Below are 57,671 nucleotides of genomic sequence, written 5' to 3' on the forward strand. Positions count from 1 at the left end.
GCAGACCGAGGCGTTCGAGCAGCTGCGCGAGCTCGTGATCAACGCACCGTCGCGGCTGGACGGCCTGACCCAACTCGTCGTCGACGTCACCGCCCGCATCGAACCGTCCCGGCAGAAACTGACCGCCCTGCACACCGAATTCGATGCCGCCGCACTGGCATCGGTGGCGGGCAACGTCGACGCGGCCACCGAACTGCTGACGTTCGCCGACCAGAACATCACCCGCGGCCGGGAGCTGGCCGCCCGACCGGTGGCCGGCCGCCAGAGCGAGCTCGTCGACGCCGTGCGCGCAGCGGAATCGGCGTTGAGTCAGGCCGGTTCGCTGCTCGACGCGGTGGACAGCGCCGCCAGCGACATCCGGCGCGCCGCAGCGCACCTGCCCACGGTGATCGAGGACATCCAGTCCGGGATACGTCAGGCCGGTGAGCTGCTCGCCGGCGGCGACGTGCCGCAGAGCGCCCCACTCGCGGCCGCGCGGGACGCCGCCTCGGCGGCCGTGGCGACCGCACAGCAGTCAGGTTCGACCGATCCGCTCGGCGCCTTCACCCAGCTCACGAAGGCAGACGCCGACCTCGACCGGCTGCTGGCCACCGTCGAAGAGGAGCGCGAGGCCGCCGAACGGCTGAACCGCGCACTCGAGGAGGCTCTGTTCGTGGCCCGGTCGCGGGTGCGCTCGGTGTCGGATTTCATCGACACCCGCCGCGGCAGCATCGGCCCGGAGGCCAGGACCCGACTCGCCGAGGCCGTCCGCCAGATCAGCGCCGCCGACGCCAAACGCACGACCAACCCCTCCGAGGCGATCGCGCACGCGAACGGGGCGGCGATGCTGGCCGCCCAGGCCCAACAGCTCGCCAACGCCGACGTCCAGTACGCCCAACAGGCCTACATGGGACGCTACGGGGGCGGTGGCGGCGGCAACATGGGCGCGATGATCGGCGGCATCCTGATCGGCAACATCCTCAGCGGCGGCATGCGCGGCGGTTTCGGAGGCGGCTTCGGCGGCGGCGGTTTCGGCCCGGGCTCGTTCGGCGGATCCGGCGGTGGAGGCGGCGGGATGTTCGGCGGCGGGGGCCGCTTCTAGTCGCTGGCCGAGCAGACGCAGAATCGCCCTCTTGCCCTGTAAAAAGGGCGATTCTGCGTCTGCTCGCGCGGGAAGTCAGCACCCCTTCAGCCGCACCGCGAGGTAGTCCGACACCGCATCGAGACCGATGCGGTCCTGTGTCATCGTGTCGCGCTCGCGGATCGTCACGGCGTGATCCTCGAGCGAGTCGAAGTCGACGGTGATGCAGAAGGGGGTGCCGATCTCGTCCTGGCGGCGGTAGCGCCGGCCGATCGCGCCGGCGTCGTCGAACTCGACATTCCAGTTCTTCCGCAGCTCCGCGGCGAGGTCACGCGCCTTGGGTGACAGGTCGGCGTGGCGGGACAGTGGCAGCACCGCGGCCTTGACCGGGGCCAGGCGCGGGTCGAGCCGCAACACCGTGCGCTTGTCGACGCCGCCCTTGGCGTTGGGCGCCTCGTCCTCGGTGTACGCGTCGACGAGGAACGCCATCAGCGAGCGGGTCAGCCCCGCCGCCGGCTCGATCACGTACGGCGTGTACCGGGTGTCGGTGGCCTGGTCGTAGAACGACAGGTCGGTGCCGGAGTGCTTCGCGTGCGTGGAAAGGTCGAAGTCGGTGCGGTTGGCGACACCCTCGAGCTCACCCCACGGGTTGCCGGCGAAGCCGAATTTGTACTCGATGTCGACCGTGCGGTCCGAGTAGTGCGACAACTTGTCCTTCGGATGCTCGTAGAGGCGCAGGTTGTCGCGGTCGATGCCGAGGTCGACGTACCACTGCAGGCGGGTGTCGATCCAGTACTGGTGCCACTCGGCGGCCGTCGACGGTTCGACGAAGAACTCCATCTCCATCTGCTCGAACTCGCGGGTCCGGAAGATGAAGTTGCCCGGGGTGATCTCGTTGCGGAAGCTCTTGCCGATCTGGCCGATGCCGAACGGCGGCTTCTTGCGCGCGGTGGTCACCACGTTGGCGAAGTTGACGAAGATGCCCTGGGCGGTCTCGGGCCGCAGGTAGTGCAGCCCGTCCTCGGTCTCGATCGGGCCGAGGTAGGTCTTAAGCATCATGTTGAAGTCGCGCGGTTCGGTCCACTGGCCCTTGGTGCCGCAGTCCGGGCAGGTGATCTCGCTCATCGGCACTTCATCTGGATCCACGGCCGCGTCGCGCGTGCTCTTCTTCGAGGCGTAGGCCTCCTGCATGTGGTCCTGACGGTGCCGCTTGTGGCAGTTCAGGCATTCGACGAGCGGATCGTTGAACACCTCGACGTGGCCGGAGGCCACCCACACCTCGCGCGGCAGGATGATGGCGGAGTCCAGGCCCACGACATCATCTCGAGCCGTCACGACGGATTTCCACCACTGCCGCTTGATGTTCTCTTTGAGCTCCACCCCGAGTGGTCCGTAATCCCAGGCCGACTTCGTGCCGCCGTAGATCTCGCCGGATTGGTAGACCAGTCCACGGCGTTTCGCCAGGTTCGCAACGGTGTCGATGATCGAAGAAGAGGGAGCCACGGTCCAACAGCGTAGTGGGCGCTCAGGACCTCCCCCGCCACCGCGTCAGCGCGAGCAACCGTGAGACTCACCCCTTGACTTGAGACAAGAATCTCACTATGAACAATGTGTATCAACGTGGAGCCGGAGGATGCCATGCCGCTCACCCGTGAAGAGATGGACCGGATGCTCGACGAGCACTTCGGCTACGAAGCCGCTGACGATGTCGACGGCGTCCTCGCGACCCTGACCGACGACGTCGAACACGACATCGTCGGCGCACCGACCGGCCCGACCCTGGGACCCGACAACGCCCGAGCGTTCTACGAGGGGTTGTTCGAGGACCTCTCCGAGAGCAGCGTCCACACGGTACGCCGGCTCTACGGCGAGAACTTCCTGGTCGACGAATCACTCTGGAGCGGCCGGGCGCCCGGGCGCCCGTTCGGCGTCGACGGGCGCAACCGACCGCTGCAGTTCCGCCTCTTGCACGTGCTCGAGTTCGCCTCGGACGGGCGGATCCGCCGCGAGAACGTCTGGATCGATCTGGCCGCCATCCTCGCTCAACTACCGCAGGACGATCGCGAGACGACGACGGACGCCCCGTGACGGGAACCGAGGCGATCGGCCGCCCGAATCAGCGCAGGCGCACCCGCAAGGATCTGCTGCAGGCCGCCGCGCGGCTGATGAAACAGGGGCGCATACCCACCATCGAGGACGTCGCGCAGGAGGCGCTCGTCTCCCGCGCCACCGCGTACCGCTACTTCCCCTCGGCGGAGGCACTCATGCGCGAGGCCGCCCTCGACGTCGCGATGCCGCAACCTCGCGAGGCCCTTGCCGACGTCGACTCCACCGACCCTGTCGCCCGGCTCGAACGGGTCGACGGCGCGATGCACGATTTCATCCTGCAGAACGACACCGCACTGAGACTGATGCTCGCCCACGCCATCGAACACGGCGCGCGCGCAATAGACGACGGCGATGCGCCGCGGCGCCAGAACCGGCGGCTCCCGATGATCGAGGCGGCGATCGAGCCTGCGCGCGATCAGTTCCGGCCGGCCACGCTGACCAGGTTGGTCCAAGCCCTCGCGCTCATCATCGGCCCGGAGGCGATGGTCGTCGGCCGGGACGTGCTTCAACTCGAGGACGGCGAGATGCGTGAGGTCAAGCGCTTCGCGATCAGCGCTCTCGTCGAGGCAGCACGGAAGGCGACCTGACCCGGCTCGGCAGCCGTTGACATGCGATTCGATGCATGTATGGTGTCAGCCATAATGAAAATCGTTTCCAGCACCGCGGCGTCGGACGCCGGTCACCAGCACGGCGGCGCGCCGCTGCCGGAGCTGCCCCCGCGCGACGTGCTCGACACCGCCGGTGACCTGCTGCGGGCACTCGCCGCGCCGGTGCGGATCGCGATCGTGCTGCACCTGCGGCATTCGGAGCGTTGCGTACACGAACTCGTCGACGCGCTGGGGGTCCCCCAGCCCCTGGTCAGCCAGCATCTGCGCATCCTCAAGCAGGCGGGAGTGGTGGCCAGCGAGCGGTCGGGCCGCGAAGTGCTCTACCGGCTCGTCGACGCCCACCTCGTGCACATCGTCACCGACGCCGTCGCGCACGCCGGTGAGGACGTTCGGTGAGCCCGGCCCCGGTCCGCGCCACCCGCCAGCGGGCGGCCATCGCCGACCTGCTCGACGGGCTCGACGAGTTCCGCTCGGCCCAGGAGCTGCACGACGCGCTCAAGCGTCGCGGCGAGGGCATCGGGTTGACCACGGTGTACCGCACCCTGCAGTCGATGGCGGAGTCCGGGTTGGTCGATGTGCTCCGCACGGACACCGGCGAGTCGGTCTACCGCCGCTGCTCGGCCGACCACCACCACCACCTCGTGTGCCGCGCCTGCGGCGCCGCCGTCGAGATCCAGGGCGGTCAGGTCGAGACGTGGGCCGCCGACATCGCCCGCGAACACGGATTCTCCGACGTCAGCCACACCATCGAGATCTTCGGGCTGTGCGGGGACTGCTCAGCCCGCTAGCGCCCGGCGGATGTCGGCCCCGGCGCCGAGCACCAGCAGGATCAGGGTGCGCAGCGCGTCGTCGGCGAGACCGGCGGCCGGGAAGTTGTAGCGCAGCAACACATCAGCGGTCTTCTTCGAATTACGCCTCGCGCCGGCGGCGATCTCCTTCGAACCGCTCTTGGCCGCCAGCGACACCGTTCCGAGCAGCGTGCCGTGCGCGAACTCGGCCACCGCCGCGCGCAGCTTGGCGTCCAGCGGCAGATCCCACGCCAGGATCTGCGTGAGCGAGACCAGTTCCAGGCCTTCGGCGATGGTGACGACCCGCAGCGAGGCGATGGTCCCGTCGTGGCGCACCGTGAGCGCACCGTCGGCCTCGGCGGTCACCGCGTCGACGAACCCGTCGAGCACGGCAGCCAACCGCTGCTGCAGGTCCATCAGGCGCGCCCGAACCTTCGGTTGCGGCTGACGTACTCCTCGCACGCCGCCCACAGGTCGCGGCGATCGTAGTCCGGCCACAGCTTGTCCTGGAAGACGTATTCGGCGTAGGCGGACTGCCACAGCAGGAAGTTGCTGGCCCGCTGCTCCCCCGACGTGCGGATGAACAGGTCGACGTCGGGGATGTCGGGCCGGTGCAGGTGCCTGGCGAAGGCGGCCTCGGTGATCCGGCTCGGGTTCACCTTGCCGTCGACGGCCTCCTGCGCGAGCTGGCGCGCCGCCTCGACGATCTCGGTGCGCCCGCCGTAGTTCACGCAGTAGTTGATGGTGATGACGTCATTGTCGACCGTCATCTCCTCGGCGATGTCGAACTCCTTGCTCACGCTGCGCCACATCCGCGGCCGGGATCCGACCCAGCGCATCCGCACGCCCATGTCGTTGAGGTTCTCCCGGCGGCGGCGGACCACCTCGCGGTTGAACCCCATCAGGAAGCGCACCTCTTCGGTGCTGCGCTTCCAGTTCTCGGTGGAGAACGCGTACACCGTCAGGTGCTTGATGCCGAGCTCGATGGCCCCGCAGGTGATGTCGATGAGCACCGCCTCGCCCATCTTGTGGCCTTCGGTGCGGCCGAGCCCGCGCTGGGTCGCCCATCGGCCGTTTCCGTCCATCACGACCGCGACGTGCTGCGGTACCTGGTCGGCGGGGATCTTGGGTGCGGCGGCCTTGCTGGTGTGCTGCGGCGGACGGGCGAACCGGCCGTTGGTGTTGGGCGGCAGCTCGGGGAACACCACCGGCCACGTCGACTTGTCGGGGAAGGTCGGATAGTCGTCGGCAGGTGGGTCGAGCTGCGGGAACTGCGACTTCTTGCGCTCAGCTCCCCGCCGCGAGCTGGTCACCCGGTTCGTCACCACGGTGCACATCCTGCCGCAACAGCGAAACCCGGTGATCAGCGACCGCATGATCGACGCGGTAGAAGCGCTCGACCAGCGGCAATGTCCGCAGCTGTCGTTCCAGGTGCCACTGCAGATGGGCGGCCACCAAACCGCTGGCCTGACTGCGGTGCGACGGGGTCGACGCCTCGGCGGCCGGCCAGTCGCCGTCGTGCAGCGCGGCCATCAGGTCCAGCACGGCCTGCGGCGGGGTCACCGACCCCGACGGCCGGCAGTGCACGCACACGCTACCGCCCGCCGCGACGTGGAACGCCCGGTGCGGGCCGGGGGTGGCGCAGCGGGCGCATTCGGTCAGCGCCGGCGCCCAGCCAGCGATTCCCATGGCGCGCAACAGATACGCGTCGAGCACCAGTTCACGGGGGCGGCTGCCGTCGGCGACCGCGCGCAACGCACCGACCGTCAGCCGGTGCAACGCGGGCATCGGGGCGCGCTCCTCACCGGCGAGGCGCTCGGCCGTCTCGAGCACCGCACAGGCCGACGTGTAGCGGCCGTAGTCGCTGACGATGTCGGAGGCGAACGCGTCGATCGCCTGCACCTGCGTGACGATGTCCAGGTTGCGGCCCGGGTGCAGCTGGACGTCGATGTGCGCGAACGGTTCCAGCCGCGCTCCGAACTTGCTGCGGGTACGGCGCACCCCCTTGGCGACCGCGCGGACCAGCCCGTGGTCGCGGGTCAGCAGGGTGACGATCCGGTCGGCCTCACCCAGCTTGTGTTGGCGCAGCACGACGGCGCGGTCCCGGTACAGCCGCATCAGACCAGTGTTCCACCACAGTCCGACAATGCTCGGTTGGCAACGCCGATATGGTTGGAGCCGATGGCCCCTCCGTCTGCTCCCCGCCCCGCTCGAACCGCCTTCCCGACCCTGACCGACCAGCTCTATCAGCTCGCCAGTGGTGCGGTGACGGCGGAAGATCTGGTGCGCCGGTCACTGCACGCCATCTCCGCCAGCCAGCCGACTCTCAACGCGTTCCGGGTGGTGCTGGCCGATCAGGCGCTCGCCGCCGCGGCCGAGGCCGACCGCAGGCGCGCCGCAGGGGATCTGCGCCCGCTGCTGGGCATCCCGATCGCCGTGAAAGACGACGTGGACATCGCGGGGGTGCCGACGCTGTTCGGCACCGGCGGCACGGTGCGGCCCGCCGCCGCCGACGCCGAGGTGGTCCGCCGGCTGCGGGCCGCCGGCGCGGTGATCGTCGGCAAGACCAACACCTGCGAGCTCGGCCAGTGGCCGTTCACCAGCGGACCGGCTTTCGGGCACACCCGCAACCCGTGGTCGCGCGAGCACACTCCCGGCGGGTCGTCGGGCGGGAGCGCGGCGGCGGTGGCGGCCGGACTGGTCACCGCGGCGATCGGCTCCGACGGCGCGGGCAGCGTGCGCATCCCGGCGGCCTGGTGCCATCTCGTCGGCATCAAACCGCAGCGCGGCCGCATCTCGACCTCGCCGCTCTCCGAGGCGTTCAACGGCATCACCGTCAACGGGGTGCTCGCGCGCACGGTCGCCGACGCGGCGCTGGTGCTCGATGCGGCCTCGGGCAACGCGGCAGGCGACCTGCACCGTCCCGCGCCGGTGCGGGTGTCGGAGTACGTCGCCCGGGCGCCCGGTCCGTTGCGGATCGGGTTGTCGACGAAGTTTCCCTTCACCGGCTTCCACGCAACACTGCACCCGGAGATCCGCGCTGCGCTGCAGACCGTCGCCCGCCATCTCGAGGAACTGGGCCACACGGTGAAGCCCGCGAACCCCGACTACACCGTCGGCATGTCGTGGAACTTCCTGTCCCGCTCCACCTCCGGGCTTCTTGACTGGTCGGAGCGACTCGGCTACGGCGTCGAATTCGACAAGCGCACCCGGGCGAACATGCGGATGGGCCGGTTGCTGTCCGAACACGTCCTGCGCAAGGCGCGCGCCAAGGAGGCCGCCGCCCACCGCCGGATCGGCTGGGTGTTCAACCTCTGCGACGTGGTGCTGGCGCCGACCACCGCGCAACCGCCGCCACGCGTCCACGCCTTCGACGAGCTCGGCGGGCTGGCCACCGACCGCACGATGATCAAGGCGTGTCCGGTCACCTGGCCGTGGAACCTGCTCGGCTGGCCGTCGATCAACGTGCCCGCCGGATTCACCACCGACGGGCTGCCGATCGGGGTGCAGCTGATGGGACCCGCCGAGAGCGAGCCGCTGCTCATCTCGCTGGCCGCCGAACTCGAGGCGGTCAGCGGGTGGGCCGCCCGCCGGCCCGAGGTGTGGTGGGAGACGCCGCAGGTGCCGCCGGCCGCGGCGCCCCCGACGGTCGACGCACCGCCGGGCGACGATCTGGACCTACGCGAGACGGCTTAGAAGCCCAGGCGCCCAAGCTGTTTGGGGTCACGCTGCCAGTTCTTGGCGATCTTGACGCGCAGGTCGAGGTAGACCTTCGTGCCGAGCAGTTTCTCGATCTGCGTACGCGCGGCCGTCCCGACCTCACGCAGCCGCGCGCCACCCTTGCCGATCACGATGCCCTTCTGGCTGTCGCGTTCGACGTAGAGGATGGCGTGCACATCGACGAGGGGGTTCAGGTCGTCACGTCCCTCGCGCGAGCTGACCTCGTCGATGACCACCGCCAGGGAGTGCGGCAGTTCGTCGCGCACCCCCTCGAGGGCGGCCTCGCGGATCAGTTCGGCCATCAGCGTCTCTTCGGGTTCGTCGGTGAGCTCACCGTCGGGGTAGAACGCCGGGCCGGGCGGCAGCTTGCTCGCGAGCACCTCCGTCAGCACGTCGAGCTGTTCGCCGCTGGTCGCCGAGACCGGCACGATCTCGGCGTCGGGCCCGACCAGTTCACTGACCGCGACCAGTTGCGCGGCGACCCGGTCCCGGGGCACCTTGTCGATCTTGGTGACGATCGCGACCAGCGTCGTCCTCGGCGCGACGGCGCGGATCTGCTCGTGGATCCACCGGTCCCCCGGGCCGATCGCCTCGTCGGCGGGGATGCACAGCCCGATCACGTCGACCTCGGAGTAGGTGGTCTTGACCAGGTCGTTGAGCCGCTGCCCCAGCAGCGTGCGCGGCCGGTGCAGACCCGGGGTGTCGACGAGGATGATCTGGAAGTCCTCGCGGTGCACGATGCCGCGGATGGTGTGCCGGGTGGTCTGCGGCCGGTTCGAGGTGATCGCCACCTTGGCCCCGACGAGCGCGTTCGTCAGCGTGGACTTGCCGGTGTTCGGCCGACCGACGAAACACACGAAGCCCGAACGGAACTCGCTCACACGACCTTCCCCGCGCGGTCGGTGACGATGACCGCGGCGTCGGCCGACAGCTCCCGCACCGCGGCCACACCCGCATCGTCGGCGGTGCCACCGACCAGTACCGCCGCCTCGAACCCGGCGGCGCCGCTCGACACCGCGGCGGCGACCGCCGCCTGCAGGGCGGTCAACGGCAGCGCGCTCAGGTCGACGGGCGCGCCGGCGTAGGTGCGGCCGTCGAGGTCGCGCACGGCGGCGCCACTGGCGGCCTCGGCGCGCGCCATCGCACCGCGGGCCAGGACGACGAGTTTGCCATCCTCGGGGTCGAGTTCAGTCACCGCGCTCCTCGGGTTCGCTCTGGTCGTCGGGCTCGGGTTCGGTGGGGCTGATCAGCACCGTGCCGATGCGCACCCGACCCCGGTGGTCGGGGCCGCCCTCGGCCTTCAGTCTCAGCCCGTCCCAGATGATCTCGGCTCCTGGCAGCGGCACTCGCCCGAGTTCCAGGGCGACCAGGCCGCCCACGGTGTCGACGTCGAGATCCTCACCGAACTCGAGGTCGTACAGGTCGCCGAGGTCCTCGATCGGCAGCCGGGCGGACACCCGGTACTCCCGGTTGCCCAGTTCCTCGACCGGCGCCACCTCGTCGGTGTCGTACTCGTCGGCGATTTCGCCCACGATCTCCTCGAGGACGTCTTCGATGGTGACCAGTCCGGCGATGGCGCCATACTCGTCGACCAGCAGCGCCATGTGGTACCGGTCGCGCTGCATCTCGCGGAGCAGTTCGTCGAGCGGTTTGGAGTCCGGCACGAAGACCGCGTCCCGCATCACCTGTTCGACGGTGGTGTCGCGCCCGCCGTTGACCGAGTAATAGGTCTGCTGCACGAGGTCCTTCAGGTACACGACACCGACGACGTCGTCGACGTTCTCCCCGATCACCGGGATGCGGGAGTGTCCGCTGCGTACCGCCAGGGAGGTGGCTTGGCCGGCTGTCTTGTCGCTTTCGATCCACACCATCTCGGTGCGCGGCACCATCACCTCGCGGGCCGCGGTGTCGCCGAGTTCGAACACCGACTCGATCATCCGCCGCTCCTCTTCGGCCACCACCCCGCGCTGCTGGGCCAGGTCGACGACCTCGCGCAGTTCGATCTCGGAGGCGAACGGTCCGTTACGGAAGCCGCGGCCGGGCGTCAGCGCGTTGCCGAGCAGCACCAGCAGCCGGCTGATCGGGGTGAGCAGCACTGAGATCGCCTGCAGCGGAAGCGCGGTGTAGAGGGCGATGGGATAGGCGTTCTGACGCCCGACGGTGCGCGGGCCGACACCGACGGCGACGAAGCTGACGACCACCATGATGCCTGCGGCCGCGGTCAGCCCCCAGCTGACGCCGAGGTGGCCGTCCAGGTAGGCGGCCAGCAGCACCGTCGCGGTCACCTCGCAGGCGATCCGGAGCAGGACGATCAGGTTGATGTAGCGGGGCCGCTCGTGCATCACCCGCTGCAACCGCACCGCACCCGGCCGTTCGTCGCGCACGAGTTCCTCGACGCGGGCCATGGACACCGTGCTCAGGGCGGCGTCGATCGCCGCGAACAACCCACCGAACGCGACGAGCACGATCACGCCGATGAGTTGGGGAAGTCCGCTCATTCGTCGAAGTACCGGGACTTGTCGAGCAGCCGCCGGTCCCGCTCGGTCTGACGGTCCAGGTGGTATGCCTCGACCTGGTCGGCCACCCACTCCTCGAGCAGTTCACGCTGCAACGCGAACATCTCTTTCTCCTCGTCGGGTTCGGCGTGGTCGTACCCGAGCAGGTGCAGGACGCCGTGCACGGTCAGCAGCGCCAGTTCGTGGCCCAGCGAATGACCCGCCGTCTCAGCCTGTTTCGCGGCGAACTCCGGGCACAGCACGATGTCGCCGAGCATCGACGGTCCCGGATCGGGTGAATCAGGACGGCCGCCGGGCTCGAGCTCGTCCATCGGGAAGCTCATCACGTCGGTCGGGCCGGGCAGATCCATCCAGCGCATGTGCAGATCGGCCATCGACGACGTGTCGAGCAGGACCATCGACAGTTCGGCGGCCGGGTTGACGTTCATCTTCCCGATCACGAACCGGGCGACGCTGATCAGCTCCTCCTCGGAGACGTCCATGCCCGATTCGTTGGACACCTCGATGCTCATCGCACTACCGCCGCGGCCGGCCGGTGGACGCCCGCCGTTGCGCGCGGTTGAGCTGCGCAGGCTCCTCGAACCGGGCGTAGGCGTCGACGATCTCGGACACCAGCCGGTGACGCACCACGTCGGCGCTGGTGAGTTCGGCGAAGTGGATGTCGTCGATGTTGTCGAGGATCCGCATCGCCGCGTGCAGCCCGGACGTGGCCCCGCCCGGCAGGTCGATCTGGGTGCTGTCGCCGGTGACGACGATCTTCGACCCGAACCCGAGCCGGGTGAGGAACATCTTCATCTGCTCGGCGGTGGTGTTCTGCGCCTCGTCGAGGATGATGAACGCGTCGTTCAACGTCCTTCCCCGCATGTACCCGAGCGGCGCGACCTCGATGACGCCGGCGCTCATCAGCTTCGGGATCAGTTCGGGGTCCATCATGTCGTGCAGCGCGTCGTAGAGCGGCCGCAGGTACGGATCGATCTTCTCGCTGAGGGTGCCGGGCAGAAACCCGAGGCGCTCACCGGCTTCGACCGCCGGACGGGTGAGGATGATGCGGCTGACCTGTTTGGTCTGCAGTGCGCTGACGGCCTTGGCCATCGCCAGGTAGGTCTTGCCGGTGCCCGCGGGGCCGATGCCGAAGACGATGGTGTGCACGTCGATCGCGTCGACGTAGCGCTTCTGGTTGAGCGTCTTGGGCCGGATGGTCTTACCGCGGCGCGACAGGATGTCCAGCGTCAGCACCTCGGCGGGCGACTCGTCACCGGTCCCGGTGAGCATGCCGACGCTGTGCCGGATCGCGTCGGGGGTCAGCTGCTGGCCGCTCGAGACGATGGCGACCAGTTCGGAGACCACCCGTTCGGCGAGCGCGACGTCGGCGGGTTCACCGGTGAGGGTGACCGCGTTGCCGCGCACATGGAGGTCAGCGGCCAGCAACCCTTCGAGGGCGCGCAGATTCTCGTCGGCCGAGCCGAGCAGACCCATGACAGAAGCGGGCGGCACGTCAATCCTGCTGCTGCGTACGGGGGCGCCAGTGGTGGGTGAGCCCGTCATGGGGGCCAGAGAAGACCCGGACGAGTCAGCGTTCGTTTCGCGGGGCGTCACGTGCTGCTTTCTGCCTGCTTTCTGTCTTGTCCGGGCGGGCCGGCCGTATCGTCGCTGGTCCCAGTCTACCGCCGGGTACGACACCGCCCCAATGGTCAACCAGGAAGCACCGATGACCCCCCGACCCCGCGCCGCCGCGACCGCCTGGATCCTCGGTGCGACGGCCTATCTGGCGGCCGAGGCCGTGACGGCCTCGGCGTATCGGCCGTCCTACAGCTACGCCCACGACTACATCAGCGACCTCGGCGTTCCCGGTCAGCCGCTGGCCGCGCTGATGAACGCCGGGTTCGCCGCACAGGGTGTCCTCTTCCTGCTGGGCGCGGTGTTGGCGAGCGGATCGCGGCACCGGACGCTGACCGCATGCGCGGCGGCCAACGCGATCGGCAACGTCCTCGTGGGGACGGTGCCCGCGGGCGAGGGCGCCCTGCATCTGGTGGGTGCGACGCTCGCCATCGTCGGCGGCAACGCGGCGGCGCTGGCGGGTGCGTCGCTGCTCCCGGGGCTCGGCTACCGGCTGGCCTCGCGGGCGCTCGGCGGCGTCGGCCTGCTCAGCCTCGTCGTGCTGGCGGCGCAGGCGTGGATCGGTGTGGAGGTGCTGCCCTCGCCGGTGTGGGAACGGGCGAGCGTCTACCCGATCCTGGCGTGGCAGGTGTTCGCGGCGCTCGCCCTGTCTGCGGCGCTACTGCCAGCGCGGCGTCAGCACCCCTAGGGCTCCCAATCCGACCGCCGCCGCGGTCGAGGTGCGCAACACCGTCGGGCCCAGTCGGACGGCGACGGCCCCCGCTGCAGTCAGGGCATCGAGCTCGTCGTCGGCGATCCCGCCCTCGGGTCCGACGATCAGGGTGAGCGCCCGGGGTCGCGTCAGATCGACCTCGGTCAGCGGGCCGGTCGCGGATTCGTGCAGCACGAGGACCGTCGTCCCGCCGGCCGCGTCCGCGGTCACCCGCCGCACCAGCTCGGCCGTCGACACCACTCCGTCGACCGGGGGGATGTGGGGCCGGCGGGACTGCCGCGCCGCGGCGCGGGCCACCGCGCGCCAGCGGCGCAGACCCTTGTCGACCTTCGCCCCGTCCCACCGGGCCACACATCGGGCGGCCTGCCACGCGACCACCCTGTCGGCGCCGGCTTCGGTGGCCAACTCCACCGCCAACTCGGCGCGGTCGGATTTCGGGATCGCCTGGACGACGGTCACGGCCGGGCTGGGTGGCGGGACGACCCGACGGTCGAGCACCCGCGCGGTCAGCCGGCCCTTGCCGACGTCCTCGACCACGCAGTGCGCCACGGCGCCGACGCCGTCGCCCAGGTCGAGGTGCTCACCGGTGCGGATGCGCCGCACGGTGGTGGCGTGGAACCCGGCATCGCCGTCGACGACGGCGACCTCACCGACCTCGGGCAGCGCGTCGACGTAGAACAGGTCGCGCACCGACGAGCCCTCCTAGCGGCCGGTGAACGTCTCGCGCAGCCGGCTGAACAGACCGCCGGAGTTCGACGCGGCGGGTGAACTGCTGGTGCGGACCTCGGCGACGTCGCGGCTGCGGTGCTCCTTGAGCTGGCGTAGCAGGTCGATGTCGGTGTGGTCCAGCTTGGCGGGCACCACCACGTCGATGTGGGCGTGCAGGTCGCCGCGGACGCCCGAGCGCAGGTGCGGCATGCCGTGGCCGCGCAGCGTCGTCACCGCGCCGGGCTGGGTTCCGGCGGCGATGGTCAGCTCCACCGGCCCGCCGAGAATGTCGTCGACGCTGACCGTCGTGCCCAGCGCGGCGTCGACCATCGGCACCGAGACCGTGCAGTGCAGGTCGTCGCCGTCGCGGACGAACACGTCGTGCGGCTTCTCGTGCACCTCGACGTACAGGTCGCCGGCGGGTCCGCCGCCGGGTCCGACCTCGCCCTGAGCGGCCAGCCGCACCCGCATGCCGTCGCCGACCCCGGCCGGGATCTTGACGCTGATCTCGCGCCGGGCGCGAACGCGGCCGTCACCGCCGCAGCGGTGGCACGGGTCGGGGATCACTTCGCCGACCCCGCCGCACACCGGGCACGGCCGTGAGGTCATGACCTGGCCGAGCAGCGAGCGCTGCACGGTCTGGATCTCTCCGCGGCCGCCGCAGGTGTCACACGTCGCGGTCGTCGAGTTGCCGTGCGTGCCCTTGCCGTGGCACAGGTCGCAGAGGACGGCGGTGTCGACGGTCACCTGCTTGGTCACGCCGGTGGCGCATTCGGCCAGGTCGAGACGCATCCGCAGGAGGGAGTCCGAGCCGGGCCGGACACGCCCGATCGGCCCGCGCGAGCCGCCGCCTCCGCCGAAGAACGCCTCGAACACGTCGCCCAGCCCACCGAATCCGGCGCCGAATCCGTTGCCGCCCGACGCGCCCGCACTCTCGAGCGGGTCACCGCCGAGGTCGACGATGCGGCGCTTCTCCGGATCGGACAGCACCTCGTAGGCGGCGCTGATCTCCTTGAACCGGGCCTGCGCCTCCTCGTCGGGGTTGACGTCGGGGTGCAGCTCGCGGGCAAGCTTGCGATAGGCGCGCTTGATCTCCTGATCGCTGGCGCCCTTGCTCACTCCGAGCAGGCCGTAATAATCGCGTGCCACGCTTGACCTTTCAGTGCCGGTGTACCGGCTGTTACGACTTCCTCTTCGACGCGCTCATCGCGTACCCAGGACCTCACCTATGTACAAAGCAACCGCAGCGACATTAGCGATAGTTCCCGGATAGTCCATCCGAGTGGGACCCACCACACCCATGCCGCCGTAGACCTTGCCCGAACTGCCGTAGGCCGTGGTGACCACCGACGTGCCCGCCATCTGTTCGGCCTCGGTCTCGTGACCGATCCGCACGGTCACCTTGCCCGCCTCCTGCTGCGCGGCGAGCAACCGCAGCACCACCACCTGCTCCTCGAGGGCCTCGAGGACCGATCGCAGCGAGCCGCCGAAATCGGCGGTGTTGCGGGTGAGGTTCGCGGTGCCGCCGAGCAGCAGCCGCTCCTCGGCGTGCTCGACGAGCGTCTCGACCAGCACGGTGGCCGAACGGCCCACGGCGTCGGCCAGTCGGTGCGACATCCCCGGACTGCCGCTCAGGTGAGAGGCGAGGTCGGAGACGGCCACCGAGGCGGCCGAGAGCCGCTTCCCCTCCAGCGCCTGGCCCAGCAGATCGCGCAGCGTCGCGAGTTCGTGTTCGTCGATCGCGTCACCGAGTTCGACGATGCGCTGGTCGACCCGTCCCGTGTCGGTGATGACGACCAGCAGCAGGCGCGCGGGCGTGAGGGCCACCACCTCCAGATGACGGACCGTCGAGGTGGACAGCGTCGGGTACTGCACGATCGCGACCTGGCGGGTCAGCTGCGCCAGCAACCGCACCGCCCGGCGCAGCACGTCGTCCAGGTCGACGCCGCTCTCGAGGAATTTGAGGATCGCCCGCCGTTCGGCCGACGACAGCGGTTTGACGTCGTCGAGGCGGTCGACGAACTCGCGGTAGCCCTTCTCGGTGGGTACCCGCCCGGAGCTGGTGTGCGGTTGGGCGATGTAGCCCTCGGCCTCGAGGACGGCCATGTCGTTGCGGACGGTCGCGCTGGACACTCCGAGGTTGTGTCGCTCCACCAGGGTCTTGGAGCCGATCGGTTCCTTGGTGGCGACGAAGTCGGCGACGATGGCACGCAGCACCTCGAAGCGACGGTCGTCGGCACTACCCATGGTGTTCACCCACCTCTCGGATCGCAGCGCAGTTCGCATCCAGTTTACGGTGCTCAGCCGCCGTCTCCCGCATCGCGCGGTACGCGTGACTACCCCCGGTCGAGGTTCGGCTAACCTTCGTCGTAGAGGGGGCCGAGCAACCGAAGGCGCGCTGATGATCTTCAAAGGTGTCCGCGACGGTAAGCCTTACCCCGAGCACGGTCTCAGCTATCGCGAGTGGTCGCGTATCCCGCCCCGGCAGATCCGGCTCGACGAGATCGTGACGACCACGACCGTCCTCGCGCTGGATCGGCTGTTGTCCGAGGATTCCACCTTCTACGGCGATCTGTTCCCCCACGCGGTCCGCTGGCAGGGCGTGATCTATCTGGAGGACGGACTGCACCGCGCGGTGCGCTCGGCCCTGCGCAACCGCACGGTGCTGCACGCCCGGCTCTACGACATGGACGTGCCGTACTCCCAACAGATCTAGACGCATGAAACGGGCCCCCTCTTCGCGGAGGGGGCCCGGCTCATGCGGTGATGGTTCTACTCGGAGGCAGCGCCGGACGGGGCGGAGTCCTTCGACTCGGCCTTCGTGTCCTTGGCGTCCTTGGCATCCTTGGCATCCTTGGCATCCTTGGCCTCGGACTCCTTGGCGTGCTTCGGCGCCGCATCCGACGCGGTCCCGGTCGCTTCCTTGTTGCTGGCGTGACGGCCGCCGGTGAGCGAACCGATCGCGTCGCGGACCGTCTTCGACGCGGCGGCCTGATGCTCGGCGATCGCCGTGCGCAGATCCTGGACGGGCGCCTTCTTCTCGACGGCGGTGTCCGCGGCGGTCTCGTCGACCACGACCGGCGCCTCCCCGACGATCTCCTCGGTGACGGTCACCGGGACCTCGACGTCCTTGAGGGGAACCGAGGACTCGATGGCGGCCGGCTTGGCCGATGCCTCGTCGCCGAGCGAGGTCTCCTCGACGTCGACGACCACCGTGTCGGAAGCGGACACGAGCGCCGTCGACGAGACGTCGGCGGTGCGCGCCTCCTGCAGGCTCGGAGCGGTGGCCGTGTTCGGCTTCAGCGCGTCGGCGATCGCGTTCGGGAGACGCACGAACAGGTCGACGATCGGCCCGGTGCTGTTGATCAGACCCGGGAAGTACTGGCTCGGGGCGCACTCATCGCCACATGCCGGGTTGACGTAACCGTTGAACAGGGCGTTGAAAACGGTGCCCGGGGTGTTGACGAGCACGTTGACCGCGCCCGCGGCGTCACCGTCCTGGACCGCCGCGACGAAAGCCTCGGCGGCCAGTGCGATCTCGAAGTTCACGCCGATGAACGGGCCGAGGAACGACTTGGTGGTGCCGTTCACGACGCCACCCTGGTCGAAGATCGTGGCGACCACGTCGGTGAAGTTCTGGGCGATCTGCTCCGGAATACCGATGCGGCCCTCGGGAAGTCGGGGACTCGGCTGCGCGGAGAAGAGCCATTCGGCGATCGGCGACAGGATCGTCAGCGAGTAGACGTTGAAGCGGTTGAGGCGATCGTAGGCCTCGGCGAACTCACCCCTCTGCAGGGCGGCGTTGGCCTCGTCCAGGAGGACCTTACCGTTGGCGCCGTTCCAGAAGTTCTCGAACGCCTCGGGGACCCCCAGGAATCCCTCGCTGATCTGCCCGAGGTAGCCCGCCTGATTCTCGGCCAGCTGGGTCAGGATCGGGAACGGATTCGCGGTCAGGGCGCCGGCGAGCGTGGTGAGGTTCTCGAACCCGTTCTCGAACAGGTTCCCGTACACCGCGACGGGGCTGTCGGTGACCTTCGCATTGGCGGTCAACTCGAAGGCGCGCTGCTGGATCTCGGACACGTTCGGCGCGACCGGCGTGACGGCGATGGCGCCGGCGCCGACCACCGCGATGCTGGCGAGCAGCAACTTGTTGGGCCGGGGCGTCGAGTACGCCGAGTCGGTCTGGGGCCCGGGGCACGAACCGTCGGAGCGAAGGGCTAGTTGCACGAGATCTCCTTTGAAGTGAGGTGCCGCACCTGAGCGGCGCCTGGACGCTAACTGAGATTTCACTGAGACGCAATAGGTTCGCCTAACCTTACTAAGCAAGGCTCAACAACGGCATTTTGCTGGGCTTTCGCTGCGAAGGCCCGGAGCGGCGCGTCACCGATAGCCCATGAGCCCACTTATGGAGAAGCTCAAGATCAGCGGAGCACCCCGGGTTTCCTCACCCGGGGTTGCAGGCGGCGCTCGGTCCGTGTCCCCTCTGCCTGGTCTTTGCTGTGGATCGACCGAGCAAAATTTCTCAGGGAGTCAGTTCTCGTGCGACGACATCGCCTCGCGCAGGCTGCGCGGGCGCAGATCCGTCCAGTTCTCCTCGACGTAGGTGAGGCAGTCGGCGCGGGTGGCCTCGCCGAACACGACGCGCCAGCCTGCGGGCACGTCGGCGAACGTCGGCCACAGGCTGTGCTGCTCCTCGTCGTTGACCAGCACGTAGAAGCGTCCGCCGTCGTCATCGAATGGGTTGGTGCTCAATGCTTCTCCTGTGTGTCGTGGCTGTACTGGTCCGCAGATCCGCGCCGAGTACGCGATCGGACAGCAGACCGAGGCAGCTGAGGTTCGGGAAACCAGGTCCCTGGGTGAGCCCGGCGAGGCCGGGCAGGAACAGCTTCGGAGCGACGCCCTCGAGGGAGAGGTCGTGGCCGATCGACTCCTGGAGCAGCTCACCGGTGAGCGGTCCGCCGAGACCGAGCTCGAGCAGGTCGCGGGTGTCCTGGCCGAGCAGCGGCAGGAACCACAGCGCGTCGGCGCCCTGCCCGTCGATCACAAGGTCGAAACCGTGCACGGTCTCCAGGCGCTCACCGGCGCGGTCGGTCTGCAGCGTCAGCCGGATCCGGTCGTCGCGGGGCACCGCGTGGGCGACCCGACCCCGTAGGTGGCGGATGCGGTCGTCGGCCAGCAGCGCTTCCTGCACGCGCGCGGAGAACACGCCGCGGTCGGTACGGAACATGGCGTCGCGCCGCTCGGCGAGCGTGAGGCTGGTCCAGCCGGTGGGGTCGGAGAACAGCGTGTTCTCGAAGAACCCCTCCCCCCGGGTGAACAGCGTGACCTGCGGTGAGATCACGGTGATCGTCGAAACCCGGTGTCGGAACAGTTCGTTGAGCATCGATGCGGCGGTCTCGCCGCCGCCGATCATCGCGACGCGCTCGGCGACGATCAGCTCGTGCCCGGCGACGCGCCGCCAGAAGTCGGCGATCGACATCACCCGCGGATGGCCCGGCAGCAATGTCCGTTCGGCCTGCCCCGGTCCGGTGATCATCACCGCGTCGGCGTCCACCGTCGACTCCCGGGTGTGCAGCTCCCAGCCCCGGCCGCCGACCGAGATGCGCTCCACATCGCCACGCACCACGGTCATCCCGATGGCATCGGCGACCCAGCGCAGGTAGGCGGCCCACCGGTGGTGGTTCGGCGCCGGCCTGCCGCGGTCTATCCACTCGGCGAACTGCGAGGTGGCGACGAGGTAGGCCTGCCAGCTGTGTCGTGTCATCCGCTCGTCGAGTTCGGCGTTGCGCCGCGGTACGAGCGCAGAGCGGTACGGGAAACCGATGTCCTTCTCCGGGCTGGTGCCCAGCCGGTGCTGCCCGTCGGTCCATCCACCCGCGGCGGTCCAGTTCGCCCCCACCCCGGTGCGTTCGACGGCCACCACCTCCGGCGCGTCGACGCCCATGGCGCGCAGTTCGGCGGCCTTGGCGGCCACGGCCACGGCCTTGGGGCCTGCGCCGATGACGGCCAGCGTCGCGGTCATGGGACAACCTCCCGCAGCGCGTCCTGCCACAGGGCGTGCAGGACGGCGACGTCGTCGGCGGACAGGATTCCGGGCAGCGTCCGCCACTGGGTGGCCAGCACCGGTGCGTCCCCATGGGTGAGGATCGCGGCCATCACCGTCACCTCGTGCCGGACGGCAAGCTCCGGCTCGGGAAGCACCGACACCGCGCTGAGAAGTCCCTTGTCCACGTTGAACGCGCCGGCACCCCGCACGTCGGCGCGGCCCAGGTAGTTCAGCAGCAGTTGCGGTTGCCGGTAGGCGCCGAGCCGTTCGGCGGTGTCGGCACGCAGATAGCGCAGCAGGCCGAAATCCACGCCGTCGCCCGGGATCTCGACCGGACCGCTGTCCGGGTCGACCCGGACGGGGTAGATCGCGCTGAGCAGTCCGACGGTGTCGCCGGTGTCGGCCTCGTCGCTCACGACGCCGTCGGCGCGGCCATGGGTCTCCAGCGCCAACAACGGTGTCGGCGTGGGCTGCCCGCGCCGTCTGCGCCAGGCGGTCACGGTCCGCGCCGCCGCGGCGGCCAGCAGTGTCGGCACGGCTTCCGCCGAGGCGATGAGCCGCGCGGTGAGTTGAGCGTCGGTGATGGCGACGCTGACGTCGAGATCGCCCGCCCGGTCCGTCTCCGGCTGCACCCGGCGCGCCCCGAGATCCGGATCGGGACCGTCGAGTTGGGCCGCCCAGAAGTCGGCGGTCTCGAGGTGGTGGGCCCGCTCGTACAGCAGCGCCGACCATCGGCGGTAGGTGGTGTGTTCGCGGGTCGGCACAGGCGCGCGTCCGGATGTCAGCGCGTGCCAGGCGGCGTCGAGCTCACCGAGGACGACCCGCCACGACGCCGGGTCGATCGCCAGCACGTGCGCGGTCACCACCAGCACGCCGGGGCCGTGCGCCGGGCGCAGCCACACCGCCGACCACAACCTGCCGCGCTCGGGATCCAGTGTCTGCACCGCGGATGCGGTGGCCTCGGCGACGGCGGCGGCGAGGTCACCGCGCACCGGGACTTCGGACAACAGTCCGTCTGCGGGCGAATCCGTCTGCGGCACAAGCGTCATGGTGGCGCGGTCGAACCGGGTGCGTAGCACCTCGTGACCGTCGACCACGGCCTCGAGCAGGGTGCGCAGCGCGTCGGCGGTGATGCCGTCCGGCAGCGGGATCGCCTCGGTCTGCGCGAGCCGACGCGGGTCGCCGTGCTCGTAGAGCCAGTGCGCGTTCGGCAGCACCGGGATCGGCTCCGACGACGCCACATCCGGTGCGTCCGAACCGAATTCGGTACCGGACTCGGCATCGATGGCCGATGCGAGTTCGCGGATCGACCCGCATTCGAGCATCAACCGGGCCCGCAGCGCGACGCCGCGCCGGCGGGCGGCCTGGACGACCGAGAGCGCCACGATGCTGTCCATGCCGAGCGAGAGCAGGTCGGCGCCCACGTCCACAGCCGCGACGCCGAGGAGTTCGGCGACTGCCTCGGCCAGCGCGGCCTCGGTGGGCGTCTCCGGGGCGGCCGCCGGACCGGTGGCGGCGGCATCGTGCGCGGCGAGGGCGGCGTCGTCGATCTTGCCGTGCGCGGTCAGCGGCAGGTCGTCGAGCACGGTGATGTGGTGCGGGACGAGATAGCGCGGCAGCCGGGCGCTGAGCGTGCGCCGGAGCTCGGCGACCGCGACGTCGGCGCCGCCGGTCGCGGCGTAAGCCATCAACCGGGGACCGGCGGCGTGCGCGCGGACGGCGACGTGGGCGGCGCGCACCCCGGGGTGGGTCTGCAGCACCGCGCACACCTCACCCGGTTCGACCCGGAAGCCGCGGATCTTGACCTGATCGTCGCTGCGGCCGAGATACTGCAGGGCGCCATCGGGGTCGCGGCGCACCACGTCGCCGGTGCGGTACATCCGGTCACCGGCCCGGAACGGATCCGCGACGAATCGGCCGGCGGTTTCCCCGGCCCGGTTCAGATAGCCGCGGGTCAGCTGGGCGCCGGACAGGTACAGCTCCCCGGCGACGCCGTCGGGCACCGAACGCAGCCACGCGTCGAGCACGTAGGCGCGGGTGTGGCGGGTCGGGGAGCCGATGACCGGGTGCGGGTGTTCGGCGATCGGGGCGACGACGGCCTCGACGGTCGTCTCGGTGGGCCCGTAGCAGTTGTAGGCGCTCATCGCGGTGCGCGCGCACTCCTCGCGGATGAACCGCCAGGTGCCGCTGCCCACCGCTTCGCCGCCGAGCGCCAACACCGCGAGCGGCACCCGTGACATCAGCCCGAAAGCCCTGAGCTGAGCGAACATCGACGGTGTGGTGTCGATCATGTCGATGCCGTGCCGTTCGATGGTGTCGACCAGCGCCTCGGCGTCGCGCTGGACGTCGTCGCCGATGATGTGCACCGCATGGCCCTCGAACAGCGCGACCAGCGGCTGCCATGCGGCGTCGAACGTGAACGACCAGGCGTGCGCGATCCGCAGCGGGCGGCCCAGCCGTTCGGCCGCCGGCCTGAGCACGTGCCGCGCGTGGTCGTCGCCGTAGGCGAGTACCGCCTCATGGGTGCCGATCACGCCCTTGGGGATGCCGGTGGTGCCGGAGGTGAACACCGCGTAGGCGGCCCGGCCACGGGTGACCGCCGCCGGAGTCCACGATGGGTCCGGGTCGCCGACGGAGGCCAGCAGCGCATCGTCGACGACGACGGGTGCCGACGTCTGCCGCAGGATCTCCTCGATGCGCTCCCCCGCCATCCCGGGATCGAGCGGCACGATCATGCCGCCCGCCTTGAGCACGGCCAGCATCGCGACCACGTAGTCCGGGCCACGCGAGAGTGCCACGGCGACAGGTGTTTCGGCGATGACTCCGTGCGCGGTCAGGGTGGCGGCCAGCCGGTCGGCGGCCGCGTCGACCTCACGGTAGGTGAGGGCGCCACCCTCCCAGCTGACGGCGACGGCGTCCGGCGTGCGGAGCGCCGCCTCGGAGAACACGGTGTGCACACCGGTCCGGTCCGGGATCTCCGTGACCGCGGACACCGCGGGGCCGCCGTCGGACCGGATGTGCACGTCACGAAGTGGCGCGTCCCAGAAGGTGATCAGCCGCTCGACGGTGTCGAGCAGGCACTGCCCCACGTCGTGGGGGGCGAGCGCACCGAGCGCACCGTCGAGGGTCTCCACCAGCACCGTCAACCGCTCACCGGCCATGTGGGCGGCGATGGTCACCGGGAAGTGCGACAGGCTCTCCAGCGCGGCGGGAACGAAGGTGGCGCCGCCGGCCTCGAAGCGGTGATCGCCGCCGGCCAGCCCGCCCGGCGGGAAGTTCTCGTAGACCAGCAGGGAGTCGAACAGCTCGCCGACCCCGGCCAGCGCACGCAACTCGGCGTGGGCGAGATAGCTGTGCTCACGCAGCGCGGCGGCGGTGCGCTGCAGCGAAAGGCACTGTGCACCAACGGTCTCGACCGGGTCGAGCCGCACCCGCAGCGGCACGGTGTTGATGAACAGGCCGACCATGGTCTCGACACCGGCGAGTTCGTCCGGACGTCCCGACACCGTCATCCCGAAGGTCACGTCACGGCGGTCGGTGAAGACCGACAGCATCGCCGCCCACGCCATCTGCACCAGCGTGTTGACGGTGACACCGCGGGCACGGGCCGCCTCGGTCAGCCGGCGGGTGGCGGCGGCGTCCAGGGTGACCTCGGTGCGCCGCGGCAGGCCCGGGGCCGGTTCGGCGGCGGACAGTGCCGGGGTCAGCAGCGTCGGCCCGTCGATGCCGGCGAGGTGTTCGGTCCACAGCGCCCGGCTCGCCGCCTGGTCGCGGCCGGCCAGCCAGCCGATGTAGTCGCGGTAGGGCCGTGGCGGGCCGCCCAGCGCGCTCGGATCCCCGCCCGCCCGGTAGAGCGTCATCAGCTCACCGACGAACAGCGGAAGCGACCAGCCGTCAATCACGATGTGGTGCGCGACGATCACCAGACGCCATGTGTCGCGGGATGATTCGATCAGGAGGAACCGGATCGCCGGCCCGCGTTCGAGGTCGAACGGGCGCCGCCGCTCGCGGTCCTCCAGCGCGGCCACCTCGTCGGCGTCGCCCGCACGGACGTGCGTCCAGGGCAGCTCGATGCGCGCGGGGACCACCTGGACCGGGCGGGGCAGGTCGCCGCGGAAGAAGCCGGCCCGCAGGTTCGGGTGCCGGGTCAGCATCGCCGTCGCGCAGTCGCGCAGCAGCGCGGTGTCCAGCGTCCCCGTCACGTCGGCGGCCATCGCGATCACGTAGGGATCACCGTCGGTGTGCTCGGTGCCGGTGAGCATGGTCATCGAGTAGAGCCCCTGCTGCAGCGGGCTCAGCGCCATCACGTCCTCGATGGCGTTCGCGGTGCGGGCCGCGTCGGCCCGCGTCACCGCCCATCCCCCTGCGAGGCGCTCCACGACGCCGTCAACGCGGCGAGGTCGTCGGCGGACAGACCGGACGCGCTCATCGGCGCGTGGGCGGTGTCCGCACCGGCCCCGCCGTTCGTGGTCGCGGCCTTCTCGTCGACGGCCGCGGCGAGGTCGTGCAGTGTGGGCTGTTCGAACACCATCCGGGCGGTCAGCGCGAGTCCCGCGTCGCGGGCCCGTGCGGCGAGTTGCACGGCGAGGATGCTGTCCCCGCCGAGGGTGAAGAAGTCGTCGTACCGCCCGGTGACCTCGACATCGAGGACCTCGCCGAGCAGGGTCGCCAGCGCACGTTCGGTGTCGGTGGCCGGCGGTTCGCCGCTCTGTTCCGCTGCGCGCGCGGGGGGGCCGGCGGCGCGGTCGTCCGAGCCGACCAGTTCGAGCACGCCCTGCGCACTCCACCTGGCCCGGTCGCCGGTGCGGTGCAGCCGCGCACCCGGCCGCCCGTACGGGTGGGCGACCAGCCGGGCCGCGGTCAACGCGGCCCCGTTCCAGTGGGCGGCGGCCAGCGGACCGCCCGCGGTGTACACGTCGCCGACCACACCGACCGGCACCGGCCGCAGCGCCTGGTCCAGCACGAAGACCTCGCCACCGCCCCACTGTTCGACGATGCGCTGCCGTTCCCCTGGCGCGCCGATGTCGAGGTCGTCGATCGCCAGGTCCGGCTGCTCGGCGAACGCCGCCACCACCCGGGCCAGCCAGCCGACGAACCGCTGTGCGGTCTCGCGGCTGTAGAGCTCGGGCCGGTAGATGACATGGCCCCGGTATCCGCCGCCGCCGTCCACCCCCCTCTCAGAGGCGAAGAAGTTCAGCGACAGGTCCGCATGCGCGGCGTCGAACGTCGGCTCGAGCACCGTGACCGTGGTGTCGCCGCCGGGGCCGTGGTCGATCACGCGGTCCTCGGGCAGTTGTTCGCGCACGTGCACCACCACGCTGAACAGCGGGTTGCGCGCCAGGGTGCGCACCGGGCTGACCGCGTCGACCACCTGGTCGAACGGCAGATCCTGGTGGGCGTAGGCCTCCAGTGCCATCTCGCGGGCACGACGGCACACCTCCCGCAGGGTGGGGTTGCCGCGTAAGTCGTTGCGCAGCACCAGGATGTTGATGAAGAACCCCACCAGCTGGTCGAGCTCCGCTTCGGACCGGCCGGCCACCGGGGTGCCCAGCGGGACGTCGGGACCGCTGCCTGCCTTGTGCAGCACCACGGCCACCGCCGCCTGCAGCAGCATGAATTCGGTGACCCCGAGTTCGCGGCACAGCACCGACAGCCTGTCGCGGGTCACCCCGTCGATGTGAAACTCGACCGCCTCGGCCAGCCCGCTCGGCACCGGCGGCCTCGCGAAGTCGGGGCGCAGCCCGGTCTCCTCCGGCAGCCCCGCCAGCTGCCGGGTCCAGTAGTCGCGCTGCGGGCCGGCGATGCCGGCGTCGTCGGCGAGCAGCGCGGTCTGCCAGGCGCCGAAGTCGGCGTACTGCACGGGAAGCGGCGCCCAGGCGGGCGCCTCGCCCGCGGCCCGCGCCCGGTAGGCCGTCAGCAGATCGGCGAACAGCACGGTGGCCGACCAGTGGTCGCCTGCGATGTGGTGCATCACCACCGACAGCACGTGACCGTCGGGAACGCTCAGGACGGCGGGGCGGATCGGGCGGTCGTGCTCGAGGTCGAAGACGTGGCCGCGTTCACGGTCGAGTTCGGCGCGCAGCCACTCCTCCCCGTCGCCGTGGGCACGTCGCACGGTCACCGGTTCCGACGGCAGCACGATCTGGTGCGGCACACCGTCGATCTCCCGGTACACGGTGCGCAGGATCTCGTGCCGGTCGACCACGTCGCCGATGGCGGTGACCAGCGCGTCGACGTCGCACGGTCCGCGCAGCCGCGCGGCGAACGGGATGTTGTTGACGACGCTGGGCCCGTCGACGCGGTAGGCGAACCAGGACCGCAGCTGCGCCGAGGACAGCGGTGCGGGGCCGTCGAGGTGCAGCGGTGTCAGGCGCGGACGCACGGGGCCACCTCCCCCCGCGCGCAGCGCGTCGATGTGACCGGCGAGCTCCGCCACGGTGGCGAGTTCGAAGACCTCTTGGACGCCGATGTCGACACCGCACGAGGTACGCACGGCCGCAACGAGTTTCGTCGCCAGCAGCGAGTGGCCGCCGAGGTCGAAGAACGAGTCGTCGGCGCCGATGCTCCGTTCGCGGCCGAGCAGTTCGCCGAACAGCCCGGCGATCTCGTGTTCGGTGTCGGTGGCGGGTTCGCGGAACTCGACGGTGGACGTGAGCTCCGGTTCGGGCAGCGCGGCCCGGTCGATCTTGCCGTGGGCCGTGATCGGTATCTCGTCGATCACCACGTACGCCGCGGGCACCATGTACTCGGGCAGCGCCGCGGCCACCCGCGCGCGGATGCGGTCGACGGCCACCGAGTCGCGGTCCTCACCGCTCACCGGCGTCAGGTACCCGACCAGGCTCTTGCCGAGTTTCGGCAGTTCGCTGACCACCACCACGGCCTGTCCGACGCTGGGGTCGACGGAGATCGCGGCCGCCACGTCGCCGAGTTCGATGCGGAAACCGCGGATCTTCACCTGCTCGTCGGCGCGCCCGACGAATTCGATGTCCCCGTCGGCGTTGCGACGGGCGAGGTCACCCGATCGGTACAGCCGGCCACCGGGGGTGAACGGATCGGCCACGAAGCGTTCGGCGGTCAGCCCGGGCCTGCGATGGTAGCCGTGCGCCACATGCGTTCCACCGATGTAGATCTCGCCGATCACGCCGACGGGCACCGGCTGCAGCGCATCGTCGAGCAGGTGCATCTGCGTGTTGATCTTCGGGCGGCCGATCGGCACGATGCGGGTGCCCTGCTTGCCTTCCACCTTGTAGCGGCTGGCGTTGATCACGGTCTCGGTCGGGCCGTAGAAGTTGTGCAGCAGCGCGTCGAAGGTGGCGTGGAACTTGTCGGCCACCTCACCGGGCAGGGGTTCACCCCCGATCGGCACCCGCTGCAGGGTGCGCCACTGGTTCACGCCGGGCAACGACAGGAACAGACCGAGCAGCGACGGCACGAAGTGCATCGCGGTGATGCCCTCCTCGCGCAACAGCTCCGTGAGGTAACCGATGTCGTTGAGACCGCCGGGCCGGTGGACGACGATCCTGGCGCCACAGGCCAGCATGCCGAAGATCTCGGCGATCGACACGTCGAAGCTGGGCGAGGCGACCTGCAGCAGCCGGTCCTTCGCGTCGACCTGATATTCGGCCTTGAACCAGACGAAGTACTCCGCGACGGGGCGGTGCGGTACTGGAACGCCTTTGGGCAGTCCGGTGGTGCCGGAGGTGTAGATCAGGTAGGCGGTGTTCCCGGGGAGCAATGGCCGCACCCGGTCGGCGTCGGTGGGGTCGTGGGCGGGCAGGGTGTCCAGCCCGGTGAGCGGCTCGCGCAGCACGATTCGCGCGTCGCAGTCGCCGAGGATGAACGTGAGCCGGTCCTCGGGGTAGGTCGGATCGATCGGCACGTACACCGCACCGGCCTTAGCCACGCCCAGTGCCGTGACGACCAGTTCGGGCGACTTGTCGAGCAGCACCGCGACCCGGTCCTCGGCGCCGACACCCTGGCCGATCAGCCAGTGCGCGACCCGGTTGGCGGCCTCGTTGATCTCCCGGTACGTGTGGCGCCCGCCCTCGTAGACCACCGCGATCGCATCGGGTGTGGCCGCCACCTGCGCGGCGATCAGGTCGGGCAGTGTGCGGGGCGAGGTGTCGAAGTGTTCACCGCACGCGATGTCGTGCAGCCACCCGGCGTCCGCGGCGCCCATCAGGTCGAGACGTGAGAGCGACGTGTCGGGATGGTCGAGTGCGCTGTCGAGCAACACGACAAAATGGTCGAGAAGCTGTCGAGCCAGTGCGGGTTCGATGATCTCGACCAGGTGCTCGAACTCGACCAGCGCACCCCCACCGGAGGGCTCGGCGTCGAACTCGACCATGGCGCCCAGCGGCAGTTGGGTGAGGTGGCTGCGCAGTTCGGCCCGTTCGCAGCGGACACCGGGCGGCGCGAAGCCGAACCGGTCCGGTCCGCGGAAGCCGAAGCTGACCCTGGTCATCCGTTCGGTTCCGTGGCGGCGGTCGGGGTTGAGCTCGCGGACCACCTCGTCGAGGTTGATGCCCTGGTGGGCGAACGCGCCGAGGGCGGTGTCGCGGGCCTGGATCAGCATGTCGCGGAACGACATCGACGGCTTGGGCTGCAGCCGCATGGCCACGGTGTTGCCGTAGTAGCCGATGCGGCCCTCCGTGCCCGAACCACGGTTGAGCACCGGGGTGGCGACGAGGAAGTCGTCGGCGTGGGTGTAGCGGTGGATCAGCGTTCCGAAGACCGCCAGCAACACCGCGTACGGCGTGCATCCGGTCTCGCGCGCCAGATCGACGACCCGCCGGGTGGTCTCGGCGTCAAGCGCTACGCTGGTCCGCGCGGAGCGGAGACTGGTCGGCACCGCCGAACCGGTCGGTCCGGGAAGTTCCAGCGGCTCCGGCGGATCGGCCAGAACCCGGCGCCAGTAGGCGAGGTCGTCCGCGGCGCCACGGGGAGCCGCGGGGACGTGCGGTGCCAGCTCCTCCCCCGCGTCACCGCCGGTGTAGGCGCGGGTGAGGTCGCCGAAGAACACCTCCCAGGACCCGTCGTCCCAGGCGATGTGGTGGGCGACCAGCAGCATGATGTACTCGTCGATCCCGGTGCGCACCATGGTGATCCGCAACGGCGCGTCGGTGGACAGGTCGAACGGCGCCGTGAACTCCCGCTGGGCGAGGACCTCGAGCCGCAGCCGCTGTGCCTGCTCGGACGGGTTCGCCAGGCCGGTCAGGTCGTGTTCGGCCCAGCCGGGACGCAGATCGGCGTGCACGGTGGGACGCGGTTCGCCGGTCTCGTCGGCGGTGTAGGTGGTGCGCAGGACGGGGTGTCTGTGCGCGACGGCGTCGAGGGCGGCGCGCAGCGCACCGAGGTCGACGGCGCCGCTGATCCGGTAGGACAGGCACACGTTGAGCAGTGCGCCGGACGGGTCGGCGGTCTGGACGAACCACATCCGCTGCTGACCCTCGGACAGTTCCCGGGTCGAGGGCACGGTCGCGGCGACGTCCTGTGACGCCAGGCCGCGCTCGCTGAGTCTGCGGCGCAACAACTCCAGGCGGGCCTGGTCATCCGGGCCGGCCAACCGTGATGCGGTGGTGTCAGTCACTCTGGGGTATCCACTTTCTCGTCGAGCTCGGCGACCAGTTCCGCGCCGGTCACACCGCCCAGCAGCGTGGCGAGCGGGACCGTCCGGCCCATGACGCGCCGGAACCTCTTACGCAGGTCGAGAGCGAGCAGGGAATCGACACCGAGGTCGAACAGCGACGCGTCGAGGTCGATCCCGGCGGGGTCAATGATCTTGAGGACTGCCGCGAGTTCGCCGCGCACGGCATCGGCGGTGTCCATCGGGGCGGCGGCGGGGGTTTCGGGTGCGACCTGTGCGCGCACGGGTTCGTCGCCGCCGGAGAACATCCGGATGCGGTGCGGGTCGGCGGCGAGCACCAGCGGGTCGACGGTGTGCTCGCGCAGGCTGGCCTCGATGGCCTGTTGGGGGACCATCGGCCGCAGTCCGGAGCGCTCGATGCGGGCGGTCTCGCCGGCGTCGACGATTCCCGACCCGCTCTCGGACTGCCACAGCCCCCACCGCACGGCCGTGCAGCGGCGACCGTCGGCGCGCAGCCGCTGCGCCGTCGCGTCGAGCATCCGGTTGGCCGCCGAGTACACCGCGTGGCCGCGACCGCCCCACAGCCCGGACACCGACGAGCACAACAGGATGCGGGCGTCCTGGCGCAGCGGCCACAGTTCGACGACGTGGGCGAGGCCGACGACCTTGGCGCCCAGCGTGTTCGCGGCGGCCGACGCATCGAGGCGCTCGCCGCTGGCGAATGTCGCCGCACCCGCGGCGTGGATCAGCAGCGTCGCTCCGCCGCCCGCGGATCCCGCTGCGGCGCGGACGCTTTCACGGTCGGTGAGGTCGCACGCAACCGACAGCACCTCGGCGCCGTGGGGTTCGGCGAGCCGCGCGAGCACCGTCGGGTCGACGGTGCGGCGGCTGAGCAGGACGATCCGCCGAGCACCCCGGTCGGCGAGGTGGCGCGCATAGTGCAGGCCGATCTCGCCGGCACCGCCGGTGATCACCACGTTGTCGAGGACGCCGGAGTCCAGCGCCCAGGCCGTCGCGGCAGGGGCGTCGGACACGGTGCGCCGGAACAGCACCGGACCCGTACCGTCGTCGCGGATGGCGAGCTCGCCCGCCCCGGTCAGCAGCGTGTCGACGAGCGCCGGGTCGACCGTCACGTCGGCGGACAGGTCCAGGTGGTGGAAGCCGAGGTCGGGGTTCTCGAGCCCGAGGCTGCGGTGCATCGCGGCGGTCGCTGCGGAGGACGGCGTCAGCGGCTCCCCGGCGCGCACCTGTTCGCCGGCCACGGTGAGCAGCCAGATGTCGCGGCATCGCGGCCCGGCCGCGGCGGGGTAGCGCAGTGCGCCGGCACCCACCAGTTCGGTGAGCGCCGCGACGGCGGCGCCGGCGTCGGAGTCGTCCGCGGCTTGCGGTGCGACCACGACCATGACCTCCGCGTCCCCCGGCGCGGTGAGCGCCGCACGGGGGTGACCGCCGACGACCGTGCGCAGCCGCTCACCGAGCGCACCGGCGGCGCCGAGGTCCAGCACGGCCACCGCGACAGGCGCCGTGGACGCCGGCCGGGCACTGTCGCCCACCGGTTGCCAAACCTCCTGGGCGACGGTGAGGGTCGCCGACTCGGGCAGCGGTTCGGGTGCCGCCCACATCGGCGTATCGTGCATCGGCGCGTTCGGGAAACCCCGCAGCCGATTTCCGGTGCGAGCGACGGCGTCGCGCCAGCCGTAGCCCGCGTCCGACGCGGTCGCGGCCGCGAGGTTGGCCGACAGCGCCTCGCAGATCGGGATGTCGCGCCTGCCCGATCCGACGAGCGTGGCAGCGGTGTCGCCGAGCAGGTCGCCCATCGCGAACAGCAGCTGTGGATGCGCGGACAGCTCGACGAAGGTGGTTGCCCCACAACGCAATGCCGATTCGAAGGCGAGGTCGAATCGAACCGTGTCGCGCAGGTTCCGGTACCAGTAGTCGCCGAACGCGGTGCCCGCGGGCACCACGTCTCCGGTGGCCCCGCCGATGAACTGCACCGGGGTGTCGGCGAAGACCGCCTGCGGCAGCCGGTTGACGAAGTCGTCCCGCAGGGGTTCGAGGATGCTGGTGTGCACCGGGAAGCTGACGGTGATCTCGCGCGCGAACAGGCCCTGCTCGCGCACCCGTGCGACGGCCGCCGAAACCGCCTGTCGATCACCGGAGACCGCAACCGAGGTCGCGGCGTTGACCACCGACAGTTCGAGCCAGCCCGGTGTGGCCGCGATGACGTGCTGCGCGGCGGCGGGGTCCACGCCCAGGACGGCCACGGCGTGGTCGCCGGGCAGTCGATCGACCACCCCGGCGCGGGCGACGACCACCGCCACCGCGTCGGCCAGCGTGATCGCGCCGGCGATGTAGGCGGCCCCGATCTCACCGAGACTGTGGCCGACGGCGACGTCGGGCAGCACACCGTAGGACCGCCAGACGTGGGCGAGCGCGACGGCGTGGGTGAACTGCGCGCCCTCGATCTCGGTCTCGGAGAAGGGGCCCTCGGATGTGGTCAGGTACCGCATCGGCGACGCCGCGCCCGCCGCGGTGAACGCCTGCGCGCACGCGTCGGCCGCGGCCCGGTACTGCGGCAACTCCCTGTACGCCTGCGCCCCCATCGACGGCCACTGCGTGCCCTGCCCGGGGAAGACGAACGCGATGCGCGTGGCGGACCCCGCGGCGCCCCGGCCGACCAGAGGGTGATCGTCGCCGGCGGCGACCGCCCGCAGACCGTCCTTCAGTTCGTCGAGGTCGCCCGCGCGCACCACGGCCCGGTGCCGCCGCACGCGGCGAGTGGCGATCAGGTGACCGGCCACATCGGCGACCGAGGCCGTGGGATGGTCGTCCAGATAGCTCAGGACGCTCCCGGCGTCCCGGGCGATGAGGTGGTCGGCATGCGCGCTGAGCAGCACCGGCATCCGCCCGTCGGGCCACCGGTCCGGCCGCGTCACGTCGCTTCCCGGGGCCGGTCCGGCATCGCCACGACGAGGTGGGTGTTGGTGCCGCTCATACCGAACGCGGAGACCGCGCCCACGCGTTCGCCGTTGCGGGCCGGCCACGGTGTCAGCTTGTCCGCCAGCCGCAGAGCGCCACCCTCCCAGTCGATCTCGCGGCTGGGCTCGTCGACGTGCAGGGTGGGCGGGATGGTGGCGTGCTCGGCGGCGACGAGCACCTTCGCCAGCCCGAGGGCGCCCGCGGCCGACTGGGTGTGCCCGATGTTGGACTTGACCGAGCCGAGCAGCGGTCCGCGGCCGGCTGCGGTGTCGCCGTAGGTGGCGGCCAGCGAGCGCAGTTCGGTCTTGTCACCGAGTCGTGTCCCGGTGCCGTGGCCTTCGATCATGCCGACGTCTTCGGGTGTCACGCCGGCCTGCCGGATCGCCTTGGCGAACAGCCGGCTCTGGGCGCTCTCGCTGGGCGCGGTCAACCCGACGGTGCGGCCGTCGGAGTTGATGCTGCTGGCGCGGACCTCGGCGAGGACGTCGCGGCCGTCGCGCACCGCACCCGACTTGCGCTGCAGCACGAACAATCCGGCGCCCTCGGCCCAGACCGTGCCGCTGGCGTGCGCGCTGTAGGGACGGCAGTGGCCGTCGTCCGAAAGAGCGTGTTGGGTGGAGAATTCGACGAAGTACCCGGGGGAACCCATGACGCACACACCGCCGGTCAGCGCGATGTCGCAGTCGCCGGATCGCAGCGCCTGCACGGCGAGGTGGAACGCGGACAGCGCCGAGGAGCACGAGGTGTCGACGGTGACGGCGGGGCCGGCCAGATCGAGCGTGTAGGCGATGCGTCCGGAGATGACCCCCAGCGACGTCCCGGTGATCAGATGGCCGCTGTGGTGCGAGAACTCGGTGAGCCCGGGCCCGTATTCCAGCGCCGAGGCGCCGAGGTAGCACCCGACGTCGTGGCCGGCGAGGTCGTCGGGGTTGATGCCGCTGTTCTCCAGCGCCCGCCACGCCAGGCGCAACGCCACCCGCTGCTGGGGGTCCATCGCGACGGCCTCACGGGGCGAGATCCCGAAGAACTCCGGATCGAACACCGATGCGCTGGAGAGGAACCCGCCCAGGTCGTGGATCGGCTTGAACCCCTCGCGCCGGGATCCGGAGAACAACTCGCGTAGCGACCAGCCGCGGTCGGTGGGGAACGGACCCAGCGCTTCGCGCTGTTCGGACAGCAACGTCCAGTAGTCCTCCGGCGTCTCGATACCGCCGGGCGCCTCCACCGCCATCCCGACGACGACCACGGGATCCGCCTCTGGGACGACGCGGTCGGTGCCGGTCATCCGCCGCCCACCAGTGCGGCCACCTCGTCGAGGTGCTCGTCGAGGTAGAAGTGGCCGCCCTGGAACGTCGACAGCGTGAACCGGCCCGCGGTGTGCGAGGCCCAGCGCCGCGACCACTCCTCGCTGATCCGGTGGTCGCGGTCGCCGCGCAGCGCGTGGATGTCGGCGCTGATCTGCTCGTCACGCCGACAGGCATATCCGCTCAACGCGCGGTAGTCGGCCTGCACCGCCATCACGAGCAGTTCGACGAAGTCCTCGTCCTCGAGCAGCCGGGGGTCCGTCCCGCCGAGGTCGACCATGTCGGCGAGGACGTCGCGGTCGGTGCTCGGCAGCGGCGCGGCCTCGGCCGCCGTGGACGGAGCCTGCCCCGCCGACGCCCACACGGTGCGCACGGTGACGCCGTGTCGTTCGGCGACCCGGGCGAATTCGAAGGCCACCACCGCGCCCATGCAGTGGCCGAACAGGTCGAGCGGGCCGAGACGGTCCCACGGCCCGGCGTCGAACAGCTGGGCGGCGAGGTCGCCGATGCTCTCCGCCGCGGGGTGCCGCAGTCGGTCGGCCCGCTGCGGGTACTGGACGATGTAGGTGTCGATCCCGTTGGCGGAGAACGACGTCGCGAGTGCACGGTAGGCCGCGGCGGCGCCGCCGGCGTGCGGGAACACGACCGCCGTCGCGCCACCCGTGGCCGGGAACCGTTTCACCCAAGGCGCGAACTCCAGTTGCTGCGCCGTCATCGGGACGCCTGCGCCGACGTCGAGTCGAGCGCGGACGCCACGTCGACCGCGTTCATGTCGGTGACTTCGAGGTAGAGCTCGGCGACGGCGTCGAGGCGCTCGCTACCGGACTCGTTGTCGACGAGCCGCTGCGCCAGGGCGCCGACGGTGCGCGCGGCGAAGATGTCGGTGACCATCACCGCGGGCGAATCGAGCCACTCGCGGATCCGCGCCACGGTCTGGGTGGCCAGCACCGAATCGCCTCCGAGTTCGAAGAAGTCGTCGTCGGCGCCGACGCTGTCGCGGTCGAGCACGGTGGCCACGATGTCGGCCAGCGCCCGCTCGAGTGCGGTCTCCGGTGCGCGGTACGTCGGCGCCTGACCGGTCGCGCGTTCGGCCATGCTCCGGGTCAGCTCCGCGGTGACGGCCCTGCGGTCGATCTTGCCGCCGACCGTGAACGGGATCGCCTCGACGAGCGCGATGTGGCTCGGAACCATGTGCGGCGGAACGAGTTCGGCCATCCGACGGGTGAGGTCCTCGACGGTGAGGTCATCGGAGCAACGCACGATCGCGGCGAGTTGTTCGGTGCGCCCGTCACCGGGGGCTGCCAGCACGGCGGCCACCGCGGCGTCCACGGCGGCGATGCGGCGCAGCGCGGCCTCGACCTCGCCGAGTTCGATGCGATAGCCGCTGATCTTGACGCGGTGGTCGGCGCGACCGACGAAGTCGATCTGCCCGTCGGGCAGGTAGCGGACGAGATCGCCCGTGCGGTACCAGGTTCGGCCGTCATGCACGACGAAACGTTCGGCGGTCAGGTCACGCCGGCCACGGTAGCCACGGGCGATTCCGCACCCCCCGACCCACAGTTCGCCGGGCACCCAGTCCGGGCAGTCCGCACCGTCGGCGGCGACGACGCGGCAGGTGTTGTTCGGCAGCGGGCGCCCGAACGGGACGGCGGACCACTCATCCGGCAGGTCCCCGGGCTCGCAGATGGTGTTGTGGATCGCGGTCTCCGTGGCGCCACCCAGACCGGCGAACCGCACGCTCGGCGCGGCCCTGCGCAGTTCCCGGACCATCTCGGTGCGCACCCAGTCGCCGCCGGTGGGGACCACCCGCACCGACGGCAGCCCACCGCCCACCTCCAGCAGCATCTCGAGCCAACCGGGCATCCAGTGCAGCACGGTCACCGAGTGCTCGGCGATCATCCTCGCCCAGCTGTCGGGGTCGCGACGCTGCGCCTCGTCCACCACGACCAGCGACCCGCCGGCGCGCAGCATCCCGAAGACGTCGAGCACCGACAGATCGCCCTCCAGCGTGGACAGCGCCAGGCTGCGGTCCGACGGCCCGATCCCGAAGTGGCCGTTGATGAATTCGAGCGTGTTCATGGCCGCGCCGTGGGTGACCTCGACACCTTTGGGCTCGCCGGTCGAACCGGAGGTGAACAGCACGTACGCGACCCGGTCCTGCTCGATCGTCGCCGGGGTGACGCCGTGTACCCGCGACCCGACGCGGACCGCCTCGGCGATGGTCAGGCCCGGCAGGAACGCGGGCGGCTCGTCACCGCACGCGAGGGCCATCCGCACGCCGGCGGTGCGCAGGATGCTCTGCGCACGGTCGGCGGGCTGGTCGGCGCCGATGGGCACGTACACCGCGCCCGCGGCATGGATCGCCAGTAGTGCGGTCACCTGGTCGGCGCACTTGGGGCCCATCACCGCGACGGTGTCCCCCGGTGCGACGCCGGCCACCTGCAGGGCGCCGGTGACCGCCAGGACCCGCTCGCACAGTTCGGCATAGGTGAGGGTGCCGGTCGAGCCGATCACCGCGGTGGCGTCGGGTGTCCGTGCGGCGCTGCGGAAGAACCCGTCGTGCAACGCGTCGTCGCTGCGTTCGGCGGTGGTCTCGAGCGCGCGGCGGACCGCCAGTTGCGCGGCGGGCACCGCGGGCGGATCGACGGCGTCCCACGCCGCCTCGTCGGTGGCGAGCCGCTCGAGTTCGGCGAGCTGGTAGGCGAACATCGCGTCGATGACCCCGGGCCGGAACGCGTCCTCGCGGACGTCCCAGTTGACCAGCAGGCCGCCGTCGAAGGGCGTCACCTGCGAGTCCAGCAGCACCTGCGGCCCCTGGGAGATGTGCCACACGGGCGTCCCGAACTGGTCGGTGACGTCACCGGCGAACAGGTCTCCGAGGCCGAGCGCACTGGTGAACACGAACGGCGCCAACGTCGGGGTGCCGTGATGGCGGCTCAGGTCGCGCAGCACCGACAGGCCCGAGTAGGCCGCATGGCCGGCGGAGGTGTGCAGCGCCTCCTGCATCACCCGCGCCCGCTGCGCCGGCGTGTGCGCGTCGGTGAAGTCGACGTCGAGCATCAGTGACGACGAGAAGTCGCCGACCAGCCTGTCCACGTCGGGGTGGAAGGGTTCGCGGCCGAACATCGGCAGGTTGAGCAGGAAGTGCCGGCTCGTCGACCAGCGGGCCAGCGTTCCGGCGTAGGAGGCCGCGAACGCCATCGCCGGTGTGATCCCGCGTTTGCGCGCGGCCGCGTAGAGACCGTCACGGGTGCCGGCGTCGATGAACCGCCAGCGCCGGGTGCCGCGCCGCGGGTCGCGCTGTTCGGCGCGCGGAACCAGCGGCAGGGCGGGGGCTTCGGGGAGTTCGGGGATGCGCTCGGTCCACCATCGGCGATCCTCATCGGCGTTCGGCCCAGCGGTGGCGGTGAGCGCGCTGCGGTATTCGCGGTAGGTGTACTGCAGGTCGGGCAGCTCCGCTCCGCGGTAGAGCGCGGCGAGGTCCGCCATGAAGTTGCGGTAGCTGACCGCGTCGGCGGCCTGCATGTCGAGATCGACGTGCAGGCGGGACCGCCCGCCGGGCAACAGGGTCAGCGCGAGCTCCAGCACCTCGCCCTCGAGGAGTTGATGCGATTTGGCGTGGCGGATGACCTCGAGTTGTTCGTCGGCGTCGGCGGCCTCGAGGTGCCGCAGGTCGGTGACCTTGACGGGTAGTTCGCGGTCGCTGATGCGCTGCATACCGTCGCCGAGGATGTCGACGCGCAGCATCGGGTGGCGGGCGGCGAGCCGGGCGGCGGCGACGCCGAGGCGTTCCGGATCCACACCCGCTCCGTCGAATTCGACGTACAGGTGGGCGGCCACGCCGCCGAGTTCGGTGAGTTCGTTGCGGCCCACCCACAGCGCATGCTGGATCGGCGCGAGCGGGAACGGCGCGTCGGGGTCCGCGCCACCGGTGGTAGCCGCGGTCGATTCCGTTGCAGCACCGGTGTTTTCGACGGTGCATTCGCCGACGAGCTGCGTCCAGGCGGCCACGGTGGGGTTCGCCGCCATCGCCGCGAACCGCACGTCGATGCCCTGCTTCCGCCAGCGCCCCGACAGCGACATCATGCGGATGGAGTCGAGCCCCGAGGCGATCAGGTCGGCATCCGGGTCGAGTTCGGACTGGTCGACACCCAGAAGTTCGGCAACCTCCGCCCGTACAGTCTGCGAACTGGTCACAACGCCTCCACCGCGTTCCTCCAAGTCAACGTAGGCTGCCCTAACTTCAGGAAGGCTATCCTATATTCAAGGGGTCGAACACTCCTACCCAGAGGGGCCTTTCCGCGCGATGAGCACCGGATTCCAGCATGTGCAGAGCGACCTGGTCGAGGGCTTCGTCCCCTTCCCCGAAGAGCGCGCCGAGATGTACCGGCGGGCGGGGTACTGGGCGGGGCGACCACTCGAATCGCTGCTCGTCGATGCGGCGCAACGGCGGCCGGACCACCCCGCCGTCGTCGACGCCGATGAATCCCTGACCTTCTCCGAGCTGACCGCGCGCGCCGACACCGTCGCGGCGGCGCTGGCCGGCCTGGGCATCCGCCCCGGTGATCGGGTGCTGCTGCAGCTGCCCAACTCCGTGCGATTCGCTGTCGCGTTCTTCGGCCTGCTGCGGGCGGGCGCGGTTCCGGTGATGTGTCTGCCGGGCCATCGCACCGCCGAGCTGGGGCACTTCGCCGACGTCAGCGGTGCGGTGGCGCTGATCGTCCCCGACGAGTCCGGCGGATTCGACTACCGGGCGATGGCCGCCCAGCTGGTGGCGGACCGACCGGCCCTGCGGCACGTGCTCGTCGACGGCGATCCGGGACCGTTCGTGTCGTGGACCGCGCTGATCGAAGGCGGCGGCGTGACGCCGGAGATCGGCCCCGTCGACACCTCACTGCCGGCCCTGCTGCTGGTCTCCGGCGGGACGACCGGGCTGCCCAAGCTGATCCCCCGCACCCATGACGACTACGTCTACACCGCGGTGTCGAGCGCCCGGGCATGTCATTTCACCCCCGACGACGTCTATCTGGTGGCGCTGCCCGCCGGCCACAACTTCCCGCTGGCCTGCCCCGGGATGCTCGGGGCGATGACCGTCGGCGCCACGACGGTGTTCACCGCCGATCCGAGCCCCGAGGAGGCGTTCGCGCTCATCGACAAACACCGAGTCACGGTCACCGGGCTGGTCAACGCGCTGGGCAAGCTGTGGGCGCAGGCCTGCGAATGGGAACCGGTGTTGCCGACGTCGCTGCGACTGGTGCAGGTGGGCGGTTCACGGATGAGCCCGGAGGAGGCGCGGTTCATCCTCGAACGCCTGACCCCCGGGCTGTCCCAGATCTTCGGCATGGCCGAGGGCATGCTGAACTTCACCCGCCCGGGCGATCCGGTCGACGTCGTGGTGCACACCCAGGGCAGGCCCGTCTCCCCGCACGACGAGATGCGGGTGGTCGACGAATCCGGCGCCGAGGTCGCGCCCGGCGAAGAGGGTGAACTACTGGTGCGCGGGCCCTACACGCTGAACGGGTACTACCGCGCCGACGAGGCGAACGCCCGTTCGTTCAGCGCCGACGGCTTCTACCGCACCGGTGACCGGGTGCGGATCTTCGCCGACGGGCCGCTGGCCGGCAACGTCGAGGTCACCGGCCGTATCAAGGACGTCATCCACCGCGGCGGCGAGACGGTCTCGGCGACCGACCTCGAGGACCACCTGCTGACCCACCCCGCGATCTACTCGGCCGCCGCACTCGCCCTGCCCGACGACTACCTGGGTGAGAAGATCTGCGCGGCAGTCGTTTTCCGTGGTAAGCAGCTCACCCTCGCCGAGCTCAACACTTTCCTGGACGAACGCGGCGCCTCCACCCACGCCCGGCCCGACGTGCTGGTGCCGATGCCGTCGCTGCCGCTGACCGCCGTCGGCAAGGTCGACAAGAAGAAGATCGCGGCGCAGTTGAGCGGGTGATCGATTCGTAGCGCAGTAGGACCGTGCCACCCGGGAAGGTGCGATCAGCCCGGCCTGCACGATCGGCGTGGCCGGCGCCGCGGCGGCATCTCCAACTGGCCGCCCCTCTCGGCGTCGACACGATGCCTCACTCAGACGCACGCGTGGCTACGGCGGTGCCTATGGCCTGTTGTTGTCACCCGACGCGGATGCCCAAGCCGGCGAGGAGCGCGCGTGCCCGCCCAAATCGGCGGTCGGTCGAGAAGGCGTACCACTGTTCGGCGAGGCCCTCCTGGTGAAGGAGGTCACGAAATCGCCGGAAGCCGCCCTTACCCTCAATCGCCCTTGCCAGTCGCTCACTCAACGTCGAATCACTGAGTCGCTCGGCGAAATCCGCCATGTCACGCCAACCCTCCCCGGAACCGCTGAGGTCGAACTGCCCCTAGCGGTCGGGCTCCTCGTCGAAGTCGATGGCCGCGTCATCCCCGGCCGTCATCGGGTCGGCGCTGTCCCGGTCGTAGACCCATCCGGTGTGCAGGTCGAGGTATCCGCCGGTGGATATGCCCGGATCGGGTTCCAATGCGGCAGCGAGGATCTCGAGGTCGACCGGCACCACCCGTCCTTTCAGCGGCGCCGCGCGCAGACGCGCGAGCAGATCCTCGGCCAGCACATCGTCACCCTCACCGGCGCGCAGCGTGAGCCGGTTGATCACCGACACCACCACCGGCTCGGTGTTCTCCCGTCGCCGTTCCAGCGCGATCATCAAGGCCAATCCCACCTGCTGAAGCACGTCGTCGACCTGACGGCCGTCCAGCGCGGCGAGGACGCGGTCGGCATCTTCCGCCGCGACGGCTGACCGCAGTTCGCGCAGGTCGACTGAGGACACCTGCTTCTGCCCAGGCCACCCTGGCATCAGCATCGGATGTGGCTGAGCCAGGCCTCCTCGGGATCCCCCCGTCCCCGCCGTCGTCAGCCCACCGGCGCCCGTACTGGTCCGGGATATTGCCCCAGCCCCCAGTAGGGCAAGGGCTTTTTCGGCGCGATTCCCGACGTCTCCCGGGGGTCGATCTTGTCCTCGCCCACCACACAGCGGTGGGTCCAGTCATCGCCCAGGTCGAAGACGAACCGGAACTCCGCTCCCGGCCCGACAAGTCGAGCGACCTTGGTTGACTCGATGTCCAACGGCTGCGTGATCGTCAGCACGGGCAGCAGCCGTTCGTCGCGCTGCATTTCGGCGGGGCCGACCAATTGGCGGCGGCGATCCGCACGCTCGTCGACGGAACGTTTTGCGGCCCAACGCCACATCTGCGATGCCCTCGGCCTCGGATCGCGTCGTGATCTCGGCGAGTTCGGCACGGCAGCGCGGGTGCAGCGGCTTGACCCGCCGCTAACCAGCAGCAGTCAGTTTTGTCGGTGGTCGAATGTATGTTCGAAATATGTCGAGCAACGACCTCCAGGGCGCGGTGACCGCATTGCGTGCCGCCTTCGATGCGGTGGCTGCCTGTGATGTCGACCTGCTGACCCGCTCGGATCTGATGGCGGCCCTCGACGATCTGGAGACGCTGGGGTGTCAGCTGCCAGCGGTGAGCCGCCGTTTGTTGGCCCGTCTGCAAACCGAGACGACGGCCCGGGAAATGGGCGCGAAATCCTGGAAAGAGGTGCTCACGGTCCGGTGGCGGATCTCGAGCTCTGAGGCCCACCGGCGGCTCACCGAAGCCGCCCTGCTCGCACCCCGCCAAACCGTGACCGGCCCGGCGCTGCCGCCGCTGTTGCCGGCGACCGCGGCAGCGCAGGCGCTCGGGTGCATCAACAGCGAACACGTCGAGGTCATCCGCAAAGCCGTCGACAAACTGCCCAGCTTCGTCGACGCCGTCACCCGTGAGCAGTTCGAGATCAACCTCGTCCGCACCGCAGTGGGTGTCGGACCGAAGGAACTCAAAGATGCCGCCGACCTCACGTTGTTTCTGCTCGACCAGGACGGCCCCGAACCTGACGACACCGAACGGGCCCGCAAGCGCGGGGTCACCAAGCACAAACAGCGCGACGACGGAATGGTCGACCTAAGCTCAACGCTGACCCCCGAAGCATGGGCGGTGTGGGAGGTCATCTTCGCCAAGTACGCCGCCCCCGGGATGTGCAATCCCGATGATCCGGAGCCCTGCACCTCGGGCACCCCGTCGCAAGCCCAGATCGACAACGATCACCGCACCCTCGCCCAGCGCCAGCACGACGCGATGCTCGCCGTCGGGCGCATCGCGTTGATGAGCGGTGAACTCGGCCAGCTCAACGGGCTGCCGGTCTCGATCATCATCCGCACCACCCTGCAAGACCTGGAATCGCGCGCCGGGGTCGGCACCACCGGCGGCGGCACCGTCATCCCCATCGCCGACGTCATCCGGATGGCCGGCCACGCCAACCACTACCTGGCGGTGTTCGACAAGTCGACCGGATCGGCGCTGGATCTGTTCCGCGCCAAACGCACCGCCTCCCCGGCCCAGCGCATCATGCTCACCGCCCGCGATGGGGGCTGCACCAAACCGGGCTGCACCATCGGCGCCTACGGCTGCCAAGCCCACCACGTGGACACCGACTGGGCTGACGGCGGTAACACCAACATCGACGAGCTCGGTTTGGCCTGCGGACCCGACAACCGCGACGTCGACACCAACGACGGCTGGACCACCCGCATGACCGACCAACACGAAGTCGAATGGATCCCGCCCCCAGCATTGGACACCGGCCAGAGCCGCATCAACTACTACCACCGCCCCGAACGCCTCCTCACCCCACCCGACGATCCCGACGCGTCCGGTGCACCGGCGGAACCGGCCGACAGCAACGACATTGACGAGAACGACACGGAGGAGGCCGATCCACCGGTGGCCGACGACGTCGGCGAGACCCTCCGCGCGGCGGACGCCACCACATCACTAGCCGACGTCGACGAGCCGCGGCCCGTGGGGCTGGGCTCGCCGACCCGACCCGCCGACAACGCCGGTGAACCCGGCGGCCCCGCACCCCCGCAGAATCGGGCGGCTTGAGCACCGCAGGTCGTCGCCATGATGAGGGTCTCTGTGACGCTCACTTCGGATGACGCCTGCAGGTTGTCCTTCTGTAGATCCGTGGGTCACCGCAGGGAGTGGCCGCCCGAACCCGACGAACCACCCTTCTGACTAAGCGGCCGAATCCTCCTCTACGGCGAGCAGTTCGGCGATCCGATCGGCAACCGCCGCGGCGGTGGGGTACTCCCACAACAGCGTGGGAGGCAGGGCCAACCCGGTCTGCTTCTCCAACTGACGCCGCAGCGCGACGGTCATGATGGAGTCGACGCCGATCTCCACCAACGGCAGACGCGTGTCGACATCCTCTGCCGCGCAACCGAGTTCGGAGGACACCGCGGTGAGCACCTGGCGCGCGGCCCAGTCCGCGACATCCTCGTCACCGCGGTCGGCGACCGCGGGCGCCTGCGCCACATCGGCGGTCTCGGCGGGTGCGACGTCGGCGAGGATCGGCACCGACGCCGCCGTCGGCAGCACCGGCAACACCACCACGTTCGGATCGTCGTCGCGCAGTGCGGAGTCCAGCGCCCGCATCGCGTCCTCGAGTCCCACGGTGCCCATACCGAGTGCGTCGAGCTGGGCGGCGACGAAGCCGGAGGCCGACCCCATGCCCATACCGCGCCAGGCCGTCCACGCCACGCTGGTGGTCCGGTCCCCGAGCCGGCGGCGGTGGCGCGCGAACGCGTCGAGATAGGCGTTGCCGCACGCATAGGCGCCCTGGCCGGGGAAGCCCGCCAGGTACCCGCACGACGAGAACAAGACCATCCAGTCCAGTTCGCCCGGCGGGAAGAGTTGGTGCAGCGCGTTCATCCCGTCGACCTTCGGCCGCATCGCCGCCTCGAGATCGTCCGCGGTCGTGGTGGCCAGCAGCGCACCGGCTTCCACGCCGGCAGCGTGGATGACTCCACGCACCGGCGGCAGATCGGCCAGAACCGCCCGCAACTCCGCGGCCGCCCCGGACGCACCGACGTCGACGGCCGCGACCTTCACCGAGACCCCGCGCTGTTCGAGTGCGGTGACGACGGTGACGGCCTCCCGGTCGCTGTCGGCGCTCCACGCGCTGCGCTCGGGCAGACCCGACCGCGACACCAGCACCAGCCGGCGTGCGCCCAGGTCGGCCAGGCGCTGCGCCAGGCGCAGCCCCAGCACACCGGTGCCGCCGGTGATCAGGTAGGTGCCGCCCGGTGAGCACTGCAGCGGAGCCGCCTCCCCCGGTCCGGTGTGGGCCAGTCGAGCCGTGTGCGCGACACCGTCGCGCACCACCACGACACCGTGTCCGTGCAGCGCGCCGAGTGCCCGCACGGGCAGGTGGTCTCCGGCGATGTCCAGCACACCGCCCCACAGGTGCGGATGTTCGGCCGCCGCCACCCGCGCCATACCCCACAGCGGGGCGTGGGCCGGGTTGACGCCTTCGTGCACCTGTGCGGTCAGGACCCACAGCCTGGCCCGTCCGCCCGAGGCGTCGAGACGCTGCAGCGTGCGCAGCACGGTTGCGGCCGACTTCTGCGGCGTCTCGTCGGGGTGCGGCAGCACGAGCACCACCGCCCCGTCCGCCGGGACCCCGAGATCGGCTGCGCCGTCCGCGATTCGATGGGTGACGCCGGCCTCGTCGAGGTCGCGGACGACGAGGGCCCGGGTCGCGGCGTCGCCGCCGACCAGCGTCACCTCCGTGGGCATGTCGGCATCCGGCCACGCGACCGGATGCCACGCCACGTGGTGCAGCAACCGCACCGTGTCGCGACTGCCGGAGTTCTCGAGTTCCTCGAACGCCATCCCCGTCAACGACACCGAGACCGCGCCGGACTCCTCGGCGAGCACCACGTCGGTGACCGTGCCCTCGGCGCGGCGGCGCACGTGCAACAGCGCGACGGCCGGCGGTTTGTCGTGGACGTGGACCCGTTCGATCCGGGCCGGCATCCGCAGCCGCGGAGGGCCGCCGAAGATCGTCGAGGCCGCCGAGGTCGCCGCGTCGAGCAGTCCGGCCCACGTCGCCGGAGTCGACCCGTCGACGTCGGCCGCGACACGGGCGAAGAGTTCCCCGTCACCGCAGTGCAATTCGATTACCTGCCAACCGAATCCCATCGCGGCGACCCCCAGTGTCGCCAACGTGTCCACGACATGGGTCGGCGGCAGCGTTTCCGTGCAGCGGGCCCGGATCTCGTCCTCGTCGAGCATGCTCAGCGCTGGTTCGCCACCCTCTGCGGCCGACGCGGTGCAGTGCGTCAACCAGCCGCCGTCCGTCTCGTCGTCGTCGACCAGCCGGGAGGCCAGGGCGAGCGAGCGCTCCTGGGCCACCACCTGGATGTCGCGCGCGCGTCCCGGCGGCACGGGTGTGCGCAGCCGCACGTCGGCGAGATCGGTTCCGGACGCGGCGAGGAACGTGTTGAGCAGGACCGCCGCGGGCACGATCTCGGTGCCCCGCACGGGATGGTCACCGGGGTAGGGCCGCGTCGAGAAGTCCAGGCGCGTCTGCCACACCCGCGCGGGCACCGCCCCGGTCACCTCCATCGGACCGCCGAGCAGTGTGTGCGAATCGGGTTCGTGGACGGCGCGGCCACCCGGCGGCGCGGTGGGCGTGCGCCAGTGCCGCCGGTGTGCCCACTGGGTTCCGGGAAAGTCCACCGCCCAGCGTGTTTCGGCGGTCACCCCATGCGCGACCGGCGCCCCGTGGCAGTACAGCGCGCCCACGGCGGTCGCGACGGCGGGCAACTCGGGCTGCTCGCGGCGCAGCACCGGGATCACGGCGTGGTCGCCGACCCTGTGGTGCATCAACGTCTCGGCGACCGAGTGCGCGACCACCGGGTGCGCCGATACCTCGAGGAAGAGCCGGTGGCCGTCCTCGGCGGCGGCGGTCACCGCTTCGGCGAAGCGCACCCGGCCGCGCAGGTTGGCCACCCAATAGTCGGGGTCACGGGCGGCATCCGACCGCGGATCGGGCAGGGCGGTCGAGTACAGCGGCACCTCGGCCGGACCCGACGGGCCCAAACCGGCTGTGAGACGGGCGAGATCGGCGGTGAGCGCGTCCATCGCCGGGCTGTGGAACGCGACGTCGGTGTTCACCCGGCGCACGGTCATCCCCTCACCGGTCCAGCGCGCCGACACCTCGTCGACCGCCGCGACGGTGCCCGAGATGACCGTCGACTCCGGTGACGCGCTGATGGCCGCCACCACATCGGTGCGGCCTCCCAGGCGCTCCTCGGCCTCGGCGAAGGGAAGCCGGACCAGCGCCATGGCGCCCGCACCCGCCACCGAGCGGAACCCCCGAGCGCGGTAGCAGGCCACCGCGGCGCCGTGGGCGAGATCGAAGACGCCGGCGACGACGTTGGCGGCCACTTCGCCGACGGAGTGGCCGATCACGGCGGCCGGACGCACACCGCGTTCCCGCAGCACCGCGGCCAACCCGACCTGCATCGCGAACGTCAGCGCCTGCACCCGGTCGGTGCCGCCGAGGTCGCCGCTGCGCAGCGCCTCCCGCGGTGAGAAGCCCAGCTCCGCGGAGAACACCGGTTCCACGGCGTCGATGACCGCAGCGAAAGCCGGTTCGCGCGTGAGCAGTTCGCGGCCCATGCCCGGCCAGTGCGACCCGTGCCCGGAGAACACCCACACCGCCCCGTCGGCCGCACCCGCCAGCACAGTGCCGGTGAGCACCGACGGTGCGCGGCGGTCGTCGGCGAGCGCGTCGAGCCCTGCCACCAGTTCGTCGGTGTCGGACGCGATCACCGCGGCGCGTACGGGTTCGTGCGAGCGGCGCGCCCACAGTGTCGCGGCCACCTCGTCGACCGGAAGTCGTTGTCCCCGAACATGGTCGGCGAGCGCGGCGGCCTGTCGCGCCAGCCGGGCCTGGGACCGCCCGGTCAGCGGCAGCACCGACGGCGCGGCGCCCGTGGCCAGGGATTCGCCGCGCTCGCGTAGGGGCGCCTCCTCGAGCAGGACGTGGGCGATGGTGCCGCCGTAGCCGTAGCTGCACACCGCGGCCCGGCGTGGGAGATCGTCGCGGCGCGGCCACGGCTCGACCTCGGTCGGCACGCGCAGTCCGCTGGTCGCCCAGTCCACGGCGGGGGTCAGGGTGCGGACACCGGCCGTCGGCGGGATCGCCTCGTGCTGCAGCGCCATCGCCGCCTTGATGAGCCCGACCACACCGGCCCCGCCCTCGAGGTGGCCGGTGTTGGGTTTGACCGAACCGACGCGGCACGGCTCACCGTCGGCGCGACGCGCTCCGTACACGGCGGCGAGCGCGTTGAGTTCGACCGGATCGCCGGTCGGCGTCCCGGTGCCGTGCGCCTCGATGAATTCGACTGTGGCGGGATCGATTCCGGATGTCCGGCAGGTTCGGCGGAACAGGTCCTCCTGGGCGGCGCCGTTGGGCGACATGATGCCGACGGTGCGCCCGTCCTGTGCCACCGCACCGCCGCGGACGACGGCGATCACCCGGTCGCCGTCACGCACCGCGTCGGCGAGACGTTTGAGCACCACGACCGCGGCACCCTCGCCCCGCCCGTAGCCGTCGGCCTCGGCGTCGAAGCTCTTGCACCGGCCATCGGGCGCGGTGGCCCCGGCCCGGTCGAGGACGCGGGTCAGACCGGGTCCGATCAGAGCGCTGACCCCACCGGCGAGCGCCAGTGACGTCTCCCCCGTCCGCAGCAGCTGGCACGCCTGGTGCACGGCCACCAGCGACGCCGCGCACGCGGCGTCGAGCGCGACACTGGGGCCGCGCAGGTCGAGCAGGTGCGAGACGCGGTTGGCGATACCGCACAGCGACGTGCCGATCCCGGTCCACGCCTCGATGCCCGGCAGGTCCTCCATGATGAGCTTGCCGTAGTCGTCGGAGTTCACACCCATCAGCACGGCGGTGTCGCTGCCGGCCAGCGAGCGCGGCGGGACGCCGGCGTGTTCCAGTGCCTCCCAGGACACTTCGAGCGCCAGCCGCTGCTGCGGATCCATCAGTTCGGCCTCACGCGGCGAGACGCCGAAGAACTCCGCGTCGAAGCCGGCCAGGTCGTCGAGGAACGTGCCCCACGGCGTCGTCTCGCGCAGCACCGCCGCATTCCGGGGGTCGCGCCGCAGATACGGCTCCCATCGGTCCGCGGGGACCTCCCGCACCCGGCTGCCCCCGTCGAGCAGGAACGTCCAGAAGTCCGCGGGGGTCGTGATGTCACCGGCCAGGCGGCAGCCGATGCCGACGATCGCCACGGGTTCGAGGGCAGCAGTCTGGTTAGCCTTGCCTAACTCAGTCGACATGGGGACAATGTTCGCACAACCGGGTGCACCCGGGGCGACCACCTCGGTGACTAGTCGGCGAGCAGTGTGCGCACCACACCATCGGCCAGCAGGCGGCCGCGGTCGGTCAGGATCAGCCGGGCACCGGAGACCACCGCGAGTCCGTCGGCGACGACGGCGCCCACCCGGGCCTGTTCGTCGACGCCGAGCATGTCCAGCGGCAGGCCGCTGCGCAGCCGCACCCGCAGCATCACGTCCTCGGTGTGCCGCGCCGCCGGGTCGAGCACCTCGAAATCCGCGACGGGCAGGGAACCCTCGCCGAGCAGCGCGGCATAGGTGTTGGGATGCTTCACGTTCCACCACCGGGTGTCGCCGAGGAAGCCGTGCGCCCCCGGCCCGACGCCCCACCACTCGCCACCGGCCCAGTAGCCGAGGTTGTGCAGGCACTCCCCGCCTGGCCTCGCCCAGTTCGACACCTCGTACCAGTCGAACCCGGCCTCGCTCAGCCGCGCGTCGAGCAGTTCGTACCGCGCCGCCAGCACGTCGTCATCGGGGGCCGCCACCTCGCCGCGCCGCACCCGGCGGGCCAGCGCCGTCCCGTCCTCGACCACCAGCGCGTAGGCCGACACGTGGTCGACACCGGCCGAGATCGCGGCGTCCGCCGACCGGCGCAGGTCGTCGTCGGTCTCCCCCGGGGTCCCGTAGATCAGGTCCAGGTTGACGTGCCCGAACCCGGCGGCGCGCGCCTCCCCGGCCGCGGCCACCGCTCGACCGGGCGAGTGCAACCGGTCGAGCACCTGCAACACGTGGCGGGCCGTCGACTGCATCCCGAGCGAGACCCGCGTGTAGCCGGCAGCAAGCAGCGCGTCGAACAGTTCGGGTCCGGCGGACTCCGGATTCGCCTCGGTGGTCACCTCCGCTCCTGGTGCCAGGTCGAAGTGCTCGCGCACCGCGGCCAGCACCGCGCCGAGACCGGCGCCGCCGAGCAGCGACGGGCTGACGCCGCCGACGAAGACGGTCCGCACCGGCGGGGGCGTCCCCAGGGTGCGGGCGGCCAACGCCAACTCCCGGCGCATCGCGGCCAGCCAGCCCTCGGGGGTGGCGCCGCCCGCCTCGGCCGGGGTGTAGGTGTTGAAGTCGCAGTAGCCGCAGCGCGTCGCGCAGAACGGCACGTGGATGTAGAGGCCGAACGCACGCCCCGGCCGCGCGGCCAGTGCCGGCGCGCGGGAAGGGGCGGTGCGGGTGCTCACCGTTCCATGGTCCCAGCGTGGCGTCAGATGGCGTAATCCCGCGGTTGGTGCTGCACCGAGACCCAGTGCTCGGTGGTGAACTCGTCGATGGCCCATTTGCCGCCGAACCGGCCGATCCCGGAGGCCTTCTCGCCGCCGAACGCGGTGTTGGCGTCGTCGTTGACCGGCGAGTCGTTGACGTGGGTCATCCCGGCGTCGATGCGGCGGGCGAACCGCACGGCACGGTCGACGTCGCGGCTGAACACCGCCGAGGACAGCCCGTATTCGGTGTCGTTGGCCAGTCGCAACGCATCCTGGTCGCCCTTGGCGCGGATGATCGTCATCACCGGCCCGAACACCTCCTCGCGGGCGGTCGCGCAGTCGTTGCCGCCGAGCAGCACGTGCGGCGGCAGCGCCTGCCCGGCCGGCCCGACCGGATCGCCGCCGAGCACCACCTGTGCACCGTCGTCGCGGGCGCGGGCGATCTTGTCCTGAACCGACTCGAGCTGCGAGGAGTTGATGATCGGGCCGATCTGGGTGGCCTCGTCGGCGGGGTCGCCGACGCGCAACCCGCGGACCCGCTCGACGAAACGGTCGACGAACTCGTCGTGCACGGCGTCGTCGACGATGAGCCGGTTGCCGATCATGCAGATTTGACCCTGGTGGAAGTACGACCCGAACACCGCCGCGCCGACGGTGAGCTCGAGGTCGGCGTCGTCGAGGACCACGATCGGTCCGTTCCCGCCGAGTTCGAGGGCCAGGTGTTTGAGGCCCGCCTTCTGCACGATGCCGCGCCCGACCGGCGTCGACCCGGTGAACGACACGACCCGCGGCACGGGGTGTTCGACGATCGCGTCGCCGATGTCGCTGCCGCCGCCCACCACGACCGACAGCAGGCCCGGCGGTAGCCCCGCCTCCTCGAAGATCCGGGCCAGCAGCAGGCCGCCGGTGACCGGGGTGTCCCCCGCCGGTTTGAGGACCACGGCGTTGCCGACCGCCAGCGCGGGCGCCACCGACCGGTTGGACAATTGCATCGGGAAGTTCCACGGGGAGATCACCGCGACGACGCCGACCGGTTCGCGGTAGACGCGGTTCTCCTTGCCCGGGATGTCCGACGGCAGGATCGACCCCTCGACGTGGTGCGGCATCGAGGCGGCCTCCCACAGCACCGACCGCACCAGCCCCCATTCGAGGTCGGCCTTGGCCCGCGTGCCTCCGGTCTCGCGCACCAGCCACCCGGTGATCTCGTCCTTGCGGTCGGTCATCACGTCGGCGGCCGCCCGCATCACGGCGGCCCGCTCCGCCGGCGGGGCGGCCGCCCAGCCCACCTGGGCCTCGACCGCGGCTGCGTAGGCCGCGTCGAGGTCGTCGGCGTCGGCCTGCGGGATGCTGGTCAGCACCTCGCCCGACCACGGGTCGACATCGTCGCGGGATCTCCCCGCCGATCCGGCCCGCCAGGTCCCGCCGATGGGCATCTCGGTGAACGACGGGTACGCCGAAGAATGGTGAGAAGGCATCCTGCCGAGCTACCCGGTGGCGGATCGGTGAAACGAGGGCCTGGGCCGACTTTTGCTCACCGCGAGCGCAAATATGGCCCGGTTAGGGCAGGTGCGGCAGTTCGTGGCACAATGGCCGGGTGACTGCCGCCCCGGCCCTCAACACCCGCATCTCGCTGGTGGTTCGGCGGCACGTGGACTTCAAGCGCGTCTGTACCTGTTGTTGTCTGCCTTGACGCGCCTGATCTAGGACCCAGCCCAACCCCGCACGTATAGCTGGCCGCCGGATCTGCGCCGCCGGCCAGCCCCCGGTGATTCAGCGCGGTCCCAACGCCGGCTCCCAGCAAGGAGCCAGACCCATGACCGAGACTTCGGCCCGTCCCGCCAAGCCCGTGAAGCGTCCACGCGGCGAAGGCCAGTGGGCGCTCGGATACCGCGAGCCGCTCAACGCCAACGAGCAGTCCAAGAAGGACGACAACCCGCTCAACGTGCGGGCGCGCATCGAGAACATCTACGCCCCCGGCGGCTTCGACACCATCGACAAGGGCGACCTGCGCGGCCGGTTCCGCTGGTGGGGCCTCTACACCCAGCGCAAGCCCGGCTTCGACGGCACCTGGACCGGTGACGAGAACACCGACATGCTCGAAGACGAGTACTTCATGCTGCGGGTCCGCAGCGACGGCGGTGCGCTGACGGCCAAGGCGCTGCGCACCCTCGGCGAGATCTCCACCGAATTCGCCAGGGACACCGCCGACATCTCCGACCGGCAGAACGTCCAGTACCACTGGATCGACGTCAGGAACATGCCGGAGATCTGGCGGCGCCTCGACGAGGTCGGGCTGCAGACGACCGAGGCGTGCGGTGACTGCCCCCGCGTCGTCCTCGGTTCACCGCTGGCCGGGGAGTCCCTCGACGAGGTGATCGACGGCACGCCCGCGGTCGACGAGATCGTCAAGCGCTACATCGGCAAGCCGGAGTACTCGAACCTGCCCCGCAAGTTCAAGACCGCGATCTCGGGTCTGCAGGACGTCGTGCACGAGGTCAACGACGTCGCGTTCATCGGGGTGAACCATCCCGAGCACGGACCCGGCTTCGACCTGTGGGTCGGCGGCGGGCTGTCCACCAACCCGATGCTGGGTCAGCGTGTCGGCGCCTGGGTTCCGCTCGACGAGGTGCCCGACGTCTGGGAGGGCGTCGTCAGCGTGTTCCGTGACTACGGCTACCGACGCTTGCGGTCGAAGGCGCGGCTGAAGTTCCTGATCAAGGACTGGGGCGTCCAGAAGTTCCGGGAGGTTCTCGAGACCGAGTACCTCAAGCGCCCGATGATCGACGGGCCTGCGCCCGAACCGGTCACCCGTCCCATCGACCACGTCGGGGTGCAGAAACTCAAGAACGGCCTCAATGCCGTCGGCGTCGCGCCGATCGCCGGCCGCGTCTCGGGCACCATCCTGACCAAGGTCGCCGACCTCGCCGAGGCCGCGGGATCCGACCGGATCCGGTTCACGCCGTATCAGAAGCTGATCGTCCTCGATGTCCCCGACGACAAGCTCGACGAGTTGCGCGCGGGCCTGGACGCGCTCGGGCTGCCCTCGACGCCGTCGCACTGGCGGCGCAACCTGATGGCCTGCACGGGCATCGAGTTCTGCAAGCTGAGCTTCGCCGAGACCAGGAGCCGCTCCCAGGTGCTGGTGCCCGAGCTCGAGAAGCGACTCGAGGACATCAACGCCCAGCTCGACGTCCCGATCACGATCAACATCAACGGCTGCCCCAACTCGTGCGCCCGCATCCAGGTGGCCGACATCGGCTTCAAGGGGCAGATGGTTGACGACGGCAACGGCCCCGAGGAGGGCTTCCAGGTCCACCTCGGCGGCAGCCTCGGCCTGGACAGCGGTTTCGGGCGCAAACTGCGCCAGCACAAGGTGCTGGCCACCGAACTCGGTGACTACATCGAGCGGGTGGTTCGCAACTTCGTGAAACAACGAGAGCAGGGCGAGCGTTTCGCTACCTGGGCACTACGGGCCGACGACGCGGACCTTCGATGAGCCGCTTGCGCGAAGAGCGATGGATGAGGTGATTGCACGATGACTGACCTGCTTTCGGACATCGACCTGCAGCAGCTGGCCGAGCGGGGCGCGGCCGAATTGGGGCCCGACGCCAGCGCGTGGGATCTGTTGCGCTGGACCGACGAGCATTTCAGCGGTAGCTACGTGGTCGCGTCGAACATGCAGGACGCGGTGCTGGTCGACATGGCGTCGAAGGTCCGCCCCGGCGTCGACATCCTGTTCCTCGACACCGGCTACCACTTCGCCGAGACCATCGGCACCAGGGATGCGGTCGAGGCGGTGTACGACGTCAACGTCGTCAACGTCGCCCCGGAGCGCACGGTCGCCGAACAGGACGCGCTGCTCGGCAAGGATCTGTTCGCCCGCGAGCCCAACGAGTGCTGCCGGCTGCGCAAGGTCGAGCCGCTGACCAAGGCGCTGTCGGGGTATTCGGCGTGGGTCACCGGTATCCGCCGCGTCGAGGCCCCCACCCGGGCCAACGCCCCGCTGATCAGCTGGGACAAGGCGTTCGGGCTGGTGAAGATCAACCCGATCGCGGCGTGGTCGGACGAGGACATGCAGGCCTACATCGACGCCAACGGCGTGCTGGTCAACCCGCTGGTCGACGAGGGGTATCCGTCGATCGGCTGCGCGCCGTGCACGGCCAAGCCGGTCGAGGGCGCCGATCCGCGCAGCGGGCGCTGGGCGGGCACCGGCAAGATCGAATGCGGGTTGCACCAGTCTTGAGCACATTGGTTCTGACGGCGCACGGCAGCGTCGATCCACGGTCCGCGGCGGTCACCCACGCGGTGGCCGGCCGGATCCGGCGGTTGCGTCCGTGGCTCGACGTGCGTGCCGCGTTCCTGGAGAAGACCGACCCCGCGCTGCCCGACGTGCTGTCGCAGACCCGCAACGCCACCGTGGTGCCGTTCCTGCTCGCCGACGCCTACCACGCACGCGTCGACATCCCGGCCGTGATCGACGCCGTCGGCCGCCCGGTACGCCGCGCCGAGGTGCTCGGTGAGGACCCGGCACTGCTGTCGGTGGCACGCCTGCGGTTGACCGAGGCGGGCGTGTCCCCCTACGACGACGGGCTCGGCGTGATCGTGGTCGCGGTCGGATCCTCCGATGTGGCGGCCAACGCCAGGACCTCGACGATCGCGCCGGCGCTCGCCGCGGGCACCCGGTGGGCCGGTTCTCAGGTGGCGTTCGCCACAGGCCCGCACGCCGATCTCGCCGGCACCGCCGCCGACCTCCGACGGTCGGGCGCCCACCGTCTGGTGATCCTGCCGTGGTTCCTCGCCCATGGCCGCATCACCGATCGCGTCGCGGAATTCGCTGCGCGAGAGGACATCTCGATGGCCGAACCGCTGGGCTCGCACAACCTCGTGGCGGCCACGGTGCTCGACCGCTTCGACGACGTGAGCGAAACCCGCGCGGCGGCCTGAGCGCTCACACCCCGCGGCCCCCATCGGGGCGTCGGTAGAGTGGTCGGCGACGTACGCCCACCCTTCCCGAGCAAGGACTCGATGCCACCTCATAGACCCATGGCGGTCACATGTTGACCGCCGTGCTCGGCATTGTCGTTGGTTTTCTCGTCGTTCTGGCGATCACCGCGCTGACCGGATACTTCGTCGCGCAGGAATTCGCCTACATGGCCGTGGACCGGTCGCGGCTCAAGTCGCGGGCAGACGCCGGTGACACCGCATCGTCGCGGGCGCTCGGCGTCACCCGCCGCACGTCGTTCATGTTGTCCGGCGCCCAACTGGGCATCACCGTCACCGGACTGCTGGTCGGGTACGTCGCCGAACCGCTGATCGGGCGGGGCCTGGAGACGCTGCTCGGCGGCGCAGGCATCCCCACCGCGGTGGCCGTCGGCATCGGCGGCGTGGCCGCGATCGCGGTGTCGACCGTCGTGCAGATGCTGTTCGGTGAGCTGTTCCCGAAGAACCTCGCCATCGCCCGGCCCGAACCGCTGGCGCGTTGGCTCGCGCTGTCGACGACGCTCTACCTCAAGCTGTTCGGATGGCTGATCTGGCTGTTCGACCAGTCGTCGAACCTGCTGCTGCGGGTGTTGCGGATCGAGCCCGTCCACGACGTCGAGCACTCGGCGACCCCGCGCGACCTCGAACACATCGTCGCCGCGTCGCGGGAGGCCGGCGAGATACCGCGTGAGCTCTCCGCCCTGCTGGACCGCATCCTTGATTTCCCGACCAGCAGCGCCGAACACGCCATGATCCCGCGCTCACGCGTCGACGTCGTCTCCGACGGCGACACGGTGGCGCACGTGCTCGCGCGGATGGCCGGCGGCCACACCCGCTACCCGGTGACCACCCCCGACCAGGACGAGATCGTCGGCGTCATCCACCTGCACGACCTGCTCGGGCCGGTGCCCGGCACCGACACCGCGGCGGCGCACTGCCGGCCGGCGGTGCTCGTCCCCGAGACGCTGCCGCTGCCCAACGTGGTGACCGCGCTGCAGGAGGCCGACGACGAGATGGCGATCGTGATCGACGAGTACGGCGGGTTCGCCGGTGTCGTGACGATCGAGGACCTCGCCGAGGAACTCGTGGGTGAGATCGACGACGAACACGACTCCGACCACGACGCCGACGTCATCGCCGAGGACGACGGCTGGCTGCTCGCCGGCGATCTGCCGCTCGACGAGGCCGAGCGCACGCTGGATCTGACGCTGCCGCCCGGTGACTACGAGACGGTGGCCGGCATGGTGATCGCCCACGCGGTCGGCCTGCCCGCTGTCGGCGACACCGTGGCGATCGACCTGCCCGCCGAAGCCGCCGACCTGCTGGCCGACGGGCCGCCACCGGCCCGCCGCCTGACCGCCGAGGTGCGCGCGATCGAGCGGCACGTGCCCGCCGCGGTGTTCGTCAGGGTCGCCGACGGTATGACCGAGGAGCCCACCGATGAGTAGTCCGTGGGTGGTCGTCGCCGTCACCGTCGCGCTGATCGCGTCGAGTGCGTTCTTCGTGGCGGTGGAGTTCGCGCTGATCGCCGCGCGGCGCAGCCGACTCGAGGACGCCGCGCCGGCGAGCGCGTCCGCGCGGGCCGCGCTGCGCAGCGCCAGCGAGCTGTCGTTGCTGCTCGCCGGTGCGCAGCTGGGTATCACGGCCTGCACACTGCTGTTGGGCGCCATCACCAAACCCGCTGTCCACCACGCGATCACACCGCTACTGGCCGGCACCGGGCTGCCGTCATGGGTGGCCGACGCCGGCGGGTTCGTGCTCGCGCTGTTGATCGTGACGTTCCTGCATCTCGTGATCGGCGAGATGGCGCCGAAGTCGTGGGCCATCGCCCACCCGGAGCGTTCGGCGACACTGCTGGCGCTGCCCATGCGCGGCTTCATGTTCGTCACCCGCCCGCTGCTGCGGGGGCTCAACCAGGCCGCCAACTGGTGCCTGCGCCGTGTCGGCGTGACACCGGTCGACGAGCTCGCCGACACCCAGGACCCCGACACGCTGCGCCAGCTGGTCGAGCATTCCGCCACCGTCGGCACGCTCGACGAGCGTTACCACGCCAACCTCACGAGCGCGCTGGAGCTCGAGGCCCTCACCATCGGACAGGTCGCCCGCCGCGACGCCCCGCACAGCACCGTTCCCGCGGACGCCACGCCCGCCGAGATCCAGCAGACTTCACGCGCCACGGGACACCTGCGGCTGTTCGTCCAGGACGGCACCGCGACGGTCGGTGTGGTGCACGTGCGCGACAGCCTCTCGTCCACGGACCCCGCACGTGCGCTGATTCGCCCGGTGTTCACGCTGCCGGAGGACACGCCCGTCTACGAGTGCCTGCGGCTGATGCGCGAGACGCGCAACCACCTCGTCGTCGTCGACGGTCCGTCAGGCCGAGGCCTGCTGACGTTGACCGACCTGCTGCACCGGCTTCTGCCGACAGAAGCGGCCTAGCGGTCGCCCGGCGCCACCACGGCACACTCGAGGTCAGCTCAGCGCGGCGGACTCCGCGCTCTGCGGCGACTCGGCGCCCCCGGGGATCTCCGGCACCCGGGTGGCCCGGACGTAGACCGTCTCGCCCTCGCGCAGCCCCAGCGCCTCGGCGTCGCCGCGGGTGATCTGCGCGGTGAACGGCGCGTGCGTCGCCGCGTTGGTCAGCTCCAGTCGGACCTCGAAACCCAGCACCACGACGCGGTCGATGACCGCCTTGACCACCCCGGTGGCCTGCACCGACTCGCTCTCGTAGATCGGGAGCTCGGGGTTGCGGCCGACGCGGATGTCGTGCGGGCGCACCAGGGTCCCGTTGAGCGACGACACCGCGCCGAGGAACGACATCACGAACGCGTTGGCCGGGGTGTCGTACACCTGGGTGGGTGAGCCGACCTGTTCGATGCGGCCCTTGTTGAGCACGGCGATGCGGTCGGCGACGTCGAGCGCCTCGGCCTGGTCGTGGGTGACGAGCACGGTGGTGACGTGCACTTCGTCGTGCAGGCGACGCAGCCACGCCCGCAGATCCTCGCGCACCTTCGCGTCCAGCGCGCCGAACGGCTCGTCGAGCAGCAGGACCTGAGGGTCGACGGCCAGTGCGCGGGCCAGCGCCATCCGCTGCCGCTGCCCGCCGGAGAGCTGGTTGGGGTAGCGGTTCTGGAACCCGGCCAGCCCGACGACCTCGAGCAGGTTGTCGACCTTCTCCTTGATCTCCGCCTTGGGCCGCTTGCGGATCTTCAACCCGAACGCGACGTTGTCGCGCACCGACAGGTGCTTGAACGCCGCGTAGTGCTGGAAGACGAATCCGATGCCGCGGCGCTGCGGCGGCACGTTGGTGACGTCGCGGCCGTTGATGGTGATTGAGCCGGTGTCGGGTTGGTCCAGGCCGGCGATCGCCCGCAGCAGCGTCGACTTGCCCGAACCGCTGGGCCCGAGCAGCGCGGTGAGCGAACCGGCGGGCACCTCGAAGTCGATGTTGTCCAG

43 protein-coding genes and 1 pseudogene (2 of these 44 cut by a window edge) are annotated in these 57,671 nt (G+C 70.7%); 16 read left to right on the forward strand and 28 right to left on the reverse strand.

Features of this window, described 5'->3' with window-relative positions; genetic code table 11:
- On the forward strand, window positions 1-1,081 hold the 3' portion of the coding sequence (locus AU196_RS07260; protein ID WP_059094429.1) for a TPM domain-containing protein. 920 nt of this gene lie to the left of the window's left edge; only the last 1,081 of its 2,001 coding nucleotides appear in the window; the start codon falls outside the window, past its left edge; the stop codon is at window positions 1,079-1,081.
- A 75-nt stretch (window positions 1,082-1,156) separates the two neighbouring features.
- Here AU196_RS07260 and AU196_RS07265 read toward each other — a convergent pair whose 3' ends face one another.
- A complete protein-coding gene (locus tag AU196_RS07265) occupies window positions 1,157-2,563 on the reverse strand; it encodes a glycine--tRNA ligase (protein ID WP_059094430.1) in 1,407 nt (468 codons plus the stop codon).
- A gap of 135 nt (window positions 2,564-2,698) precedes the next feature.
- Between AU196_RS07265 and AU196_RS07270 the strand changes: the two genes are divergently transcribed.
- Genes AU196_RS07270 through AU196_RS07285 form a run of 4 tightly spaced genes read left to right on the forward strand, consistent with a single transcriptional unit; the run spans window position 2,699 to window position 4,565 of the window.
- Complete coding sequence (locus AU196_RS07270) at window positions 2,699-3,148, forward strand: ester cyclase (protein WP_059094475.1); 450 nt, start codon at window positions 2,699-2,701, stop codon at window positions 3,146-3,148.
- The gene (locus AU196_RS07275; RefSeq protein WP_059094431.1) at window positions 3,145-3,756 is read left to right on the forward strand and encodes a TetR/AcrR family transcriptional regulator; all 612 of its coding nucleotides are present in this window, start codon (window positions 3,145-3,147) and stop codon (window positions 3,754-3,756) included. The genes AU196_RS07270 and AU196_RS07275 overlap by 4 nt, the downstream gene beginning before the upstream one ends.
- Before the next feature lie 39 nt (window positions 3,757-3,795).
- Window positions 3,796-4,173, forward strand: coding sequence for an ArsR/SmtB family transcription factor (locus AU196_RS07280; protein WP_502687226.1), 378 nt, complete (start codon window positions 3,796-3,798; stop codon window positions 4,171-4,173).
- Window positions 4,170-4,565, forward strand: a complete 396-nt coding sequence (locus AU196_RS07285) for a Fur family transcriptional regulator (protein WP_011560830.1) — start codon at window positions 4,170-4,172, stop codon at window positions 4,563-4,565. Before AU196_RS07280 ends, AU196_RS07285 begins: the two co-directional genes overlap by 4 nt.
- Here AU196_RS07285 and AU196_RS07290 read toward each other — a convergent pair.
- From AU196_RS07290 to recO, 3 genes are read right to left on the reverse strand one after another with little or no spacing between them, the layout of a single operon-like run.
- Entirely contained in the window at window positions 4,554-4,982 is a 429-nt protein-coding gene (locus AU196_RS07290) for a hypothetical protein (RefSeq protein WP_059094433.1), read from the reverse strand. The genes AU196_RS07285 and AU196_RS07290 overlap by 12 nt on opposite strands.
- A complete protein-coding gene (locus AU196_RS07295) occupies window positions 4,982-5,878 on the reverse strand; it encodes a decaprenyl diphosphate synthase (RefSeq protein ID WP_157546113.1) in 897 nt (298 codons plus the stop codon). The genes AU196_RS07290 and AU196_RS07295 overlap by 1 nt, the downstream gene beginning before the upstream one ends.
- Window positions 5,853-6,683: a DNA repair protein RecO gene (gene recO, locus AU196_RS07300; RefSeq protein WP_059094435.1), complete on the reverse strand. Its 831-nt coding sequence runs from the start codon at window positions 6,681-6,683 to the stop codon at window positions 5,853-5,855. The genes AU196_RS07295 and recO overlap by 26 nt, the downstream gene beginning before the upstream one ends.
- A gap of 63 nt (window positions 6,684-6,746) precedes the next feature.
- Between recO and AU196_RS07305 the strand changes: the two genes are divergently transcribed.
- Window positions 6,747-8,261, forward strand: a complete 1,515-nt coding sequence (locus tag AU196_RS07305; RefSeq protein ID WP_059094436.1) for an amidase — start codon at window positions 6,747-6,749, stop codon at window positions 8,259-8,261.
- Here AU196_RS07305 and era read toward each other — a convergent pair.
- Genes era through AU196_RS07330 form a run of 5 tightly spaced genes read right to left on the reverse strand, consistent with a single transcriptional unit; the run spans window position 8,258 to window position 12,397 of the window.
- Complete coding sequence (era, locus tag AU196_RS07310; RefSeq protein WP_059094437.1) at window positions 8,258-9,166, reverse strand: GTPase Era; 909 nt, start codon at window positions 9,164-9,166, stop codon at window positions 8,258-8,260. The two genes, AU196_RS07305 and era, sit on opposite strands and share 4 nt — an antisense overlap.
- Window positions 9,163-9,426, reverse strand: coding sequence for a cytidine deaminase-like protein (locus tag AU196_RS07315; protein ID WP_502687227.1), 264 nt, complete (start codon window positions 9,424-9,426; stop codon window positions 9,163-9,165). The genes era and AU196_RS07315 overlap by 4 nt, the downstream gene beginning before the upstream one ends.
- 46 nt (window positions 9,427-9,472) lie before the next feature.
- Window positions 9,473-10,783 carry a hemolysin family protein gene (locus AU196_RS07320; protein ID WP_059094439.1) on the reverse strand — a complete coding sequence of 437 codons (1,311 nt, stop codon included), beginning with the start codon at window positions 10,781-10,783 and terminating at the stop codon, window positions 9,473-9,475.
- The gene (gene ybeY / locus AU196_RS07325; protein WP_059094440.1) at window positions 10,780-11,313 is read right to left on the reverse strand and encodes an rRNA maturation RNase YbeY; all 534 of its coding nucleotides are present in this window, start codon (window positions 11,311-11,313) and stop codon (window positions 10,780-10,782) included. Before ybeY ends, AU196_RS07320 begins: the two co-directional genes overlap by 4 nt.
- 4 nt (window positions 11,314-11,317) lie before the next feature.
- The gene (locus tag AU196_RS07330) at window positions 11,318-12,397 is read right to left on the reverse strand and encodes a PhoH family protein (RefSeq protein WP_059094441.1); all 1,080 of its coding nucleotides are present in this window, start codon (window positions 12,395-12,397) and stop codon (window positions 11,318-11,320) included.
- 112 nt (window positions 12,398-12,509) lie between these two features.
- Here AU196_RS07330 and AU196_RS07335 point away from each other — a divergent pair, with 112 nt between their 5' ends.
- On the forward strand, window positions 12,510-13,106 hold the full coding sequence (locus tag AU196_RS07335) for a DUF998 domain-containing protein (RefSeq protein WP_231737437.1): 597 nt from the start codon (window positions 12,510-12,512) through the stop codon (window positions 13,104-13,106).
- Here AU196_RS07335 and AU196_RS07340 read toward each other — a convergent pair.
- Genes AU196_RS07340 through hrcA form a run of 3 tightly spaced genes read right to left on the reverse strand, consistent with a single transcriptional unit; the run spans window position 13,077 to window position 16,085 of the window.
- A complete protein-coding gene (locus AU196_RS07340; protein WP_059094443.1) occupies window positions 13,077-13,820 on the reverse strand; it encodes a 16S rRNA (uracil(1498)-N(3))-methyltransferase in 744 nt (247 codons plus the stop codon). The genes AU196_RS07335 and AU196_RS07340 overlap by 30 nt on opposite strands.
- A 12-nt stretch (window positions 13,821-13,832) precedes the next feature.
- Window positions 13,833-14,987, reverse strand: coding sequence for a molecular chaperone DnaJ (gene dnaJ, locus AU196_RS07345; protein WP_059094444.1), 1,155 nt, complete (start codon window positions 14,985-14,987; stop codon window positions 13,833-13,835).
- 54 nt (window positions 14,988-15,041) lie between these two features.
- Window positions 15,042-16,085: a heat-inducible transcriptional repressor HrcA gene (hrcA, locus tag AU196_RS07350; RefSeq protein WP_059094476.1), complete on the reverse strand. Its 1,044-nt coding sequence runs from the start codon at window positions 16,083-16,085 to the stop codon at window positions 15,042-15,044.
- A gap of 154 nt (window positions 16,086-16,239) precedes the next feature.
- Here hrcA and AU196_RS07355 point away from each other — a divergent pair, with 154 nt between their 5' ends.
- Complete coding sequence (locus tag AU196_RS07355; protein ID WP_011560844.1) at window positions 16,240-16,554, forward strand: type II toxin-antitoxin system VapB family antitoxin; 315 nt, start codon at window positions 16,240-16,242, stop codon at window positions 16,552-16,554.
- Between the two features lie 56 nt (window positions 16,555-16,610).
- Here the strand turns inward: AU196_RS07355 and AU196_RS07360 are convergent, their stop codons facing one another.
- The 9 genes from AU196_RS07360 to AU196_RS07400 form a co-directional block, all read right to left on the reverse strand.
- Window positions 16,611-18,065, reverse strand: coding sequence for a hypothetical protein (locus AU196_RS07360; protein WP_157546118.1), 1,455 nt, complete (start codon window positions 18,063-18,065; stop codon window positions 16,611-16,613).
- Window positions 18,066-18,368: 303 nt separating this feature from the next.
- Window positions 18,369-18,590: an MbtH family protein gene (locus AU196_RS07365; RefSeq protein ID WP_059094446.1), complete on the reverse strand. Its 222-nt coding sequence runs from the start codon at window positions 18,588-18,590 to the stop codon at window positions 18,369-18,371.
- Window positions 18,568-19,860, reverse strand: a complete 1,293-nt coding sequence (gene mbtG, locus AU196_RS07370) for an NADPH-dependent L-lysine N(6)-monooxygenase MbtG (protein ID WP_059094447.1) — start codon at window positions 19,858-19,860, stop codon at window positions 18,568-18,570. Before mbtG ends, AU196_RS07365 begins: the two co-directional genes overlap by 23 nt.
- Window positions 19,857-24,236, reverse strand: a complete 4,380-nt coding sequence (locus tag AU196_RS07375; protein ID WP_059094477.1) for a non-ribosomal peptide synthetase — start codon at window positions 24,234-24,236, stop codon at window positions 19,857-19,859. The genes mbtG and AU196_RS07375 overlap by 4 nt, the downstream gene beginning before the upstream one ends.
- Window positions 24,233-29,473, reverse strand: a complete 5,241-nt coding sequence (locus tag AU196_RS07380; RefSeq protein ID WP_059094448.1) for a non-ribosomal peptide synthetase — start codon at window positions 29,471-29,473, stop codon at window positions 24,233-24,235. Before AU196_RS07380 ends, AU196_RS07375 begins: the two co-directional genes overlap by 4 nt.
- Entirely contained in the window at window positions 29,470-32,406 is a 2,937-nt protein-coding gene (mbtD, locus tag AU196_RS07385) for a mycobactin polyketide synthase MbtD (RefSeq protein ID WP_059094449.1), read from the reverse strand. The genes AU196_RS07380 and mbtD overlap by 4 nt, the downstream gene beginning before the upstream one ends.
- The gene (locus AU196_RS07390; RefSeq protein ID WP_059094450.1) at window positions 32,403-33,734 is read right to left on the reverse strand and encodes a beta-ketoacyl [acyl carrier protein] synthase domain-containing protein; all 1,332 of its coding nucleotides are present in this window, start codon (window positions 33,732-33,734) and stop codon (window positions 32,403-32,405) included. The genes mbtD and AU196_RS07390 overlap by 4 nt, the downstream gene beginning before the upstream one ends.
- Window positions 33,731-34,468 (reverse strand): thioesterase II family protein, encoded by a 738-nt coding sequence (locus tag AU196_RS07395; protein ID WP_059094451.1) that lies wholly within the window; start codon window positions 34,466-34,468, stop codon window positions 33,731-33,733. The genes AU196_RS07390 and AU196_RS07395 overlap by 4 nt, the downstream gene beginning before the upstream one ends.
- The gene (locus tag AU196_RS07400) at window positions 34,465-37,950 is read right to left on the reverse strand and encodes a non-ribosomal peptide synthetase (RefSeq protein WP_197415729.1); all 3,486 of its coding nucleotides are present in this window, start codon (window positions 37,948-37,950) and stop codon (window positions 34,465-34,467) included. Before AU196_RS07400 ends, AU196_RS07395 begins: the two co-directional genes overlap by 4 nt.
- Before the next feature lie 109 nt (window positions 37,951-38,059).
- Here AU196_RS07400 and AU196_RS07405 point away from each other — a divergent pair, with 109 nt between their 5' ends.
- Entirely contained in the window at window positions 38,060-39,709 is a 1,650-nt protein-coding gene (locus AU196_RS07405; RefSeq protein ID WP_059094453.1) for a (2,3-dihydroxybenzoyl)adenylate synthase, read from the forward strand.
- A gap of 175 nt (window positions 39,710-39,884) precedes the next feature.
- On the opposite strand, the gene AU196_RS26035 is transcribed toward AU196_RS07405, so the two are convergent.
- From AU196_RS26035 to AU196_RS26045, 3 genes are all read right to left on the reverse strand, one after another.
- On the reverse strand, window positions 39,885-40,088 hold the full coding sequence (locus AU196_RS26035; protein ID WP_059094454.1) for a hypothetical protein: 204 nt from the start codon (window positions 40,086-40,088) through the stop codon (window positions 39,885-39,887).
- 42 nt (window positions 40,089-40,130) lie between these two features.
- On the reverse strand, window positions 40,131-40,574 hold the full coding sequence (locus AU196_RS26040) for a hypothetical protein (protein WP_059094455.1): 444 nt from the start codon (window positions 40,572-40,574) through the stop codon (window positions 40,131-40,133).
- Between the two features lie 83 nt (window positions 40,575-40,657).
- The gene (locus AU196_RS26045) at window positions 40,658-40,993 is read right to left on the reverse strand and encodes a hypothetical protein (protein ID WP_231737441.1); all 336 of its coding nucleotides are present in this window, start codon (window positions 40,991-40,993) and stop codon (window positions 40,658-40,660) included.
- A 116-nt stretch (window positions 40,994-41,109) separates the two neighbouring features.
- Between AU196_RS26045 and AU196_RS07425 the strand changes: the two genes are divergently transcribed.
- Window positions 41,110-42,729: an HNH endonuclease signature motif containing protein gene (locus tag AU196_RS07425; RefSeq protein WP_059094457.1), complete on the forward strand. Its 1,620-nt coding sequence runs from the start codon at window positions 41,110-41,112 to the stop codon at window positions 42,727-42,729.
- A 132-nt stretch (window positions 42,730-42,861) separates the two neighbouring features.
- Here the strand turns inward: AU196_RS07425 and AU196_RS07430 are convergent, their stop codons facing one another.
- The 3 genes from AU196_RS07430 to AU196_RS07440 are packed head-to-tail and all read right to left on the reverse strand — an operon-like array spanning window position 42,862 to window position 50,710.
- Window positions 42,862-47,985, reverse strand: a complete 5,124-nt coding sequence (locus AU196_RS07430) for a type I polyketide synthase (RefSeq protein ID WP_059094458.1) — start codon at window positions 47,983-47,985, stop codon at window positions 42,862-42,864.
- A gap of 50 nt (window positions 47,986-48,035) precedes the next feature.
- Window positions 48,036-49,214, reverse strand: coding sequence for a radical SAM family heme chaperone HemW (hemW, locus tag AU196_RS07435; protein ID WP_059094459.1), 1,179 nt, complete (start codon window positions 49,212-49,214; stop codon window positions 48,036-48,038).
- A 23-nt stretch (window positions 49,215-49,237) separates the two neighbouring features.
- Window positions 49,238-50,710 (reverse strand): aldehyde dehydrogenase family protein, encoded by a 1,473-nt coding sequence (locus AU196_RS07440; RefSeq protein WP_059094460.1) that lies wholly within the window; start codon window positions 50,708-50,710, stop codon window positions 49,238-49,240.
- A gap of 119 nt (window positions 50,711-50,829) precedes the next feature.
- Here AU196_RS07440 and AU196_RS26415 point away from each other — a divergent pair, with 119 nt between their 5' ends.
- From AU196_RS26415 to AU196_RS07465, 6 genes are all read left to right on the forward strand, one after another.
- Complete coding sequence (locus tag AU196_RS26415) at window positions 50,830-50,925, forward strand: Ms4527A family Cys-rich leader peptide (protein ID WP_353612147.1); 96 nt, start codon at window positions 50,830-50,832, stop codon at window positions 50,923-50,925.
- Between the two features lie 123 nt (window positions 50,926-51,048).
- Window positions 51,049-52,731: a nitrite/sulfite reductase gene (locus AU196_RS07445; protein WP_059094461.1), complete on the forward strand. Its 1,683-nt coding sequence runs from the start codon at window positions 51,049-51,051 to the stop codon at window positions 52,729-52,731.
- Between the two features lie 39 nt (window positions 52,732-52,770).
- A complete protein-coding gene (locus AU196_RS07450) occupies window positions 52,771-53,478 on the forward strand; it encodes a phosphoadenylyl-sulfate reductase (RefSeq protein ID WP_059094462.1) in 708 nt (235 codons plus the stop codon).
- Window positions 53,475-54,179: a sirohydrochlorin chelatase gene (locus AU196_RS07455; RefSeq protein ID WP_059094463.1), complete on the forward strand. Its 705-nt coding sequence runs from the start codon at window positions 53,475-53,477 to the stop codon at window positions 54,177-54,179. The genes AU196_RS07450 and AU196_RS07455 overlap by 4 nt, the downstream gene beginning before the upstream one ends.
- 110 nt (window positions 54,180-54,289) lie before the next feature.
- Window positions 54,290-55,663 (forward strand): hemolysin family protein, encoded by a 1,374-nt coding sequence (locus AU196_RS07460; protein ID WP_059094464.1) that lies wholly within the window; start codon window positions 54,290-54,292, stop codon window positions 55,661-55,663.
- On the forward strand, window positions 55,656-56,654 hold the full coding sequence (locus AU196_RS07465; protein ID WP_059094465.1) for a hemolysin family protein: 999 nt from the start codon (window positions 55,656-55,658) through the stop codon (window positions 56,652-56,654). Before AU196_RS07460 ends, AU196_RS07465 begins: the two co-directional genes overlap by 8 nt.
- Window positions 56,655-56,679: 25 nt before the next feature.
- Here the strand turns inward: AU196_RS07465 and AU196_RS07470 are convergent.
- Window positions 56,680-57,671 (reverse strand): annotated as a pseudogene (locus tag AU196_RS07470) (sulfate/molybdate ABC transporter ATP-binding protein) (its annotated part continues 57 nt past the right edge of the window); the annotation flags it as partial.

It is taken from the genome of Mycobacterium sp. IS-1742 (assembly GCF_001500125.1).
Taxonomy (GTDB): domain Bacteria; phylum Actinomycetota; class Actinomycetes; order Mycobacteriales; family Mycobacteriaceae; genus Mycobacterium.

Bases quoted from the DNA above. Each gene is read 5' to 3' on its own strand.
- AU196_RS07270 (WP_059094475.1), top strand. From the start codon at position 2,699: ATGCCGCTCACCCGTGAAGAGATGGACCGGATGCTCGACGAGCACTTC.
- AU196_RS07335 (WP_231737437.1), top strand. From the start codon at position 12,510: ATGACCCCCCGACCCCGCGCCGCCGCGACCGCCTGGATCCTCGGTGCG.
- AU196_RS07460 (WP_059094464.1), top strand. From the start codon at position 54,290: ATGTTGACCGCCGTGCTCGGCATTGTCGTTGGTTTTCTCGTCGTTCTG.
- AU196_RS07390 (WP_059094450.1), bottom strand. From the start codon at position 33,734: ATGACCGGCACCGACCGCGTCGTCCCAGAGGCGGATCCCGTGGTCGTC.
- mbtG (WP_059094447.1), bottom strand. From the start codon at position 19,860: ATGACCGCGACGCTGGCCGTCATCGGCGCAGGCCCCAAGGCCGTGGCC.
- AU196_RS26045 (WP_231737441.1), bottom strand. From the start codon at position 40,993: ATGTGGCGTTGGGCCGCAAAACGTTCCGTCGACGAGCGTGCGGATCGC.
- AU196_RS07445 (WP_059094461.1), top strand. From the start codon at position 51,049: ATGACCGAGACTTCGGCCCGTCCCGCCAAGCCCGTGAAGCGTCCACGC.
- AU196_RS07315 (WP_502687227.1), bottom strand. From the start codon at position 9,426: ATGGCGCGCGCCGAGGCCGCCAGTGGCGCCGCCGTGCGCGACCTCGAC.
- AU196_RS07320 (WP_059094439.1), bottom strand. From the start codon at position 10,783: ATGAGCGGACTTCCCCAACTCATCGGCGTGATCGTGCTCGTCGCGTTC.
- AU196_RS07450 (WP_059094462.1), top strand. From the start codon at position 52,771: ATGACTGACCTGCTTTCGGACATCGACCTGCAGCAGCTGGCCGAGCGG.
- recO (WP_059094435.1), bottom strand. From the start codon at position 6,683: ATGCGGCTGTACCGGGACCGCGCCGTCGTGCTGCGCCAACACAAGCTG.
- hrcA (WP_059094476.1), bottom strand. From the start codon at position 16,085: ATGGGTAGTGCCGACGACCGTCGCTTCGAGGTGCTGCGTGCCATCGTC.
- AU196_RS07305 (WP_059094436.1), top strand. From the start codon at position 6,747: ATGGCCCCTCCGTCTGCTCCCCGCCCCGCTCGAACCGCCTTCCCGACC.
- AU196_RS07440 (WP_059094460.1), bottom strand. From the start codon at position 50,710: ATGCCTTCTCACCATTCTTCGGCGTACCCGTCGTTCACCGAGATGCCC.
- AU196_RS07465 (WP_059094465.1), top strand. From the start codon at position 55,656: ATGAGTAGTCCGTGGGTGGTCGTCGCCGTCACCGTCGCGCTGATCGCG.
- AU196_RS07395 (WP_059094451.1), bottom strand. From the start codon at position 34,468: ATGACGGCGCAGCAACTGGAGTTCGCGCCTTGGGTGAAACGGTTCCCG.
- AU196_RS07290 (WP_059094433.1), bottom strand. From the start codon at position 4,982: ATGGACCTGCAGCAGCGGTTGGCTGCCGTGCTCGACGGGTTCGTCGAC.
- AU196_RS07355 (WP_011560844.1), top strand. From the start codon at position 16,240: ATGATCTTCAAAGGTGTCCGCGACGGTAAGCCTTACCCCGAGCACGGT.
- AU196_RS26035 (WP_059094454.1), bottom strand. From the start codon at position 40,088: ATGGCGGATTTCGCCGAGCGACTCAGTGATTCGACGTTGAGTGAGCGA.
- AU196_RS07425 (WP_059094457.1), top strand. From the start codon at position 41,110: ATGTATGTTCGAAATATGTCGAGCAACGACCTCCAGGGCGCGGTGACC.
- AU196_RS07405 (WP_059094453.1), top strand. From the start codon at position 38,060: ATGAGCACCGGATTCCAGCATGTGCAGAGCGACCTGGTCGAGGGCTTC.
- AU196_RS07280 (WP_502687226.1), top strand. From the start codon at position 3,796: ATGGTGTCAGCCATAATGAAAATCGTTTCCAGCACCGCGGCGTCGGAC.
- ybeY (WP_059094440.1), bottom strand. From the start codon at position 11,313: ATGAGCATCGAGGTGTCCAACGAATCGGGCATGGACGTCTCCGAGGAG.
- AU196_RS07430 (WP_059094458.1), bottom strand. From the start codon at position 47,985: ATGTCGACTGAGTTAGGCAAGGCTAACCAGACTGCTGCCCTCGAACCC.